This window comes from Advenella sp. EE-W14 (assembly GCF_012923605.1).
Classification (GTDB): Bacteria; Pseudomonadota; Gammaproteobacteria; order Burkholderiales; family Burkholderiaceae_B; genus Advenella; species Advenella alkanexedens.
Genome location: NZ_JAAVNG010000008.1, coordinates 173015 through 230685, shown reverse-complemented (window position 1 = coordinate 230685; position 57671 = coordinate 173015). Strand labels below are relative to the sequence as shown.

The following is a 57671-nucleotide window of genomic DNA, read 5'->3' as shown; positions in this document are numbered from 1 at the left end:
CACCGAACCACGTCCAAACCAATTACCCAGAATGGTTTCCGTCGCCCCATACGTTTCTTTGCGGGTGGGCACCGAATACATTTCGGCGGTATCAAGAAAATTGATCCCCTGCCCTACCGCCCGGTCAAGGATGTCAAATGCAGTTTTCTCATCCACCTGCTCACCAAATGTCATGGTTCCCAGACAAACATCCGTCACCATTAAATCGCTTATTCCCAGCTGAACCTTCTGCATTTAACCTGCCCCTTCCTTTAAATTTCAAAAATTAAAAATTAAATTTCACAAAAACATGAACAATCAATCCAGCGTCAATATCGTGGCACCCGTGGTTTTGCGTGAAGCCAATGCAATATGGGCATCGGCCACTTCTTCCAAGGGAAAACGCTGGTCAATTTGCACCTTGATTTTCTTGCTGGTGATCATTTGGAACAACTCACCAGCAGCGGCCTGCATTTTCTCTAAAGTGTCCACATGAGCACCCAGGCTTGGACGGGTCACATACAAAGAACCTTTGGTCGCCAACACGCCCAGGTTAACCCCGGTCACCGGACCCGATGCATTACCATAACTCACCATCAGGCCACGAGGCTGCAAGCAGTCAAGGGAAATTTCCCAGGTATCTTTGCCCACTCCATCGTAAACCACCGGTACTTTCCTGCCATTGGTTAATTCCAGCACACGCTCAACCACATTTTCATTCGTGTAATTAATGGTTGCCCAGGCACCATGAGCTCTGGCAATGGCCGCTTTTTCGGGGCTGGACACAGTACCAATCAACTTGACCCCCAAGGCCTTGGCCCACTGGCAGGCAATCAAGCCGACACCACCGGCCGCTGCATGCAACAAAATGGTTTCACCCTCTTGCAGGCGGTAGGTCTGCCTGAACAGATACTGCACCGTCAAACCCTTGAGCATAACGGCAGCCGCTTCTTCAAAAGAAATGCCATCAGGTATTTTCACCACCTGATGGCCGGGCACATTGCGTACCTCAGCGTAAGCACCCAGTGGACTCTGGCCGTACGCAACACGGTCTCCCACTTTCAGGTGGGCAACATTTTTACCCACCGCCTCAACGACACCAGAAGCCTCAAACCCCAGTCCATGCGGCAACGGGCTGGCATACAGGCCGGTACGGAAATAAATATCAATGAAATTCAGCCCGATCGCTTTTTGCCGGATCTGCACTTCGTTATCCGCCGGCAGGGAAACCTCAAGCGTGACCAGTTTCATGACCTCAGGACCACCATGTGTCTCAATTTGAATGGCTTTTGATGTGATACCCACGTTTAACTCCACTTATGATTAATGATTAATAAATACTTTACTAGAATGATAATTAATAAAAACAATTATTCAATCCATATCAACAACAGTCGATAAAAAAATAGTATACTTTGACAGTATTTGCCTAAGCAAATAAATATATTTATAAAGATAATGAACAGCAAAAAAATATCCCCATCCCAACCGGAAAAAACCTTCATGATCAAACCTGAAGACGTTCCCCGTGGTCAGGAAAACATTGGATATCTGATCCGTCTGGTGCATTTTTCCATTCATGACATGATTGAAAAAAACATGGCACCGTTAGGCCTGACTGCCACGCAATGGCACCCTATTGCGATTATCGGCCTTAGCAAGGCGGATACCCCCGCCTGTGTGGCCCGCATTGCTGAAGTGGATACCGGCGCCATGACACGCACGCTTGACAGACTGGAAGCCAAGGGTTTCCTGACCCGCCAGCGCAGCGAGCAGGATCGCCGGGTCATCAAGCTGACACTGACCGAAAAAGGCAAACAGGTCAATGAAAAACTGCTACCCTCCGTTGCCCAGGCTTTAAACCATCATCTGCAAGGTTTCACGGAACAGGAAGTGGAGCTGCTGAAAAGTCTGTTAACCCGTATGCTATTGAATGCCAATCCGAATATCCTGAAATCCATTCAGGAAAATGGCATGAATGACTGAAGCGGCCTTATGTCCGCGCGGATACAACTAGCGTTTACCGCTTTTGCCAATTAAGGAACCCAGCACACCCCGCAGCATTTTCCTGGCCGTATCCCTGACCATCCCCTTAGCCACTTGCTGGATCACACCATCCTTGCGTCCGCCACGCGGTCCGGTTGAGCCAATCATCATTTCCTTGACCGCCCCCCAAATACCTTCATCTTCGGGTTGGGCCCGAGCAGCGGCCTGGGCATTTTTTTCTTCAGCCCGACGAGTCAGCACTTCAAACGCCGACTCCCTGTCAATTAAGGTATCGTATTTGCCGGCAAAACCCGACAAATTGCGAATAAGCTGGCGCTCTGCATCGGTTGCCGGCCCCATCCGGCTGGCCGGTGGCAATATCCAGGCGCGCTGTGTAACGCCAGGGCTACCCTTGGCGTCCAGACAGGAAACCAACGCCTCACCCACGCCCAATTCGGTAATATCACGGGCAATATCCAGCTCAGGGTTGGGCCTCATGGTGTCAGCCGCCGTTTTGACCGCTTTCTGGTCGCGTGGCGTAAAAGCCCGCAACGCATGCTGAATCCGGTTACCCAGTTGGCCCAACACAGAATCGGGAATATCGGCCGGATTCTGGGTAACAAAATAAACCCCCACTCCTTTTGAGCGCACCAAACGCACGATTTGCTCAATTTTTTCAAGCAAAACCTTGGGGGCGTCATCAAACAGCAAATGCGCCTCATCAAAGAAAAACACAAACCGGGGCTGTTCGGGATCCCCCACTTCGGGCAAGGATTCATAAATTTCAGCCAATAACCATAGCAAAAACACGGCGTACAATTTAGGTGACTGCATCAACTTGTCTGCCGCCAGGATATTCACCATGCCCTGGCCTTGCGCATTACAGCGCATCAGGTCATGAATATCCAGCATGGGCTCACCGAAAAAGCGGTCTGCCCCCTGGGTTTCCAGCTGCAGCAATGCGCGCAGAATTGCCCCCACTGAAGCAGCAGACACATTACCGTACACCGGCCTGAGCTCGGTGGCCCTGTCGTTGACGTTTTGCAGCATCGCCCGCAGGTCCTTCAGATCCAGCAAAAGATGACCTTCATCATCGGCCACCTTGAACACCAGATTCAGGATACCGGTTTGCGTATCATTCAGGTTTAGCATGCGTGACAGCAATAAAGGTCCCATATCGGATACCGTGGCACGAACCGGATGCCCCTGCTCGCCAAACACATCCCATAAAACGGTTGGGCAGCCACCCCATTGCGGCACCGGCAGACCTAGTTTTCCCAGGCGCTCAAGCAGTTTGGGACTTTCCGTGCCCGCTTGTGAAATACCCGTCAGATCTCCCTTCACATCAGCCAGAAAGACCGGGGTGCCGATGCGGGAAAAAGCCTGCGCCAATACCTGAAGCGTAATGGTTTTACCGGTTCCGGTTGCGCCCGTGATGCAACCATGACGGTTGGCCAACTTGGGCAAAAGAAAGACATCTGCCTTTGCATTTTTCGCTATCAGGATGGGATCTGCCATAAATAAACCTTTGTCAAGTGCAAAACATTAGGAAATCTAACCGTATTCTATAAAAGTTTGTCGCACTCGGGGTAAAATCTTAGATTCGATTAACTTACTTTAATTGTTATTGATATGGCCGGACATAGTAAATGGGCAAATATCCAGCACCGAAAAGGTCGCCAGGATGCCAAACGCGGAAAAATATGGACAAAAATCATTCGTGAGATTACCGTTGCTGCACGTGCAGGCGGCCCAGATCCCAGTGCCAATCCTGCCTTGCGACTGGCTTGGGATAAAGCAACCGCTGCCAATATGCCCAAAGACAACATTCAGCGCGCCATTACCCGCGGTGCAGGTGGTGCCGATGGTGCCAACTACGAATCCATCCGCTATGAAGGATATGGCGTCAGCGGGGCCGCACTCATTATCGACTGCATGACCGACAATCGTGTACGTACCGTCTCCGATGTACGCCACGCCCTGACCAAACACGGTGGCAACCTGGGTCAGGACGGCTCGGTGGCATTCATGTTCCAGCATTGCGGGCAATTCATTTTTGCGCCCGGCACCAGTGAAGAAAAAATCATGGGAGTCGCCCTGGAAGCCGGTGCCGATGACATTCAGACCGATGAAGATGGCATGATTGAAGTGGTTTGCGCGCCTGAACAATATGCAGCGGTGCGTGACGCTTTCATTGAGGCAGAGCTGAAACCCGAAATGGAAGCCATTGTCATGAAACCCCTGAATGAAACCCTGCTGACGGGTGACGATGCCAAAAAAATGCAAAAAATCCTTGATCAGCTTGAAAGTCTTGATGACGTACAAGAAGTTTATACAACCGCTGTTTTTGATGAAACAGAAGAATAAAGCGAAAATTTGACAATGAAAGTACTCGTTATTGGCAATGGCGGCCGTGAGCACGCCATTGCGTGGCGTATTGCCCAGTCCGCACAGGTAAGCGATGTTTTTGTAGCGCCCGGCAACGGGGGCACCGCCCTTGACCCGTTACTCAAGAATGTGGCCATTACCAACCTTGATGAACTGGCCGCCTTTGCAAAAAAAGAAGGTATTGACCTGACGGTAGTCGGCCCCGAGGCGCCTTTGGCTGCAGGTGTGGTTGATCTGTTCCGTGAACAGGGTCTTGCCGTATTTGGCCCTACCAAGGCTGCCGCACAACTGGAAAGCTCCAAGGATTTTGCCAAAGCTTTCATGGTACGCCACAACATCCCCACTTCGGCCTATGCCACCTTTACCTCTCCCGAACAGGCTCATGCCTATATTAACGAACAAGGCGCGCCCATTGTTGTCAAAGCCGATGGCCTGGCGGCAGGTAAAGGCGTGGTGGTTGCCCAAACCCTGCAAGAAGCCCACGATGCCGTTGATGCCATGCTGGGTGATGGCAGCCTGGGTGAAGCCGGTGCACGCGTGGTGATTGAAGGCTTCCTGACTGGCGAAGAAGCCAGTTTCATTGTCATGTGCGATGGCAAAAACATTTTGCCCATGGCTACCAGCCAGGATCACAAACGCCAACTTGACAACGACCAGGGCCCCAACACCGGTGGCATGGGCGCTTACTCACCCGCTCCCATCGTTTCCGACCGCCTGCACGAACGCATCATGCAGGAAGTCATTTACCCGACCATTCAGGGTATGGAAAAAGACGGCATCACCTTTACCGGCTTCCTCTATGCTGGTCTCATGATTGATGATGGCAACGATGAGGACCGCAGCATCAAGGTGCTTGAGTTCAATTGCCGCATGGGTGACCCAGAAACCCAACCCATCATGATGCGCCTGCAAGGCGATTATGCCGACACCCTGTTGAAAGCGGCACAAGGCAAGCTTGACCAAGCCAGCATCAGTTGGGATCCACGCACCGCACTGGGCGTTGTGATGGCCTCATACAACTATCCCGGCACGCCCCGCACCGGTGATGTCATTACCGGCATTCCTGCACCACAAGAAAACTGCGTGACTTTCCATGCCGGATCTGCACTGAAAGATAACCAGCTCGTTACTTCAGGTGGTCGGGTACTGTGTGTCACCGCCTTGGGCGACACTGTGCAACAGGCCCGTGAAACCGCCTATGCAACCGTTAAACAAATCAAGTTTGATGGCCAGCAGTATCGTAGCGATATTGCATGGAGGGCTTTAAAGTAATATGCAACACATACCCCTGGAACAGGTCAGTCAGTATTTTCGTTCATTACAGGCATCCATTGTTGAGGCACTGGAAAAAGAAGACGGCCATGCCTTTTCCCAGGATGCCTGGGAACGCCCCGAGGGCGGAGGCGGCCTGTCCCGCTACATAGAAGACGGTCATATTTTCGAACGCGGTGCCGTGCTGTTCAGCCACGTTACCGGAGAAAAGCTCCCGCCTTCGGCCAGCGCACACCGCCCCGAACTGGCTGGCCGCTCTTGGGAAGCCATGGGGGTTTCACTGGTTTTGCACCCGCGCAACCCCTATATCCCGACAACACACATGAATGTCAGGATGTTCGTGGCCAAGGCCAGCCAGCCAGGCGAAACAGATGTCTTCTGGTTTGGCGGCGGCATGGACCTGACCCCCTACTACGCTTTTGAAAATGATGCCCGTCATTTTCACCAAACCTGTCATGACGCACTTGAGCCGTTTGGAAAAACCCGTTACCACGAATACAAGGAATGGTGCGATCGCTACTTTTTCCTGAAACACCGCAATGAAACCCGCGGTGTGGGCGGCATCTTTTTTGACGATCTGAACGATTTGGGCTTTGAACAGTCTTTTGCACTGGTTCAGGCGACCGGCAACGCGTTCACGAAAGCTTACCTACCCATTGTGCAAAAGCGCAGGCATTTGCCTTTTGGTGAAAAGGAACGGGACTTCCAGGCTTACCGACGCGGACGCTATGTCGAGTTCAATCTGGTTTGGGACAGGGGCACCCTGTTTGGCCTGCAATCAGGCGGACGCACCGAATCCATCCTGCTTTCCATGCCACCGACGGCAAGCTGGCGCTATGACTGGAAGCCCGAACCTGGTTCAGCCGAAGCCCAGCTTTACTTTTTCCTGACGCCCCGAGACTGGCTCTGATGAAAAAAACCGGGCTTCTTGGCGGAAGCTTCAATCCTGTTCACAATGCCCACCTGGCATTGGCACAAACCGCCCTGGATACACTGCACCTTGATGAGGTGCAACTCATTCCGGCCGGCAATCCCTGGCAAAAACAGGCATTGCCGGTTAATGGCCAACAACGTCTTGAAATGCTAAGGCTGGCCATTGCCGACCGGCCTGGCATGGTTGCCAATGATATTGAAATTGCCCGCGAAGGCGCCACTTATACCATCGATACCCTAAAGGCATTACCACCCAACGCCAGCTATTACTGGCTGCTGGGCACCGACCAGCTGGCCAATTTCTGTACCTGGCACCAATGGAAGGACATTCTTGATTATGTCACCCTGGTGGTGGCAAAAAGAAACACCCACCCTTTGGAAGTACCCCGCCTCTTGGCTGAAAAACTGCAACAAAAAGGCAAAAAACTGATTACACTGTCATTTGAAGCCATGGATATTTCCTCTAGCGATATCCGCCAGCGCCTTGCCAAGCAACAGGATGTGAGCCAACTGATACCACGCCCGGTCCTGGAATACATCCGGCAACACAAACTTTACACTTAAATCATTACGATTATTACTACAGAACAACTATGGAATTACAAAAACTTCAACGCATTGTGATTGACGCCCTGGAAGATGTCAAAGCCCAGGACATCAAGGTATACAACACTACCCACCTGACCAGCCTGTTTGATCGCGTCATTATTGCCAGCGGTACCTCAAACCGACAAACCCGCTCTTTGGCAAACAGCGTCTCGGATGCCGTACGCAAGCACGGTATCCAGATTATCGCCCTGGAAGGCATGGATACCGGTGAATGGGTCTTGCTGGATATTGGCGATATCGTGATTCATTGCATGCAACCGGCCATTCGCCAGTACTACAACCTTGAGGCCGTTTGGGGTGATAAGCCCGTACACGTCAAGTTATTACCCCAATCCACCCAGGTCCCCCCTGTCATTTCTCCTGACCAGGCCTACGACCCCAACATCTAAAACCCAAGCATGAAACTGATCGTGATTGCCGTTGGCACAAGAATGCCGGCCTGGGTAGAAATCGCCTGGGAAGATTATGCCAAGCGCATGCCGGCCGATTGTGCCATCGAACTGAAAGAAATCAAACCCGAGCCCCGCACCACCGGCAAAACACCACAACAGATGATGCAGGCGGAAGCCAAACGCATCGAAGCCGCCATTCCAGCGTCTGCCTTGCGTATTGCCCTTGATGAGCATGGCAAAGATCTGACCACCATGAACCTGTCCTCCCGTCTTGAACAATGGCGCAGTGGCGGACAAGATGTGGTATTTCTGATTGGCGGTCCCGATGGCCTGGACAGCGAACTGAAAAAAAGCTGTTCCGGCATGATCCGGCTTTCCTCATTAACCCTACCCCATCCAATGGTACGTATTGTCCTGGCCGAACAGCTTTACCGAGCCTGGGCCATTCTGGTTAACCACCCCTATCACAGGGCCTGATTTTTTATTTACCTGATATGCTTCCCGGAATTCCTCCTTCCATTTACCTGGCTTCGGCCAGTCCTCGCCGTCATGAACTGCTGAACCAGATTGGCCTGTCCCATGAGGTCCTGCACGTACCCACCCCGCCGGGCGAAGACGAACCGCAACACCCAGGCGAGGCGGCCCATATTTATGTCCAGCGTACCGCCATGGACAAGGCCGTGCGCGCCTGTCACTTTATTAAAGCGCAGACACTTGTCCCAAAACCTGTCCTGACGGCCGACACCTGCGTCATTCTTGATGGTCTGGTATTGGGAAAACCTGTTGATGATGCGGACACCGCCAGAATTCTGGGCATGCTGTCTGGCAAAACCCATGAGGTGCATACTGCCATTATCGTGGCCTGGCAGGGACAGTACTTTACCGATGTTTCTATTACACAGGTCAGCATGAAACCGCTGGATGAACAGGAAATAGATGCCTATTGCACCAGCGGGGAAGGTAACGGAAAAGCCGGAGCCTATGGGATACAGGGCTTGGCTTCCGTATTTATTGAACATATCTCGGGAAGTTACAGTGGCGTGATGGGACTGCCACTGTTTGAAACCTGTCGTCTGTTGCGGCGTGCTTACTCGGCATCCGCCTGATTGACCGGTGCTGCCTTGATGAAGGCGTCCTCTTTGTTACAGGCGGCATCAATGCGCACAATACTGGGGTAAGGCGTTAAATCAAGATTGAACCGCCGGGCGTTGGCCACTTGCGGCACCAGACAGATATCAGCCAGGGTGGGGGTATCACCATGACAGAATTTACCCGTCTGATTGGATGAAGCCAGCATTTTTTCAAGCGAATCGAAACCCTCGCGTACCCAATGCAGGTACCATTCGTTTTTGGCTTCCTCATTAACACCCAGAGTGCGGGTTAAATACTTCAGCACACGCAAATTATTCAAAGGATGAATATCGCAGGCAATAAACTGCGCCAGTGAACGCACCCTTGCCCGGGCCGCATAGGTATCGGGCAACAACCGGAAAGTGGCCGGATAAGCCTCTTCCAGATATTCGATAATGGCCAGTGACTGACCAATGCTGACATTGTCATCAGTGAAAGTGGGTACCAGGGCAGTGGGATTCAACTCTCGATAGGTATGGCTTAATTGCTGGCCGCCGTCCTTTAACAAATGAACCGGCACAGACTCATATTCCAGCCCTTTCAAATTCAGTGCAATTCTGACGCGATAGGCAGCCGAACTGCGAAAATAGCCATATAACTTCATCCTGAATATCTCCTGATTATTTTTTACGTGACAATTCTTTAGGCAAAGGGAACGACACGTTCTCTTCTGCCCCTTGTACCGTGCGAACCGACACCGCGCCCAGCTCCCGCAAACGGGTAATGACTTCCTGCACCAGCACTTCGGGTGCAGACGCACCTGCGGTAATGCCGATATGCTGCGCATTCTCCAGCCACTCCGGCTGGATAGCCTCGGCCCCGTCAATCAGATAAGCCGGGCAAGACAAACGCTCGGCCACTTCGCGCAAACGATTTGAATTGGAACTGTTGACACTGCCAACCACAAAAAACACATCGCATTCAGGCGCCATCATTTTGACGGCATCCTGACGGTTTTGCGTTGCATAGCAAATATCCGCTTTCTTGGGAGCCACAATATTGGGAAAGCGCTTGCGCAAAGCCTCGGAAACCACCGCAGCATCATCAACAGACAGCGTGGTCTGGGTAACAAAAGCCAGGTTATCGGGATTTTCCACCACCAGATTTTCAACGTCCCCGGGGGTTTCCACCAAATACATATGCCCCTTGGCCTGCCCCAAAGTGCCTTCGACCTCAGGATGACCCTTGTGCCCGATCATGATAATTTCACGGCCCTCGGCATGCATTTTGCTGACTTCGACATGAACCTTGGTTACCAACGGACAGGTCGCATCAAAAACTTTCAGGCCACGCGCTTGTGCTTCTTCACGTACAGCCTTGGATACGCCATGAGCAGAGAAGACAACAATGGCACCCGCAGGCGCCTCATCGAGTTCGTCAATGAAAATGGCGCCCTGCTTGCGCAGGCTTTCCACCACAAAACGGTTATGCACGATTTCATGCCTGACATAAATGGGCGCACCATGCAGCTCAAGGGCACGCACCACGATATCAATGGCCCGGTCAACACCGGCACAAAAACCTCTTGGATCAGCCAGAAGAATTTCCATTCCCGCTGCCATTACATAACCCCCAACAAAGAGACGTCCACCTTCAGGTCAAGGCCTGCCAGGGGATGGTTAAAATCGAACAAGGCCCAGGTATCGCCCCACTCCTTGAAAATACCGGAGTAGCGCCCGCCATTGGGTGCCGTGAATTCAACCATATCACCACTTTCAAACGTAGCGTCTTCTCCGGCATGTTCAGCCAGCATGGCTTTGGTCACCCGCTGCAAAAGCTCGGGGTTTCTTTCCCCATAAGCCTGTGCCGCCGTAAGGGTAAAACTGAACGAGTCTCCCTCTTTCTTGCCCAACAGGGGCTCTTCCATGGCGGGCAACCATTGATTGGACCCCATCAGAAGTGTGGCAGGGTTACCGGTAAAGGTATCCATAAACACCGATCCCGCACCTGGACCGGAAGCCAGGGTAATACGGTAGTGCAAGGTTAAATAAGAATTGGCGTGGACAATATGATTCACTTTCTCTGACTTCCCGATCAAAATCTGTCACCTTAATGGTGTCTGAAAATCACCATTTTAACTGTTATGTCAACTTACCGCTTTATTTCCGACCAGGAACGGCCAAGAGAGCGTCTGATCAGCCATGGCCCCGAGGTCTTGACCACCCCTGAACTGCTTGCCATAGTGCTGCGAACCGGCATCAATGGCTGCGATGCCGTTAATTTTGGCGCACGCCTGTTACATGAGTTTGGCGGGCTGCGCAACCTGCTGGCCGCAGATATTACCCTGCTGAAAAGTGTAAAAGGTCTGGGCAATGCCAAAACCTGCCAGTTGCTGGCCATTCACGAATTGGCCAAACGCTCCCTGGAAGAAGAGCTGCAATCGCGCAACGCCCTGGATCACCCCCATAAGGTCAAGGCTTATTGCAGCAGCAAACTGGCCCACCTGAAGGTAGAGCATTGCATGGCCATTTACCTGGACACCCGTTACCGGCTTATTTGCAGCGAACAAATATCGCAGGGCACACTCTCGCAGGCCTCGGTATATCCACGGGAACTGGTCAAGTCATCCCTGAAGCACCATGCAGCGGCGGTCATTATTGCCCACAACCACCCCTCGGGCATTCCCGAACCCAGTATGGCCGATATTTCCCTGACCAAGCATATTCAAAAGGCACTTCAACTGGTGGACATCAAGCTGCTGGACCACCTGATCGTGGCGGCAGACAAAGCCGTTTCCCTGGCAGAAAAAGGGCATTTATAACAGCCCTCCTGTTTATCGCCATGATTTTCATCTTAATTGTCATTCACATGACGGCTAAACTCATATATAGTGGCTATGGTTAACTCAATTATTCATTTTTACCTGACATTAAATGTGAGAGATCAATATGCGCTGTGATGTTACCTTTATTTTTAGCCCAAAAGAATCTCTGGAAATCAATACCAGTATTGAGTACAACACCGAGAATATGGAAAAATCCCGTGAATGGATTGCCAACAAATGGGAAGAACTGGGTTGCGAACCTTTAAGACCCAGTGGCAAGGTACTTTTGCTGGATCGCGTTCTGGCCATTACCGACACCCTGGGCCATGATTGGTTAAGCGAACACGCAGAGCAGGCTGAAGAACTGGCCCGCCACTTCGCCATTGCACTTGACTCCATGCGTGTCGTGGTAGACTTGCCCGGCCTGTCCATTCACTCCTCCTGATGCATGATTGTTGCAAATTCACTACTTGATGACGCCTCATAACCGGACTGCAACGTACCTGCATTAGGCAAAAAAGCAGGCAGTCAATAAAACTGTGGTAAAATTTGCTCCTGATTTTTTGGATACGTTGCTTTCAGGATAGACTGAGAGCTGGCGACCCGTTTAACCAAGGAAACCCCATGAAAGAAGGTATTCACCCAGACTACCGCGAAGTCGTTTTTGTCGACTTGCAAACCGGTTCTAAATTCATCACACGTTCAACTGTTAACACTCGTGAAACCATTGAACTTGATGGCAAAACATACCCATTGTTCAAATGTGACGTTACATCAGAATCTCACCCATTCTATACAGGCGCACAAACACGTATTGTTGAAACCGGCCGCGTTGAAAAATTCCGTGCCCGTTTTGCCCGTACAGCAGGTACATTGAAAAAATCTTCTTGATAATCACGGCAAATTTATTTGCCCAAGCAGATTTTCTTCAAAAAAAGCAGCCTTTATAGAAGGCTGCTTTTTTTATGGTTTAATAGGCCTCAATCCGATTGCTAAATCCAACACTACTAATATTCTGCATTCCGTGTCCTCATACCAACAAACCACCCCTGCCCGCCTGACCGAACCAGCCACACGCAAACTTCCCCGAATCGCCCTGCTCATCGTGGGAGCATTGTATATTTTTGCCGGACTTTTTTTTCGTGATCCCTGGAAAACCAATGACCTGACTGGTATGGCCACCATGATGGATGCCTATCGCGAATCGGCTTGGTTATTGCCCCAGATCGGCAATTTTGCCTTTGCCCAGGAAGGACCGCTCACCACCTGGATGGGCGCCCTTTCCATTGGCCTCTTCAGCCCCTTATTTGGCGTGTTCACTGATCCTTTAACTGCCCAGATCACTGCTGCCCGCCTGCCCACCATCCTGTATTTCTTCCTGCTATTGTGGGGGGTATGGCATGGTACCTACTTGCTGGCCCGTCGTCCCGAGTGCCAGCCCCTCCCCCTGCCCTTTGGCGGTGAACCACACCCGCGCGATTATGGACGCATGCTTGCCGATGTTGCTTTTTTGTTCATCCTTGCAACCATTGGCATTATTATTCCCATTCACGAAACCTCCTCTTTTCCGCTGCTGCTGGCCTTGTTTTCAATTGCGTTTTATGGTCTGGCCAGAATGCTGGACCACCCTGTCCAGGGCAGCATTATTCTTGGCCTGGCCCTGGCAGGCTCCCTGCTTACCCACGGTTTTATTGGCGCCACCCCCATTCTATTTATGGTTGCCTGCGCGCTGGTTTCCAGGGTATTCACAAGTCACGACAAACTGACCTTCCTGATCACCCTTTTCCTGGGCGCTGGCTGCTTTTTGGCCTGGTTCATTCCCGCACAAGCCACTAACCCTTACTGGACATCCAGCTGGCTCCACTGGAATTACTCATCATTTGGCTTCAGCAACCCCCAACTCTTCCTCAAGTCACTCAGGGACCTGCTTTGGTTTACCTGGCCAACCTGGCCATTTGCCCTGATCGCGCTGTGGAATTGGCGCAAATGGCTTCGAGCCCCCCATATTTTCATACCAGGCACCATGGCGCTAGGCAGTTTTCTCACTATCGCCCTGGTAAAGGACGCTTTTGAACCGGAATATGCCATGCTCACCGTTCCCTTTGCGGTTTTGGCTGCCATGTCCATTCCCACCCTGCGCCGCAATATTATCAATACCCAAGACTGGTTCTCCATCATGATCCTTTCCCTGTCCATGATTACCGTCTGGCTTGGATGGATTGCCCTGCATTTTGGCTGGCCCCAACAAATCAACCACAACATTACCCGCCTGTTAACCGGCTATGAACCCCGCATTTCACCACTGGCGCTATTGGCCGCCATTGTCGTAAGTATTCTCTGGTATTCGATGGTGTCATGGCGCTTGCGTATCAATCCACAGGCTTTATGGCGAGGTCTGATCCTGTCTGCTGCCGGCCTGACCTGCACATGGATTTTGCTGGCCCTGCTATGGCTCCCTTCGATTAACTACAATCGCAGCTACAAACAGGTTTCCCAAGAGCTGGAACAGGCCCTTGAAACCCACGTAAAACCAGGTGAATGTGTTCGCGAACAAGGCCTTGGCATGGGGCAGCGCGCTGCCTTGCGGGTGTTTGAAAACATTACCTTTACCTACGACACAACCTGCAAACTGGTTTTGCTGCAAACCACCCGGCAACATCTGAAAGAACGGACCTTACCTTATGCTGACAACGCCCGCATCCTTTGGCAAGGTTCGCGCAAATCCGAGCGCCATGAAATTTTCCTGCTTTTGCATCTGGACAAATAATTTTCATGCCAATTGACAGCAAAATCGGACTTTCTTTTTCTGGATGTCTTAAGCATATCCTGAAACAGGCCTGGCCAATCCTGATCAGCCAATGGGCAGGTATCGCTTTTGCCGTGCTGGACAGCATGATGCTGGGACACTACAGCCCCGACTCTTTGCAGGCCATGGCACTGGCCACTTCCATTTTCCTGACTGTCAATATCGGACTGATGGGTGTGGTGCATGCACTGATCCCCATCTGCGCCCAATTGCTGGGGGCAAATAAAAAAGAAGAAATTGGCCGCTTCTGGGGCCAGGGCCTGTGGCTGTCTTGCACGCTTTCCTTATTGGGTGGACTGGTTCTGCTGTTCCCTGAAATCTGGCTATCGATGTCCGGAGACGTACCCGACAAGGTACGCCATGAGGTGGCCATTTACCTGCGCATTATTTTTATTGCCTTGCCGGCATCCCTGATGTTCCGGGCAGTTTACGCTTTATGCACGGCAGTCCAGAAACCCAAACTGGTCATGCAAATCACTCTGTTCAGTATTGTTTTAAAAGCCCTGCTGAACTGGTTGCTTATTTTTGGCCAGTTTGGCCTGCCCGCCCTGGGCAGCGCTGGCGCCAGCACGTCCACCGCCATTGTTTCATGGCTCATGTTCTTCGCCGGCCTGTGGATCCTTTTTCACACCCCCTTTTACCGCCAGTTCAATCTGACCCTAGGCCGCCCCCAGCGCAAATATCTGGCTGAAATCCTAAAACTGGGGATCCCCATGGGTGGCTCCTATCTGGTGGAAGTAAGCGCATTTACCTTTATGGCCCTGCTCGCGGCCCGGGAAGGCACCTTTGTATCGGGTGGACACCAGGTATTATCAAACCTGGCTTCCATTCTGTATATGATGCCCCTGTCACTGGGCATCGCCACCTCAGCCCTGGCAGCCAGCGCAGTCGGCAGCCGAAACTTCCGATTTGCCCACCAGATCGCCAAAAGCGGACTGTTTCTCAGCCTGATCGGTGCTGGAATCAGCATTGCCATCGTTTTAATGGGCAAACCGCTTATTATCCAGGCCTATACCTCCGATGCCCAGGTTGCCGTCATCGCAGGCGCCCTGCTAACCATTATGCCACTGCTGCATTTTGCCGATACCACGCAATGCATGATCTCCTATATCCTTCGCGCCTATAAAATTGCCACCATTCCCTTCATTTTGCAAACCGTTTTATTGCTGGGACTGGGACTGGCGGGTGGCTGGTATTTTGGTTTTGGCAACGGAACCGGGTTTTTGCAACCCCTGAATAATCTGCTCACGCCGGGTGCACCGGTGGGCGTCTCCAGTTTATGGATCATGTGCAGTTTGAGTCTGCTGATCTGCGCGTTTTTTTTACATGTCTGGTATTGGAAAGTGATCGATGAAAAAAGAAAATTTTGGTAATAAAATTCCGTTCTGGCTACTCCTGATGGCCTTGATTACTGCCCTGGGGCCCATCACCATCGATATGTACCTGCCCACATTCCCGGCCATTGCCCAGGACCTGCAAGTACCCCCACACCAGATTGAGCTCACCGTTTCATCCTATCTGATGGGCCTGTCCCTGGCACAGTTATTCATCGGCCCCATCACCGATCGCTACGGTCGAAAAAAACCCCTGCTTTTCGGACTCAGCCTGTACTTGCTGGCCACCATCAGCTGCGCACTTTCCACTTCCTTTGAAATGCTCCTGGTCGCACGCACCCTGCAGGCTTTTGGTGCCGCGTCTTGCATTGTCATTCCCAGAGCCGTCATCAGGGATCACTACAATACCCAGGATGCGGCACATGCCCTGTCCCTGTTAATGCTGATCATGGGCCTGGCCCCTGTCCTGGCACCGGTTGCCGGCAGTTTCCTGGGGCCCATCGTCGGTTGGCGCGGCCTGTTCGCCATCATGCTGGTCGTGGCTCTTCTGTTAATTGCGCTATGTGTATTGAAACTGCAAGAATCACTGCCCCCCGAAAATGCCGTCAAACTTAGCGCAAAAACCATCAGCAGCAACTATTTTGGCCTGCTGTGCCACCGTAACTTCATGGCTTTTGCCCTTTCCGGCGGTTTGGGCATGGCTGGCCTGTTTGCCTTTATTGCTTCCTCGCCCACCATTTTCATTACGCAGTTTGGTATTGCCCCGGAAAATTTCGGCTTCTTTTTCGGCCTGAATGCCGCCGGCTTAATCCTGGGCTCCCAAATAAGTGTCCGCATGCTGCGTAAACACGCTTCAATCAAGGTTCTTAAAACAGCGCTGCTACTGGGCCTGATCAGCAGCGTAACCGGTTTGCTGCTTACCCTTACCCATCTTATCAACCTGCCTTTGTTCATGATCTGCATGTTTAGCCTTAGCGCTTGCCTGGGCCTTATCAACCCCAACTCAACAGCGCTGGCCCTGAAAGAACAGGGAGCCCGATTGGGTGTAGCCTCGGCCCTGATGGGTTGCATGCAGTTTCTGTTTGGCACGCTAGCCAGCAGCCTGGTCAGCCATTGGCAAACCGGCACCGCCCTGCCCTTGTTTACCTGCCTGTGTGTGTGCATCGGAATTTCATTTATTTGTGGCAGACATATTGGCCGGGCCTGAAAATCATGAGAAACGCACATAATCGCCAGCCCCTCATCTGCCACCGAAAAGGCAAACCCGAACTAAAAACCACACATTTCCCTTTATTTATCATGGAAATACATAATAACTTGCTAACAACATGATTTTCATATTAAAATTGATGGCTTAGCTGATTGTTAAGGGCGTTTATTGAAACCGTGCATTAAAACGCATCAATAAATGCCTTTACAAAAAAGAAGCGGGAAGTGGTAAAACACAAAGCCACGCAAAGCAGTAAAAACACATAAAGCGGCAAAACCTGTCACTGATTAATTAATAATCAGTCAGTCATATTTGCCTGAAATATTTTTCAGAAGGCTGGCCCGAGCCAAAAATCCGGCCTATAACTTAACGAGGTGTTAATCATGGCTAAAGTATGCCAAGTAACCGGCAAGCGCCCCATTACCGGTAATAATGTTTCTCACGCTAACAACAAAACCAAACGTCGTTTCCTGCCTAACCTGCAGTCTCGCCGTTTCTGGGTTGAAAGCGAAAACCGTTGGGTTCGCCTGCGCGTATCCACAAATGCACTGCGCACCATTGACAAAAAAGGCATCGATGCTGTTTTGGCTGAAATGCGCGCCAACGGTCAATCTGTTTAAGCCTTGGGTGCTTAAATATTTTCTGAATTTATTCCCAGGAGCTTAAAATGGCAAAAGGTATTCGCGAGAAAATCAAACTTGAATCTACAGCTGGCACAGGTCACTTCTACACAACGACCAAAAACAAACGCAACATGCCAGAAAAAATGCTGATCAAAAAATTTGATCCCGTTGCTCGCAAGCACGTTGAATACAAAGAAACAAAACTGAAATAAGCTTTGTTCTCTTGCAAAAACAGCCCTTTTAAAAGGGCTGTTTTCGTATCTGTCGTATCAAGACCATACGCAACTATCCCATCCCAGCCCCTCCCTTCAATTACCTGCAGCACAATTATTCAAACATCTTTTTTCAATAAAAATTAATAGTTGATTAATTTTAACTATCATAGAAATACGAAATCTCCATTTTACTTTGCAAACAATAATGATTATCATTTAATAAATGAATTCAGCCTGGAGAAGAAAATGATCATCATCGAAAAAATTAGCCAGACATTGCTCCACATGAGTGTTGCTTTCAGCGTTGCCTTCGTTTTTACGGGTTCCCTCTCGGTGGGTGGATTAGCCGCTCTTGTTGAGCCCGTTTGTAATGTCCTGTTGCTGCCCTTGCATGATCGGACCTGGAAAAAAATCCGCATGCGCCTGGCCAAAAGCGAATCCAACACTGCCCTGGCCAACTGACACCTTGTTTTTCAAGTCAGACCCAGTCCCTGGCAGGACAAGGGAAAATGAGCTGCTCAAACGCCTGCGCTAGACAGCCACCATGGACAAAAAGTTATCCATGAGTCGTCCACGATAGCGCTGCTTGTGATAAATAATGGACAACTTCCTGTCCAGGTTTAAAAAAGGTGTATCAAGCCGCGCCAGGCGACCTGATTCCAAAGCATAAGTGACCGCGACCTTGGGTAAAAATGCAATACCCAACCCTGCTATAACCGCCTGCTTAATGGCCTCCACCTGGCCCAATTCCATCACAACGTGCCCTTGCGGCAATCGACTCAGCTCCCGCTCACACAACAGCCGTGTCGCAGACCCCTGTTCCCGCAAAATCCAGCGCTGATTCTCGAAATCGCTTTCCTGCAGGTGTTTTTTCAAGGCCAGGGGATGATCCGGTCTGGCGCATATCTGCAACTGATCATCACGCCAGGCGATCGCTTCGATGTCCGTATTGACCACCTCACCCTCTATACAGGCAACATCCAGTGAGTGCTCCAGAATTCCCTTGACAATTTCATCGCTATTGGCAACCTGAAGATGCACCGTAACTGCTTCGTGCCGATTGACAAAATGGCCCAATAAATCGCCCACCAGATAATTGCCTACCGTATTACTGGCACCCACCCGGAAATTTCCCCGCAAAGTATCCTGTGCGTCACTGGCCCTTTGCTCCAGTTCACGCATGCGCTCCAGGATTTCCTGGGCCAATGGAAGCAAGTCTTTCCCCTTCTCATTCAGGAAAAGCCGCCCCTTGTCACGATCAAACAGGGAGGAACCCAGTTGTTTTTCAAGTTCAGCCAAGGCCATGCTGGCTGCAGGCTGAGTTAAATGCAATACCTTGGCGGCGGCCTTCACACTGCCTTGCAGGGTAATGGCGACAAAAACTTCCAATTGCTTGGGACTGAATGAAATCATATAAGAAACCCTTATTCTATTTATAAATTATATTATCTTTATTTATATTTAACAAAGGTTTAATATACCAATAACTCATAAACATATAAGTATTGATTATGTCAGCCTATAACCCTGCTCATATTGTTAACCCTACTGTCGCAGCCCCCTCCCGGCAAGGTCTGTTCAAAAAAAGAAACAGTCTGATTCCTGGCCTCTTGCTGACTTTGGGCATCGCCAGCATTGCCTGGTTTGCCGGCAAACAGTTCCCGGTTATTGGTGGACCGGTTTTTGGTATTATCCTGGGTATTATTTACAGCAATGCACTGGGCATCAGAACCGTCATGCAGCCCGGCATTGTATTTTCCAGCAAAAAAATCCTGCAATGGTCTGTGATTTTACTGGGATTTGGCCTTAGTTTCGGGGAAATCGTCAGTACCGGCGGTGAATCCCTGGCCGTTACCTTCGTGACCATTAGCGTGGCTTTCATCAGCGCCTGGTTACTGGGAAAAATACTGGGCATCCAGGGCAAATTACGTACCCTGATCGGGGTTGGTACCGCGATTTGCGGTGGCTCGGCCATTGCTGCCGTCACCCCCATCATCAAGCCCGAAGACCATGAGACCGCGTATGCCATCTCAACCATCTTTCTTTTCAATATCATCGCTGTTTTGCTTTTCCCTGCCCTGGGGCATATGCTGCAACTGAGCGATTACGGCTTTGGCTTGTGGGCGGGCGCCGCCATTAATGACACCTCATCGGTGGTCGCTGCAGGCTATGCGTACAGCCAGCAGGCTGGCGACTACGCCACGATCGTCAAGCTAACCAGAGCCACACTGATTATCCCCATTTGCCTGTTCCTGGTTTTTCTTGAGGTCTGGCGCCAGAAAAAAAATGACCTGCCTGACGTGACACTGGCCCAAATATTTCCCTGGTTTATCCTTTGGTTTTTGGTGGCCTCAGGCGTACGCAGTACCGGCCTGCTGCCAGAAGCCCTCTTGCCCTGGCTGTCTGGCGCTGCCAAATTCATGATCATTATGGCCTTGAGTGCGATTGGCCTGTCCACCAACCTGCGCAAAATCGTCAGCACCGGCATACGCCCCATCCTGCTGGGACTGGGCGTATGGGTCGCGGTAGCGGTTAGCGCGTTACTGGTTCAATATGGCATGAACCAGCTTTAAACAGCCCGGGTTCTTTCCTGTAACCATTGCAAGGCTGCGCCTTTAACCAAAGGTTGCAGCCTGTTTCTTACCTGCTCATGATACTGATTCAGCCAGTTTATCTCAGACTCATCCAGCAAGTGTCGCGCAATACAACGGGTATCAATCGGACACAGGGTTAAGGTTTCAAACTTAAGGAAACGGCCAAACTCGGTTTCATGAGCAGCCACATTGCACACCAGGTTTTCAATCCGGATACCCCATTGTCCGGGACGATACAGTCCCGGCTCATTTGACGTGATCATGCCTTCCTGCATACCGGTATTCGGATTACGGTAACCACGATGGGAAATACCTTGCGGTCCTTCATGTACATTCAGGAAGTAACCCACACCGTGCCCGGTGCCGTGACCAAAATCCAGGCCCTGCTGCCACAAGGGCATACGGGCAATCGGATCTAGCAACGGTGCCGGAAACCCTACCGGGAAAACCGCCCGCGACAGGGCAATCATGCCCTTGAGGACCAGGGTGAAGTCCTCTTTTTGGCTATCGGACACCTGGCCAACCGGTACAACCCGGGTAATATCGGTAGTGCCATTCAGGTATTGGCCACCCGAATCAATCAATAGCAGGCCATTGCCTTCAATAACCGCATGCGATTCGGGTGTGGCCCGATAATGAGGCATGGCACCATTGGCATTGAAACCGGCAATCGTGGCAAAACTGGGGCAGACAAAATGCGGCTGACGCGCGCGGGCAGCATTAATCTGCTCATCAATAGTCACCTCGCTCACGACCTCACCACTGGCCATGGCCTGTTCAAACCAGGCAAAAAATTCACACAGGGCGACACCATCGGCCTCCATGGCTTTACGCACATTCTGGATATCCGCCGGTGTTTTACGTGACTTGAACAACTGGGACGGGTTCAGCGCCTCTACCAGCGTCAGGCTGGCCGCCGCCTGGCAAATACCAATGGTAGTGCGCGCAGGATCAATCAACAGTTTCACCTTGTCTTCAAGCCCGGCCAGCCCCTGGGTGATTTCATTGTAAGGCCTGATCAGAATCTGTTCAGCCACCAGCTTTTCAGTCAGGGCCGGATTGAGCTTGGCCTCATCCACAAACAGCTCGCACTGCTCGGGGCCGATTAGCAAATACGACAGAAACACCGGATTATATGAAACGTCAGCGCCACGTAAATTCAAGATCCAGGCAATATCATCCAGCGATGAAAGCAGATGCCACTGCGTCCCCAGGCTGGCCATCTGCTTGCGCACCAGCGCCAGTTTGTCTGCCCTGCTTTGCGATACAAAAGGCACTTCATGTTCATACACTGCCTCTACCGGCAAGGCGGGTCTGTCAGGCCAAATATTGTCCAGCAATTTTTCATTCCAGGAAAATCGCAGCGATACCCCCTCAAGGGCCGCCTGCAAATCATGGGCGGCACGCATGCTTAGGGTAAAGCCATCGGCCCCAACCGTCATGCCGGCCTGCAATTGGCTGCACAGCCAGTCATTCAAATCCGGTACGCCATCCTGCCCCTGTCGCATCAGGACAATCTCACTGCCTTCAAGCTGGGCCAGGGCCTGCTCCCAGTAGCGACTGTCGGTCCATAAACCGGCAAATTGAGCGCTTACCAGCAGGGTTCCCGCCGAGCCGTCAAAACCACTCAGCCAGGTGCGGGCCTGCCAGTGTTCAGGCAGATATTCGGATAAATGTGGATCGGCGGATGGAATAATATAAGCATCAATACCGCGTTTTGTCATCTGTTCGCGCAATAGCGCAATTCTTTGTTTGAATAGATTCATTTTTTCAACCAACAAATCAGCAAGCCGCCCACCCGTTAAGGGTGAGCCGGCACAATAAATAAAATACGTTTTTCGTCCATCCTGCTCATGATAAACAAACAGGGCTGCTTACAGGCCAGATACACCCACAAAGCAGCACAAAAACGCCATGAACCCGCCTGTTTAGGTACATAAACGGACCATTCTATCCAATCTGGCGTACCACATTTCCCAGCGCATCCGCAAAGGTCGCTGGCGTAAAGCCCAAGGCTTCGAGACTACTTTCCAGATCGGTCAATGAAACCTGACTGTCAATATCCAACTGACGGCGACACATTTCCACCGAGACACGCAACCTTTCAGGAATTTTGCTGGCCTGTGCACCGCCTCTTCTAGCCACATCCCTTGGGTTGATGGCGTTATCAAACTGTTTGGTCAGCTGGCGATAGCCCTCCATTTTCTGGCCCACAGCGTCTGCCAACATCCGCTGCCGGTTGGATGGGTCAGCAATATTCACGGCTTTTTCCAGCAGTGCATGGCCCCGCTCAAACCACTCCTTACCTTTATTGGCAACCGTTGTCGCGACTTTATCAGGATTGTCCAGCGCCATGCCATGATAGGTTTTATCCAGCATTTTCTTCAGGTCAGTGCCATAGCTTTCGGCATGACCCAGCACGTCTTCAATAACGGTTTGATCGGTTTTTTGGCCATAACGACCCGAAAAACCCGCATCCTTATTCTTGAACCCTTTTGAAGCCTCAAAGAAACTGTCGTTATAGATCTGTTCGGTCATGCCCTGATCAAAAAAGACATGTTCGCCTTTGGAGTTAACATAATAGGCGGTCCAATCACGATCGATGGTGGTTTTCCTGCCGCGCTGCATAAGCGACTGTGAAGAGGAACTGGCATTCAGAATTTGAATTTTAGCTGTCGGAATCCCCGTTATGGAAGCGAGCTTTTCTTTGGCAAGGGTGTCGGCACGGTTGTAAAACACACCCAATGTTTCATTAAATGATTTACGCACGGAATCCAGACTTTCATCTTTATAATTCTGCAACGCATACATGGCCAACTTGTTTTGCTGAACGCTGATGGTCATGTCATTAAGCAGTTTTCGATTGGCTTCGCTGGGGTTCAGCTCGAATTGCCAGGCCGCAGCCTGTAAATTCTCCACTTGCTGTTTGGCAAACAGCTTGCCTTCACGTAGCGCCTCATCCAGCTCGATTTGGCCGGCTGTCTTGCTTAATCTTCTGCGTCCGGTTTCCAACAGCAGGCTTGCCTGGCTGGCCGCCTGCTTGCCGGCCTTGACAGAGTCCTCAATCGCGGTACGGGTATTCTTGCCACTGATTGCGGTTGTGAAGCGTGCCATACTATCAGCGACATTTTCTTTCGCTTCACGCATGGCTCGCTTCGCTTCAGGACTGCCGGCCACTTTTTTAAGTTTGTCCAAACCGGCATTCATTGCCTTGTCGGAAAGATACTCAAGAGTGACAACTTTAACGCCCACATAAAAGGCTCCCCAGGCGCTATCACCACCGCTATCCACATACGCTTTCATATCGCGCGCCACTTCCAGGGAAGTAAAGACCACATCAGAGCAACCCAATGTAGTCACACCCAGTGCCATGCGCCCCATAAAGCCCAATGATTCTTCAAGGGATTCTGCCGTTTGCAAATAGCTTTCTATATAAAGCTTCACTTCATCGGCAAAGGTCACGGTCTGGGCCTGTGCATTGGCCCCAGCAACCGTTCCTTGCAAAAAACCACCCCAGGTCTGCTTGACGATTTCCACTTGCCGTGCGTCATAGCCATAAGCTTCGTCATAACCGTCCAGCATGACATCGATGAACTTAACCAATGGAAACAGCTTATTCAGGTAGTTCATCTCCCAAATCAGGGTACGAATACGTTGCAGACGTTCGGTGATGTACGCATCCGCTTTCAGCATCGCCATACCGTCTGCCATATCCCTGGACTGGCGCAAAGGCTGGGAACACAGCAGCACTTCTTTTTCAACAATGTACTTTTCATCACCATATGTAGTGGCAAGACGCACCTTGACCCTGAACCGGCTGGGTGCATCCAACGCACCTTTGCAACAGCGAAAAATCAAGGCACGACCTCCTCCTGTCACCTCGTCCATCATTTGACATTGAATGGCGAGCTTTTCCAGCATCGGCTGATCAGCCTCGTGCACGGCCTGAAGCTGGAAGTCCAGACTGTCAGGTGCAATCTGCAAAAGGCTATGGGCTTGCGGATCCCAATCAAACAGCGTGATCATCGCCTTGGACTCGGCAGGCACATACTGCTTGTCTGCCACCGTAAACAGGAATTTATTGCTGCGATGTTTATGCGAGTCATAAGGCTCTACATAACAGGCAATCGAACTGACATCAAGCCTCAACCCCATATGAAAACGGTATATCGGCAAAGTCCCGGTCAGGCTTTGCCCACCACTGACCGCCTTGACTTCCAGGGTATAAGAATCATAATCACCGGCATTGCCACCCGTCTTCTTTTTCTCGGTAATCACGGCATAGTATAGACCCGGCTCGTCTGCAGCCTCTACCGTCACACCATACCCGTCATCACGAATAATACAGGCGGTCACCACCGCGTCTTTACCCATCCCCAACACGGCAAAAGGCAGGCGTTCCGTTTTATCATGGCAGGCCGGCAAAGTAAGGTTGTCCTGGGCGAATACAATTTTTTCTTCCTCAATCTGAAAAACCACATGGTTGGTAAAACTGCCGCCCTCGCTTATGAAACAGAAAGAAACCCGTGCCTGGTCGGGAATTGATTCACCACTGGCAGGTGCTTCCACCTGTGCTGTCTTATAGTCGCCCGCCATGCTTTGCCCACTGATTTGCAAATAATAAGGTGAGCTGATATTGATTTTTGCCGTCAAGTCATGACGGGTATTTTCCTGGCCCTCGGGGGTGATTTCAACAATACGGGCATAAATCGGCACTTTTTTACCCACAGCCAGTGTATTCCCAAAATCCTTGCGAATTCGCATTTCATAGCGATTGGGGTTGTCCTCGGGCGCTTCCTTTTCTTCATTTTGTGGTTTCTTTTTGCGCCTGTTTCTACGCCAGGCAGCGGCGGCACCACCCCCGATAAGGATGCCCGCAATGGCGGCAGGAATCAGGATACCGGTTTCGCCAGCACTTTCATCGGCATCGGTGGTCACCTCGGCATAGACAGCATCAGTCACTTCAAGCCAGAAACTGAACGTGAGCATGCCGCTGCCTCCCCAATAGGTGTTCTCCAACACCCTCCGCATTTCTCTATAAGCCGACTTGTCGTTATAAGTTTGGACACTGCCATCAGTGTCTTTTTCCGATATGTCCAGATCCAGCTCATAAAAAATTGCTGGCTCACCATAATAATCACGGCCAAGTTCCAGTTTGAGCCACCCGCTAACGGCATGCCAAGGCTTAATGTCCGTCACAAAGCGATCAAACGTAATTTTGACCGGCTCACCCACCTTCAGGGTCACATCATTTAATTTTTTATGGGTGCCGTCCTTATCAGGACTCTTCTTAATGGCGGAGGTAATATTCACAAAACGAAGTTTCACCGATTCAAGATCACGACTATTCTCCAGTATTTGTGCCTGAGCAGGACAGAAAATCGCAACGGTAAACAGTAGAGCCAACAATATTCTTAAAAATGAATGTGTTTTCATGCCCGTCATTTCACTATCCTTTTAGCCAGCTCACGAATCACATGGGTGAGTAAAGACTTTTGCCCCTCTGTCATGGCAATACGCATTTCACCTGCGTTGTCGGACGCGCTAACCGTCTGGTCAAGTAGCGCTGACAAAGCCTTTTTCACCGGATGGACCGCTTCTTTTTTAACTGCCGTGGCTGCTGTTTCTTTAGCTTTTTCTTTGGCTTTGGCTTTTTCCGTGGTTCTCTGTTTGGTTTTTTCTACCCCCTCTTCCGTGATGTGCTCTTTTTGTGCTGCTTCAACATTAGGTGGCAGATCACTCACCTGAACAGAAATAACAGGCTCACTGACAGGGATGTCAACCGTTAATGCCCGCCCAACCCCGGCACCGCATTTCGGGCAGAATTTCATCCCCGTCTTCAACGACGCACCACAGCGGTCACACTGTATTTTTAGTGGTGCAGCCTGTTCAATTCCCGGCAGGGCATGGCCACATTTCATGCAAAATTTGGCACCTTCGTGCAACGCGGTTCCACATTTCATACAGAATTTTGCCATTACCCCACTCCATTCCCGTTAAAAAAACACCTTGTCAGACCCTGATCAGGGACGCGTCATGGCCACCAAGCCGTCAGTACCATCAGGCAACGTCAGGGTACCCACCGCATATTGCGCCCCTTTGTAAGAATAGAACTGCTTGATACTAAGATTCATCGGGCCATACCCGTATAAAGTCCCGTTTTTCCAGTTCATGTTCAGCACCGTGTCTTCCATACTGGTTTCATCAATGTCCTGATCGCCTGCAAACATATGAGACCAATCAAGGATCACGGCACCATTACCCTCTGCCCCAGACAAGGTGAGTGTTAGGAAATCGTACAGCCGGCCCGTGTCTTTACCCTCGGGGTCATAAATAAACAGGCATTTCCAGTTTGCGGCAAGGTTGTTGAAATCGGTTTCTTTAATAGCCCCTTTGGGTACACCGTTCTTTTCAACATCATTTAAATACCACCGAAAATCTTCAATTGAGGGCCGTTCAGTGGTGGAAAGACTGATTCCGTTAACCGGACGGTTTTGCGTTGCCTGTGCCTGTGCAGGCTGGGCAAACAAAATGACACCCGTCACCATCATGACTGTACCGGCCATGATTGCTTTTGCAACTGTACCGGCTTTTTTCTGACCGACATTATTGGGCCGGTTTTCTTCACTTTTTTGACTATACATGAGTTTTCCTTTTTGCTTGATTGCTTGATTTGGCAGGCCTGATCAGTTCAGCTTTGCACCACATTCATCACAAAAGTTGGCGCCAGGCGCAAGACGATGACCGCATTGGGAACAAAAGCAATTGTCTGTTGAGGCTGAATAAACATCGGGCAGAACAGTGTCTTTTTCAGCATTCGCAATAAACAACCAGTCTATATCTTCCGCATCTTCGCAAAGACCGATTGAGCCGCCTGAGGACACCAGATAAAAGTTATCCTCATCGATCGGGTCTTCTTCATCGCTGGTTTGGGCAAGTGGCAGCAGACTTTCTTTCTCATAGGTCTCACTCGTATTGGCAAAATGCCAGCCATCAGACAGGGTAACGGCATATTCGGCGGCTTCCCGCAGGGAATTGAAGGGTTTCATGGAAATGTTCCTTATTTATTTGAATAGTAAATTGTCACACCGTTTGCAACGATCATTCTTGATGGGATTCATCATTGAGCAGACATTGCAGTAAATGATGCGATCTTTCGACTTGTCATATTTCTCATAGGTACCAAAGGCAGGATGGTAACGCACCCGATCTCCCACGGACAGATAGTCGTACATATGATTTCCGCTGTCCTTTTCAACAATCGTTTTTTTCTTGCCGTCCTGGGTTCTGATGACAGTCGTATACTCAATATAGGTACTGTCACTGCTGTCCTCACTGCTTCGGCGTTCACTGCGTTCTTTACGGGTTTTATCCTCTACAACCCCTTCCCACATTGGCCTGCTGGCGCGGCGAAGCGCGAACAAATTCACGATAAACATGACCAGCGCAATACCCACACCAATGACGACCGCCTCTGTAAAAGGCAGATCCTCAACCAGAAGGCCTGCAACCGGAAAGCCGATGAGCGGCACCAGTGTGAGTACCCACAGACAGCCAATGCCGGTTTTACGGTTTTTCCGGGCCGCCTCCAAGATGTCAGGGTGATCACAATAATTGGAAAAACCCGCCCTGACGGGAAAATTGGGGAAACCCGACTCTGGCGCGGGCATGGCCTGCCCGTCGCGATCAGCACCGGCATTCAAAATCCGGGTGCCACAATTTGTACAGAAGACAGCGTCTTTCACCAGGGCTTTACCACAGTTTGTACAAAACATTTGTGCGTTATTCCTTAGTTTTACAGGATGGTGGTCTGGTTGCTTTACCGGCCGCCGGTTTGTTTTTTTCTGCCGTTTTACTGTCCCGCTCACCAGCAGTAGCAAAAGCAGGTAAGCCAGTGGAGCAAAAGTATGGTAAATGATAGCCAGCGCCCCCATCTCATCAAAATCGCTTAGCGCACTGGGTTTATTGATATAAGGAAAGAAAGGCAAATAAAGAATTCGCTCAGCCCGCGTGCCCCCCTTTGGAAGGCGTGGCCAGACCTCATCGCTGGCATAAATGACATACCCCCGGTACTGCTTTCCATTCGCGGTAAAATAGTAACCTTTGGAAATCGTGCGGGAACGGTTTTGCCCTGCGCTCCGGTCATCAAGGCGACTATCATAACTGTCTACCGTACCCATCGTGGCCTGTCCCCAAAGTCCCAATGCAAGTGTACTCCAACTGACATACATGGCAAATAACAAACAGGCGTATATCAAAAGGCGGATTGGCCAGGGGATGTTATTGTTTTTTATCTTTGTCACGCAGCAAGCTCCTCTGAAGTGGTACACCTGGAAAAAACATAGCTCCCATCATTGGCTAAAAAAACTTAATATATTTACAACAAGATACACTAAGCTATCATGAACGTCAGCAGAAAATTCAATCCATGGCATTTTTTAACAGATACCCTTATCGTATTTTCTGCTTTTTATTGTCATTTTTAAGGAAGTAGTCATGAATACCCGTTTCTATCTTGTTTTCGCCGCGCTCAGTTGCCTGGTTTCGGTTGCCTTTGGCGCTTTTGGTGCCCATGCCCTGAAAGCGATGGTAACTCCCGAAAGACTGACAGTATGGCATACGGGTGTGCTGTATCAAATGACGCATAGCCTGGGATTGTTTATGCTGGTGGCCGTCAGCGCCTGGCTTGCGCCGGTCTGGCAAAAATGGGCGGCCCGTTTTCTGGTGGCAGGCATTGTCATTTTTAGTGGCAGCCTTTATTTACTGGTCTTGACAGACACGCCCACGCTCGGTGCCATCACTCCTATTGGCGGGGTCAGCTTTTTGCTAGGCTGGTTGCTGCTGGCGCTGGCTGCCCTGAAAAAACAGGCATGAAAAGCATAAAAAACCCCGTACACTGCCAATGGCAAGAGACGGGGTTATTGCAGCGGTTGCCCACCTTCACAAAAACAAGATGGATAATCGCTTTGCTTTCAGCAAATATCAACTAAAGCAGCACAGCAAGCTATCCTAGGCAAAAGCGGAAACATCCACTTTCACACCGGTTTTTGACTGCAGTTCCTCAACAGTGACGCCGGGCGCCAGTTCAAGCAGTTTCAAACCATTTTGAGTGACTTCCAGCACACCCAGATCAGTGATGATCATGTTCACCACCCCTAAACCGGTCAGGGGCAAGGTACACTCAGGCAAGATCTTAAGGTCTTCGGTGCCATCTTTCTTGCGTGCAACATGTTCCATTAAAACCAGTACCCGGCCAACTCCGGCTACCAGATCCATGGCTCCGCCCATGCCCTTGACCATTTTGCCCGGGATCATCCAGTTGGCCAAATCTCCCTTTTCAGACACCTGCATGGCGCCCAGAATGGCCAGATTGATTTTTCCACCACGAATCATGGCAAAAGAATCTGCCGATGAAAAAATGGAAGAACCCGGCAATGTGGTCACGGTTTGTTTGCCTGCATTGATCAGATCAGGATCAATCTCATCTTCAGTAGGGAAAGGACCAATGCCCAGCAAACCATTTTCAGACTGCAGCCAGACTTCCATGTTGTCTGGCACATAATTGGCCACCAGGGTGGGCAAACCAATGCCCAGGTTGACATAAAAACCATCTTGCAATTCTTTGGCAGCACGGGCTGCCATCTCTTCACGACTCCAAGCCATTTCTTATTCTCCTTATGCCTGACGGACAGTACGTTGTTCAATACGTTTTTCAGGGTTTTCATTCAGCACGATACGGTGGACGTAAATGCCGGGCAGATGTATCTGATCGGGATCCAGTTCGCCCGTTTCAACAATTTTCTCCACTTCCACCACAGTGATTTTTCCTGCCATTGCCACATTGGGGTTGAAATTGCGCGCCGTTTTATTGAATATCAGATTGCCACTGCGATCGGCGATATAGGCTTTCACCAATGACACATCGGGAGTAAGCGAACGCTCCATGACATATTGATGCCCGTCAAACTCGCGAATTTCCTTGCCTTCGGCAACCAGGGTACCCACCCCGGTACGGGTAAAAAAAGCCGGAATGCCGGCACCGCCAGCACGCAGCTTTTCGGCCAGGGTACCTTGCGGGGTAAATTCAAGTTCCAGCTCACCAGACAGATATTGCCTCTCGAACTCTTTGTTTTCACCCACGTAAGACGCAATCATTTTTTTGATTTGCCGTGTGGCCAGCAACTGGCCCAGACCAAAACCGTCTACACCGGCATTATTACTGACACAGGTAAGGTTTTGAACGCCCGTATCCCTGAGCGCAGCAATCAATGCCTCTGGAATGCCACATAAACCAAATCCTCCCACTCCTATCATTTGTCCGTCAGCGACAATGTCCTTTAAGGCCAGGCTGGCGCTTTGATACACCTTATCCATCTATTTTCCTTCGTATTAAATATAAAGCGGTCAATCGTTACAAATACCATGAATTACCCCTTTTCCTGAATTGGGGAATACACTAGAAACCACTACTCCTGGCCGAACAACTCCTGGATGATTTCACGCATTTGCTCGCTCCAGGGACAGGAACGGCCGGTCGCCAGATTGGACAAAACCAGAATCGAACGGGCTGAGGCATAAACAACACCTGGCTCACCCTCTTTTTCGATAGTGATTTTATGTTCCATGCTTGAACGGCCCATACGGGTTAATTCATGCATGACCAAAGCATTACCCGGATAATTCATGGGGCGCAGGAAATCACAGGAAAGATGGCCCACCACCACACCGGTACCCGCTTCAAAATAAGGCCTTATGGCATTAATAAATGCGATACGTGCTTCCTCCATGGCCCGAAAATAAACCGTATTGTTCAGGTGCCCCAGCATATCCATATCGCCCCAGCGCATGGCAAATGAAAAAGAGTGAATCCCATTACTAAAATTTCCCGCCAGATCTGCAGGCAAGCAGAAATTATCCATTTATGTCCTTTTGTTTTTAATACGCAATAAGCTGTTAACTCTATCAGATTTAGATTGACATTTTTTTTATCGTATGAATTTTGTTGTTTTTCACTGCATAAACCCACTCATTACAATACAATCATGGAATCTGGCAATTTACAATCTATATAAAAGGAGTTGGCGCTCATGTCTGAACGCGAGTCAATGGAATATGATGTAGTGGTTGTGGGCGGAGGACCTGCCGGTCTTTCAACCGCCATCAAACTCAAGCAATTAAGCAACGAAAACAATAAAGATATTTCCGTCTGCGTACTGGAAAAAGGCGGTGAAATTGGTGCCCATATTCTTTCAGGCGCTGTCATGGATCCCCTGGCTCTTGACGAACTGATTCCCGACTGGAAAGAAAAAGGTGCACCGCTGGACACGGCCGTCAAGGAAGATGAGTTTCTTTTCTTAAGCGAAACCGGTGCACGCAAAACACCCCACTGGATGCTGCCCCCCTGCTTCAAGAATGAAGGCAACTATATTGTCCGTCTGGGTGATGTCACCCGCTGGCTGGGCGAACAGGCCGAAAGCCTGGGCGTGGATATATTCCCGGGGTTTGCCGCTACCGAAGTCCTGTACGACGACAACGGCGCTGTACGTGGCGTCGCCACAGGTGATATGGGTGTCAACCGTGACGGCAGCCATTCCGACCACTACCAGCCAGGCATGGAACTGCTGGCCAAATACACGATTTTTGCCGAAGGGGCGCGTGGCCAGTTGGGTCGTCAGCTCATTGAAAAATTCAAGCTGGACCAGGGTCGCGATCCGCAAAGCTATGGTATTGGCATTAAGGAAATGTGGGAAATCGACCCGGCAAAATCCAAACCGGGCCTGGTTATTCACACCTCAGGCTGGCCTCTGGATGCCGACACTTATGGCGGCACCTTCCTGTATCACCTTGATAACAACTTAGTGGTTGTGGGCATGGTGGTGGGCCTTGATTACGCCAACCCATGGTTGTCTCCTTTTGAGGAATTCCAGCGCTACAAGACACACCCCAGCATCAAACCTTATTTTGAGAATGGCAAACGTATTGCCTATGGTGCCCGGGCCCTGACCGCCGGTGGCCTGCTTTCCCTGCCCAAACTGGTCTTCCCGGGTGGTGCCCTGGTGGGTTGTGAAGCCGGCTTCCTGAATGCATCGCGCATCAAAGGCAGTCATGCCGCCATCAAATCCGGCGCACTGGCCGCACAGGCCCTGTACGATGCACTGGTTGCCGAACGCAGCCACGACATCTTAAGCGATTACCCGATTGCCTTTGAACAGTCCTGGCTGTACAAAGAACTGAACAAGGCGCGCAACTTCAAGCAATGGTTCAAAAAAGGCCGTACTGTGGCCACCATCATGACCGGTGTCGAACAACTACTTTTCCAGGGCAAAATGCCATGGACCATTCACCGCACCAAGGCTGACCATGAATGCCTGAAACCTGCCGCGGAATGCGCAAAAATCGAATATCCCAAACCAGACGGCAAAATCACTTTTGACCGTTTAAGCTCTGTGTTCATTTCCAACACCAACCATGATGAAAATGAACCGATTCACCTGACCCTGAAAAACCCCGATATTCCGGTTGAAACCAACCTGAAGGTTTATGCAGGGCCCGAACAGCGCTACTGCCCTGCCGGTGTTTACGAATTTATCAAAGACGATACCGGTGAGGATAAATTGCAAATCAACGCACAAAACTGCGTTCATTGCAAAACCTGTGATATTAAAGACCCAACCCAGAATATTGTCTGGGTAGCTCCGCAAGGTGGCGAGGGTCCCGTATACAGTGGCATGTAGTTACAAAAGTCCAATATGGCACGGTCTGGCCCAAATTGGGTCGACCGTGCCTGACAGGCAGCACTGAAAAATGGCATTCACCCATGAATTGCCCAAAACGCCATTCAAGTAATGGCGTTTTTTTCATGTTTTTTACCACAGATACAAACTTATACTTATTTGTTTATTCTCAATCAAATTAACAGCAAAAACATGAAAAATAAAAGAATTTAATAACAAAAACGCCTATCTCCCTGCAAAAAGCAGCCAATCATTCACAATAAGATACTTTTTCTTGTGCACAACATTTTCATCTGTGCCAAACACGAAAAATCCGCCCTTCACGGCAACAACGCAAAGGGTAAGTTACTTGCGATGTTATTGATTTTTCTATAGAATTCACTAAGCTTTTTGGATAAAGCAAGTACGAATACCTTACACTTTTAATTATATGTTACGACTATGCATCCACAATTACCCACGCAACGCCGAGGGATAATGGCTTATTGCGGCCGTTTTCTACTCACAATTTCTTGCATCACTCTCAGTTCCCTTGCTTCCGCACAAAACGTTTCCGAAGATCCCATTCGGCAAATCGTCACCACGCAAAAATCCATTGCACTGAATCAGGCCATTGAGGTCAGCGACCAGTATCCCCTGCCCGGCACCAATATCAACTGGTCTCCCAAGCTGTCAGACCCTATTGGAGACCTGATTGTACAGGCCAAACTGGATCGTTCAAACAGGGACGCCTCCATCAGTATCAATAAATCCGGATCCAGTGAACTGGCTCAGGCAGCGCTGAACTATCTGGGCGTACGCTATCGTTTTGGTGGCACAACCCCCAGCACCGGTTTTGATTGCAGCGGCTTTATTTACTATACCGCCAGCAAATATATGGGGGTTAACCTGCCACGCAACTCGCAATCCATGGCAGGCATTGGCTTAAAGGTCTCCAAAGATGCGCTTAAACCCGGAGACCTGGTTTTCTTTAACACCCGTGGATTTTCCAATTCACATGTTGGTATTTATTTAGGTGCCAACAAATTCGTTCACTCTCCACGTTCCGGAACGGTTGTCCGCGTTGAAGACATGAGCAACGAATACTGGACAAAACGCTATAACGGGGCCCGACGTCTTGAAGGCCGCACCCTGGCTGCATACTAAGAGCCAGCATCAAAAAACAAAAAACCTCATCCGCGCAACGCTGATGAGGTTTTTTCATTCAGGCCGGGAAAGTTCATTGTTTCATGGTTAATAGGCTGATCCCAAACCCAAAACATCAATGCGCCACGCCCTGTCTTTTCGGACAACGCTCGCACCCCCCATACCCACATAGTGTCAAGGCCTGCTGCATGCTGCCTAACGAACGCCGGCATGCTACCACGGGAACCCCCGCACGCTGGGCCGCTGAACGAAAAGACCTCATCACATTATGGCCCAGAAAATCGGTCAACAAAATGACCATCTGTGTGCCACTGGGCAGCTGATAGGTTTTTTTCTGATGTGCAGAATCCCTGCCACTAATATGTTGCCTGATTTCAATATTATGCTCTTTAAGCAAACCGGGAATGTTTCCCAAACGATCTGCTCCTACAATTACCGCATTCATGCTCATCACTGATTCTCCTTTAGATGAGCTGAATTATAAATAAGAATCATTATCAATTACAAGTATTTTTGCAAGTACCCTGTTGTTTTACCACTAAGTGCGGAAAGCCCTGACACAGTGGTACCATACTCATAAGACGTCCATATTCTCTTATACAGAATAATGACAAGGCCATTGTGCCCGGATTGCAGGATCGATTCATCCGTTTTCTGCCAGGAGGTTTCCCGTGCCCCTCTTTCAGCGATTGCGTAACTGGCGCAAAAATACGATCAGTGCCTCCATACTGAAGGCTTTCAAGAAAGTATTGCCCCCAATGTCTTCCACAGAAAAAGAGGCTATTGAGGCGGGCACGGTTTGGTGGGAGGCCGAATTGTTCAGCGGGCGTCCCGACTGGCAAAAGCTGATGAATTATCCGGTCCCCACCCTGACTGTGCAAGAGCAGGCTTTTCTGGACAATGAAGTTGAACAGGCCTGCGCCCTGGTGAATGACTGGGAAGTCACCACCCAGGATATGGATTTACCTGAAGCCGCCTGGCAATACCTTAAAGACAATAAATTCCTGGGCATGATTATTCCGCAGGAATATGGGGGTCTGGGTTTTTCGGCCTTTGCCCACTCTGAAGTCATTACCAAACTGTCCACCCGAAACTCGGCCCTGGCGGTTTCTGTCATGGTACCCAATTCCCTGGGACCTGCCGAACTCCTGATTCATTACGGTACCCCGGAACAAAAAAATCACTACCTGCCACGTCTTGCCACTGGACAGGAAATTCCGGCCTTTGCCTTGACCAGTCCCTGGGCCGGGTCCGATGCCGCGGCCATTCCCGATAGCGGGGTGGTCTGCAAAGGCCTTTGGGAAGGTGAAGAGGTGCTGGGCATGCGCGTGAGCTGGGACAAACGCTACATCACCCTGGCACCCGTGTGCACCCTGCTGGGTCTGGCTTTCAGGCTGTACGACCCCGATGGCTTGCTGGGCGAGCAAAAAGAAATTGGTATTACCTGCGCCCTGGTGCCGCGTGACCATCCCGGTGTGGAAATCGGTCGGCGACATTTTCCGCTAAACGCCATGTTCATGAATGGCCCCACCCGGGGCAAAGATGTTTTCATGCCTCTGGATTTTATTATTGGTGGCCCGGCAATGGCCGGGCAAGGTTGGCGCATGTTAATGGAATGCCTGGCAGCCGGACGCGCCATTTCCCTGCCATCCTCCAATGTGGGCATGTCACAACTGGCCGTCCGCACGGTAGGTGCCTACGCTCGCATTCGTATCCAATTCAACCTGCCGATTGGGCATTTCGAAGGGGTTGAGGAAGTACTTGCCCGCATGGGCGCCAATACCTATGCCGGCAATGCCGTGCGCATCATGACCGCGGGTGCTGTTGATCTGGGCGAAAAGCCATCGGTGGTATCCTCTATTGCCAAATACCATGTGACCGAACGTGCCCGCAGTGTCATTAACGATGCCATGGATATTATGGGCGGCAAGGGAATCTGTCTGGGCCCCTCCAATTTTCTGGGCCGTGCCTATCAGCAAATCCCGATTGGCATTACGGTGGAAGGTGCCAATATCCTGACCCGCAACCTGATCATCTTCGGTCAGGGTGCCATTCGCTGTCACCCCTATCTGTTAAAGGAAATGCAGGCTGCCCAGGAACCGGACTCCGCGACATCCCTGGACAATTTCGACCGGCTTTTCTGGCAGCATGTCGGCTTCAGTGTCCGCAATGGTCTGCGAACCCTGGCCAGTGGCCTGTTCGGGGCCCGGATATTTACCCTGCGTCACCAGGCCGCCGCCGAAACCAAGAGCTACTACCAACACCTTACCCGGCTTTCTGGCGCACTGGCTTTCATGGCCGACGTGACCATGCTTGCCATGGGGGGCAGCCTGAAACGCCGTGAAAAAATATCGGCCCGGCTGGGCGATGTCCTGGCCCAGCTTTATATTGCCTCTTGCGTACTGAAACAATATGAAAGCCATGGTCGCCAGCAGGATGAGCTGCCATTTGTGCACAAAGCCGTCCAGCAATGCCTGTTTGAGGCACAAACAGCCTTGCTGCAAACCTGCCGCAATTTCCCGAACCGGAACATTGGCCTGCTGTTACGCCTGGTCAGTTTTCCCTGGGGCGCATCATTTTCCGTTCCGGCTGATGCGCTTGACCACCCCATTTGCGAACAGCTGATGCAACCGGGCAGCACCCGTGACCGCCTGACCGCCAACTGTTACTGCCCCACCCATCCTGAAGACCCGGTTAGCGCCATCGAACTGGCACTGGTTTATGCCATCAAGGCCGAACCGGTTGAAGCCAAAATCCGACAAGATGAAAAAAACGGCCTCTTCAAAAATCACCCCGAGGCCAACGTCCGGGACATAGCCCGGCTGGCCTTTGACATGAACCGGATCAGTGCCGAAGAATATGAGCTGCTGGCCACCCGTAACCGGCTCAGGGACACCGTAATCCATGTGGATGACTTCCCCGGTGAGCTGCGAAACCCTGCTGCGTTCATGAATCTCGGAAATACCCGTCAAGGAGACCCAAAATGACATTCCAGTCCGTCTATATTATTGATGGTGCCAGAACCCCGTTTCTGAAAGCACGTAATGCGCCGGGCCCTTTTTCGGCCAGCGAACTGGCCGTACAAACCAGCCGCTGCCTTTTGCTGCGCCAATCCTTCAGTGCCGCTGAACTGGATGAAGTGATTGTTGGCTGCGCTTCCCCTTCTGCCGATGAAACCAATATCGGCCGGGTTATTGGCCTGCGTATTGGCACGGGTGATAAGGTACCCGCCTGGACGGTCATGCGCAATTGTGCCTCGGGCATGCAGGCGCTGGATTCGGCACTGCTCAACATACAAAGCGGACGCTCGCACCTGGTGCTGGCTGCCGGCACCGACGCCCTATCCCATGCGCCCATCCTGTTTTCCGACAAAATGGTGAATTGGCTCAGTCAATGGAATGCCGCCAAAAGCACGGGACAGAAACTGCAGGCCCTGCGCAGCTTCAGGCCTGTCTACCTGGCACCGGTCATTGGCCTGCTAAAAGGCCTGAAAGACCCGGTCCTTGGTATTTCCATGGGCCAAACCGCTGAAAACCTGGCCTGGAAATTTAACATTACCCGTCAGGAAATGGACGCCTACAGCGCACGCAGCCATCAACGGACTATTGAGGCGCAAAACCGCAAGCAGTTTGCCGAAATCACCCCCATCATCGATGCTCAAGGCAATCTTTATAGTGACGATGACGGGGTTCGACGCGACTCCACTCCCGACAAACTGGCCAAACTGAAAGCCGTTTTCGACCGTCCCAGCGGCAACATTACAGCCGGCAACAGCTCTCAGGTCAGTGATGGCGCTGCCGCCCTCATCCTGGCCTCGGAAGAGGCCGTCATAAAATGGGACTTGCACCCCTTGGGAAAAATCACCGACTGCCAATGGGCCGCCCTTGACCCGGCTCAAATGGGGCTGGGTCCCGTACATGCCAGCATCCCACTGCTGCAACGCAATGGTTTAAGCTTGCATGATCTCGATCTGTGGGAAATCAATGAAGCTTTTGCCGCTCAGGTACTTGGCTGCATCCGTGCCTTTGAAAGCGACGCGTATTGCCAGGAACATTTCAACACCCCGGCCTGGGGTACCCTGGATCAGGAAAAACTGAATGTGGATGGCGGCGCGATTGCGATTGGCCACCCGGTTGGCGCTTCGGGTGCCCGCATCGTTTTGCACCTGTTACATGCCCTGCGGGCACGCAGGCTGCGTAGGGGAATTGCAACGATTTGCATTGGCGGCGGCCAGGGTGGCGCCATGTTGATTGAAACCATGGGGGATAAGGCATGAATACCGCGTTGAATTTGAACAACTGGTCACTGCAAATTGATGACAGACAAATTGCCTGGCTCAGCATCAACTGCCCCGAACGCAGCATGAATGCGCTCTCTACCCAAGTCATGAAGGAGCTGAAAACAGCCCTTGACCATCTGGGCTCGCAGACCATCAAGGGCCTGGTCTTTTTATCAGGCAAAAACAACGGCTTTATTGCCGGCGCCGATATCAATGAATTTTCCGGTATCAGCAGCCCCGAGGGCGGCAAGCCACTGATTGAAAGCGGCTGGAACCTGTTCAACCGCATTGAAAAACTGCCCTTTCCCACCCTTGCACTCATTCATGGGGCCTGTCTGGGCGGTGGTCTGGAACTGGCCCTTGCCTGCACATACCGCATTTTGATTGACACACCCAAACCCGCCCTTGGCCTGCCCGAAGTCATGCTGGGCATTTATCCTGGCTGGGGCGGCCTGCAACGGCTGCCTGCCTTGATTGGCCCGCAAGAGGCCTTAAACATGATATTGAGCGGCAGAACCCAGGATGCCCGCAAGGCAAAAGCACTGGGGCTGGTTGACTGGGTGGTTGCCCCGCGCGTGGCCCGCCAAAGCGCCGCTGAATGGGTGCTGTCGGGACGCCCGCGCCGCCAGGCCAGGGGGTTGGCCAAATGGCTTAACAGGCGGCCCCTTAAGAAGCTGGTTGCGCACCAGGCCCGAAAAACCGTGCTCAGCAAAGACCCCGATGCCCATTACCCCGCCCCCCAGTCGATTATTGATTTATGGGAACAGCACAATGGTGATGGCCTGGCCGCGCCAGACATTGTCAACCGGCTGTTGAACTCGCCGGTAACCGCCAACCTGATCCGGGTTTTTCACCTGCAGGAAAGGCTCAAGGCATTTGGCAAGCAAAGCGGCCTGCCACCGGTATTGCATATCCATGTGATTGGAGCTGGTGTCATGGGCGGCGGCATTGCGGCCTGGTGCGCCTTGCAAGGCATCAAAACCACCTTGCAGGACACCGACTACAGCCGCATTGCCAGCGCCTTCAAGGCCGCTGCCCCGCTCTTTGCCCGCAAAGACCGACTAACCGCCCAGGCTGCCCGCGACAGACTGATTCCTGACCCCGAAGGGCATGGTATTACCACCGCCGACCTGGTGATTGAAGCCATTTATGAAGACGAGCAAGCCAAACAGACCCTTTACCAGCAACTTGAAGCGCGCATGAAGCCGGATGCCATTCTGGCCAGCAATACCTCCAGCCTGTCAATTCAGGCATTACGCACCGGCCTGAAACGGCCTGAACATTTTCTGGGTATTCACTTTTTTAATCCCGTGTCAAAAATGCCACTGGTTGAAATTGTGCATACCGAAGGCATCAGCCAGCAAACCATTGACCGTGCCTGCGCCTTTGCAGGCCAAATCGGCAAACTGCCATTGCCCGTGCAGGACACCCCCGGCTTCCTGGTCAATGCAGTGTTGGCCCCCTATATGCTGGAAGCCATGCAGTGCATTGACGAGGGTATAGACCCTGAAGTGATTGACACCGCCATGCTCAAATTCGGTATGCCCATGGGACCAATCGAACTGGCCGATACGGTAGGACTGGATATTGCCCTGGCAGCGGGCAAACAATTATCGGCAGATAAACCCGTCCCCAACTGTCTTACCCGTCTGGTGGAGCAAAAAAAACTGGGCATCAAGACAGGTGAAGGCTTTTATAACTGGAAAAACAGAAAACACGGCAACCGTTCGAGTAAACCTGTTCCGGATGGATTGGCCCAGCGCCTGATTACACCATTCATTGAACAGGCCAAACGACAAACCGAAAAAGGCATTACCCAGGATGCCGATCTGACCGATGCGGGCATCATTTTTGGCACCGGATTTGCCCCATTCAGAGGAGGACCGCTTCATTACAGCAAAACCGGTTGCGGGAAAATCCGCTGAAAACACGATTATCGGGCTCGGCTATACTTAGCGGTAAATACCAGTGATAACAAGAGGATGGAAGAGGGACGGAATGATGAAAAAAACATGGCTTACCAACTATCCACCGGGCATCCCGGCTGACATTGATGCTACCTGCTACTCATCATTGGTGGACATCTTCAAGCAGAGCTGTCAGAAATTCGCTCCTTTAACCGCCTATATCTCCATGGGCAAAAGTCTTAGCTATGCCCAACTGTCCAGCCAATCCAGAAATTTTGCCGCCTGGCTGCAAAGCCGGGGCATCAAACCGGGCACCCGCATTGCCCTGATGATGCCCAACCTGTTCCAGTACCCGGTTTGCCTGTTTGGCGCCTTGCAGGCCGGTTGTACCGTGGTTAATTGCAACCCCCTGTACACGGCCCATGAGCTTGAACATCAGCTGAATGACTCGGAGGCTGAAGTCATTGTTATTGTTGAAAACTTTGCCGCCACCCTGCAGGCAGCACTGCCAAACCTGAGTTCGCTGAAAACCATCATCGTAACCTCTATTGGCGAAATGCTGGGACTAAAAGGGCATTTCATGAATTTTATGGTGCGACACATAAAGCATCGGGTGCCCAAATGGTCGCTGCCCAATCCTGTCCGGTTAAAATCCGTTTTAAACGGATCCGGCAAACTGCCCTTTACGCCCCCGACTCTGGGCCATAACGACATTGCCTTTTTACAATATACCGGTGGCACAACCGGGGTTGCCAAAGGAGCCATGCTAAGTCATGGGAATATGGTGGCCAATGTCTGCCAGGCCTGCGCCTGGGTAAAGCCACATACCGCCGAGGGTAAAGACTTTATTATTACCGCCCTGCCGCTCTACCATATCTTTGCCCTCACGGCCAACTGCCTGACCTTCCTGATGCTGGGAGCGCGTAATCTGCTGATCCTGAACCCGCGCGACGTGCCCGCCCTTGTCAGGGAAATTGGACAATACCCGTTTACCGCCATTACCGGTGTCAATACCCTGTTCAATGCCTTGCTGAATGATGAAAATTTTAGCAATCTTGATTTCAGCCATTTGCACTTTACGCTGGGTGGTGGCATGGCAGTACAGCGTCCGGTTGCCGAACGCTGGAAAATAATTACGGGCAAACCACTCACACAGGCTTATGGCTTAACCGAAACCTCGCCTGCGGTCACTATTAATCCGCTGGACCTGTCTGAATTCAATGGTTCAATCGGATTACCCCTTCCCTCAACCGAACTGTCCATTCGTGATGATAATGGTCGTGAAATGGGCACGGGAGATATCGGAGAAATCTGTATCAAAGGCCCGCAAGTCATGAAAGGTTACTGGAACAATCCTGAAGAAACCCAAAAGATTTTTGACCCGGACGGTTTCCTGCATACCGGAGACATGGGCTATGTAGATGCAGAAGGATTTGTCTATCTGGTTGACCGGAAAAAAGACCTCATTATTGTCTCGGGTTTCAATGTATACCCTAACGAAATTGAAGAGGTCGTAGCCAGCCACCCCGACGTACGGGAAGTGGCGGCCATCGGTGTTGACAACGGTGCGGCCGGAGAAATCGTGAAAATATTCGTGGTGCGAAAAAGCCCGTCGCTGACAGAAAAACAATTGATTGATTTCTGCCGCCAAAGCCTGACGGCCTACAAAGTCCCCAAACTGGTGGAGTTCAGGGATGAACTGCCCAAAACCAATGTAGGCAAAATCCTGCGACGGGCACTCAAAGAATAGATAAACCGGCCTTTACTCGACACTATCAAAAGTCACTTCGCTGTCAATATTTTCACGGGTCAGGTTGGGGGCGCACATGCTCAGGAATGCATACACATAATCCCGTAAAAACGTCCCTTTTTTCAGACCGATGCGGGTCACGTGCTCACCAAACAAATGCCCCACAGGAATACCCACCAGTCCGGGATCTCTTCTGGGGTCAAAGGCCACCCCCGCAATAATACCCACGCCCATTTCAACATCGACATAAGTTTTGATCACGTCGGCATCAAGCGCCTCCAGAACAATATCAGGCACAATGCCCTTGCTGGCAAAAGCACTGTCTATCGAATTGCGGCCCGTAAACGCACGATCATAGGTAATGATGGGGTACTGCGCCACCTGCTCAAGGGTAATGTTTTTGGCCTGGGTTGAGGTCAGACTGGTCAGAGGATGATCAGGCGGTACAACCAGCGTGTGTTCCCATGCATAACAAGGCAAAGTGGTCAGGCCCTCGACATTGGCCAATGTTTCGGTAGCCAGGGCCAGATCAGCCTGTTCCTGCAAAACCATATTGGCCAGTTGCGAAGGACTGCCTTCGGCCAGCGACACACGCACCTTGGGAAAACGCTTTCTGAACTCAGGAATCACCTTGGGCAGGAAATAACGGGCCTGTGTATGCGTACAGCCAATCACCAGGCTTCCCTCATCGCGCTTGGCAAACTCATCACTGACTTTTTTCAGGTTGTCCACTTCACGCATGATGCGGTCAATAATGCCGGCAACGGCAGCGCCCGGCTTGGTCAAGCCCTTGATGCGCTTGCCATGCCGCTCAAAAACCTTAATACCCAATTCATCTTCGAATTCGATGATGGCCTTGGAAACCCCCGGCTGGGAGGTAAACAAAATCCGGGAGGCTTCCGTCAAATTGAAATTTCTTCGGATGGTTTCCCGGATAAAACGAAATTGCTGTAAGTTCATAGCGATCTATCCTTAATTTAGATAGATTATAAGTTATATAAGAGTTTATGTTTATAACTTATGGCTATATATTTATATTTTCTATTGCTTAGGCTTTTTGAGTGTTAAACGTTTGCGGAACAAATACACACACAGTAAAAACACGGTACCATGCAACAAGATCATGCCAGCCATCATGTCTATTTTATCGCTGCTAATCCACCCCCTGACCAGATTCATGGTATTCATGTAAAGCAAACCAATCAGCCCGGCCAGCACCAAATCGCCAGAGCGGCCAAGCCGCGGATTCACCGCCCCCAGCGGAATGGCCAGCAAGGCCAGATTAAGCGCAGCCAATGGCAATGAAATACGCCACATGATTTGTGAATCGCTTTTACTGGTTTGATCCTCGAACAGGCTGCCCGTTGGCCTTGCTTTCATCACATTCAGCGCTGCATTCCGGATATTTTCTTCGGTATTTTCTCCACCCTTGCTTTCAAGACGCATGGTGTAATTGTCAAACTTGATCATTCGAAACTCGGCACTGCCGGGTTTCATGTCATAACGGTTACCGGGACCAAGCACCAAAAAACGATCGCCATTATCTTCTTCACGCAATTTTGCATTATCGGCAGTAATGGTGCTATACCAATGCTCGTCCTCAACCCTGGCAAACACTTTGCCCATTTCATGCTCAGGATCGGTGGGTTCCTCTATGAAGAACACCCGTTTACCCTGCTCGGACTCAATAAACTGGCCAAACGCGATTTTGGCAATCTCCGAGCGCTGTTCAAAGCGCTGCCGGTACTCTTCTATTTGTCGATATGCCCAAGGCGAAGCCTGCAGGGTAAGCACGGCAATCAGCACGCAAACCGGAAGCGCCACCCGCAAGACCGGTCGAATCCAGTCAAGCAGGGAAACACCGCTGGCAAACCACACCACCATTTCAGATTCCCGATAATTGCGTGAAATGGTTGACAAGACGGCAATAAACAGGGAAACGGATAGTATGGTTGGCAGTGCCGTAATACTGGACAGGGCGGCAATACCAAATACAATATCGGCACCAATGCTGCCTGCGGCGGCTTGCCCCAACAGCCTGACTAGTAATACACTTAGCCATACAACGATAAGCGTGGAAAACACGATACCGATATGGCTGCTTATTTCAGCGACAACCGATCGTTTAAATAGCGACATGATTCATCTTGCGAGATAATAAACGTCTTTATTGACGCCTTAGGTAAATAAAAATGGAATTTAACACACAATCAACCCGATCATTACAACAACTCAAGGCTGCCGCCCTGTTCATTGGCGTCTACACCGATGGCCAGTTAAGCGAAGCGGCTGACATCATCAACCGCGCCAGCTACGAAAGCATAAGCACCGTACTTAAAAAAGAATTCAAGGCTGCCGTAGGCAGTATATTGGTGTTGCGCAATCTGGAAGGTGTCAAGGCTGAACGTGTTATTTTGGTTGGCCTGGGCAAAAAGGAAGATTATAACGCGAATGCCCTGCTCAAGGCACATGCCGGCATTGCAGCCTATTGCATCGAAACCTCACTGACCGATGCAACAAGCACCCTGCTCGAAGAGCCCTGCCAGGAACTGGACATTAAAACACGCGCACGTCTGGCCGCCCGCGCCATTGGCAATGCGCTATACCAATATGACGGCACGTTCAGCATGGCAAACCGTCCCACCCCCTATCCGCTTAAAAAAATCACCTTCATTACCGAACGTAAAGATGACAAACAGGCCAAAATGGGTGCGGAACAAGGTGCTGCCATTGCCAATGGCATGATTGCAACCCGCCAGTTGGGCAACCTGCCTGCCAATATCTGCACGCCCGCTTACCTGGGTGAACAGGCCAAAATGCTGGCCAAGGAATTCAAATCCATCAAGGCTGAAGTCCTTGAAAAGAAACAGATCGAAGCGCTTAAAATGGGCTCTTTCCTGTCTGTGGCTGCCGGCTCCGACCAGCCACCACGCTTTATCGTGCTGAAATACACCGCTGCCAACAACACCAAAAAAGATGAAGGCCCGATTGTCCTGGTAGGTAAAGGCGTTACTTTTGATACCGGTGGCATTTCCCTTAAGCCAGGCCTGGGCATGGATGAAATGAAATTCGACATGTGCGGTGCCGCCAGCGTTTTTGGCGTTTTAAGGGCCATCGCCGAAATCGGCCTGACCCGGGATGTGATTGGTATTATTCCCGCCACCGAAAATATGCCTAATGGTAAAGCCACCAAACCCGGTGATGTCATTACCAGCATGTCCGGCCAAACCATTGAAGTCCTGAATACCGATGCCGAAGGTCGCCTGATCCTGTGTGATGCCCTGACCTATGCTGAACGCTTCAAACCATCAGCCGTCATTGATATTGCCACCCTGACCGGTGCCTGCGTGGTGGCGCTGGGCCATGTCAATAGCGGCCTGTTTGCCAGCGATGACACCCTTGCCGAGCAATTGCTGGCCGCCAGCAAACAGGCACAAGACCCGGCATGGCGCTTGCCCCTTGATGACGCCTATCAGGAACAGCTCAAGAGCAACTTTGCCGACATGGCCAACATTGGTGGCATGCCGGCCGGTTCAGTCACCGCTGCCTGCTTCCTGTCACGCTTTACCAAAGCCTACCGCTGGGCCCACCTGGATATTGCCGGTACGGCCTGGAACAAAGGCAAGGAAAAAGGCGCCAGCGGCCGTCCGGTTCCCTTGTTAACCGAATTCCTGCTGGCACAGCAGGACTGAAAGCTTGATGTCAACCATCGACTTTGCCTTCGGCGCGGAACACCGTATCCAAAAAGCCTGTGAAGTTGCCTACAAGCACTTCCAGGCAGGCCATCAGGTACTGGTTTACTGCACCGATGCAAAACGCATGCAGGCCTTTAGCAAAGGCCTGTGGGGCATAGAGCAAACCGCTTTTGTGCCCCACCTTGATGTCAAAGATCCCAATGCCGGCATGGTATTGATTCGCACCACAGCGGAAAACCCGGCCAATGCCCTGTTACCCGGCCAGGATCCACCCTGGCTGCTCAATCTTGATCTGGCCTGTCCGCCCGGTTATGAACAGTTTGCCCGCGTTCTGGAAATTGTTTCAGGGCACGAGCAAGACAGGCAACTGGCCCGGGAACGCTGGAAGCAATATTCAGCCAATCCCGTCAATATCGTCAAGGCGCACTCTGTCGCGTCCTGATGATATTGCCAATAACTGCAAAATACGCTCAACATTAACCTTAAATTCAGTTAGAATTCAGGGAACTGTCAGCTTTCCAGGCTGTCTTTCCTGAAGAACAATGTTGATTCAACCATCCGTATTACTGGAGACTCCATGAGTGACTTTAATCAGCCCCTTTCGCGTGGCGGCTATGCATCCACCCCCGCAGTCAAGAACCGCGTACTAAGAAACACCTACTGGTTGCTGGCCGCTTCCCTGATTCCCACCATCCTGGGTGCCGCACTGGCGTTGCAATTAAACCTGAACGCCATGCTGTCTCCTGGCCTTTCCACCATTGTGTTCCTGGTGGGCGCCTTTGGTCTGATGTTTGCCGTTGAGCGCAATAAAAACAGTTCCGCCGGTATTGTATGGCTAATGGCCTTTACTTTCTTCATGGGTATCATGCTGTCACGCATGCTGGGCTTTGTGCTCAGCATGAACAATGGTGCCCAGCTGATCATGATGGCCTTTGGTGGCACCGCCGCCATTTTTGCAACCATGGCAACCATTGCCACCACCAGCAAGCGTGATTTTACCGGCATGCAAAAAACCCTGTTTATTGGTGCTGTTGTGCTTATCCTGGCGGCCATTGGCAATATTTTCCTGCAAATCCCGGCCCTGATGCTCACCATTTCCGTACTGGCCATGGTCATTTTCTCGGCCTTCATGCTGGTTGATATCCAGCGCATCGTCAATGGTGGCGAAACCAACTATATTTCCGCCACCATGGCCATTTACCTGGACATCTACAACGTATTTGTCAGCCTGCTGTCCATTCTGGGCATTACCGGTGGCAACTCCGACTAAACACAAAACCAACCGCTCAAGCGTATAAAAAAACGGCGTTCAGTTTAATCTGACGCCGTTTTTTATGGGAAACAGGTACTCACCAGGCACTCTTCAATCGCAACCGCTCAAGGCAAACCCGTTACATCAACCTCATTGGGGTAGCCCACTGAAAACTTCTGCACCACGGTTTTCTTTTCCTTGGGTGCCAGTTTGATACGCTGCTCATAACGACCATCCGCCTTAAGGGTGATTTCCTTGTCAGAAGGGCTGATCCGCCTGATTTCAATTTTCTCATTGCGGGAAAGCGGGAAACGGTCATGTAAAACCAGCTCGACGGCCTTATCTCGGTTATTCTGGATAACCGTTTGATATTCATAGCTGATACGTTTGCCACTGCCGGTCAGGCCCGTGCTTTCAGTAAAACGCTTAAGCGGCTCACGCCTGACGGAAATGGACTCATCGGTTCCCATAGCCAGCTCAAGAGGTTCTCCCGGGAATACCGTCTTGATATTGCTGCTGGCAATCAGCTGCCCATCCAAAAATGCGTTCAGATCGCCTTGCAACAGGGGATAATCATTGCTATTGGTGGCCTTAACCGTTAAAAACACGGCTTCCTGCAAGGCTGGCACCAGCTGATAGGTTTGATCGGTTTTAAATTCACTGACCGAAATAGCCACTTTCTTTTCTTCCGGTCCGGTAGGTACCGTTGCTTTTTTTTCTATATTGAAAACCGTATTGGCCAGACCTCTTTCTGCTGTGGCAGTATTAAATGAGGCTTCGGCCTGCACCTGCCCCGTTGAGGTATCCATGATGGGTGCCATGGCACGCCGCTGCTCTGGCATCGCCTGCAAGGCCTTTTGTCTGGCCATGGCAACCGGGGCAGGCATCTCGGGACGAGGAACCCGGATATCCACCACCCAGGGATCCAGTTCAGGCAAAACGGCCCCTATCATGGGTTGCGCGGTTGACAGCACCAGTTTGACATCATCCCAGTCTTCACCGGTTTGCTGGGAAATTTGTGCATAATAAGACAGTTTAAGCTTATTGTCGGACGAGTCAAAGCTGGCATCATAATTGGGCCACCAGCTTGCGCCAGGCACCACATAAGACAGGCTCAGATCCAGTTGATCTGCCTCAGGAGCATCCAGCTGAACCACCACGGTTTTACTTCTGACCGTCTCTTCATGGGGAATTTGACCCCGTTTTTCCTGCAAGGCAGCCAGTTCAGCCTGCAATTGCGCTATTTTATTATCCAGTTCACGCTGGGCGGTGTAGTTTTCAGCCAAAATGGTCTTGCTGAAATTCATGATTTCAAGCAATTCCGACGTGCTTAAGCGAGGCATATCTTTACCCGGCTGCACACTGCCCTTCTGGTAAGCTTCCAGATAATCGCTTTTGTTCTGCAGAATCTTGCGCTGGTCTTCCAGCCGGGCAAGCTGGTTCTCAATGTCTTTGATTTGCCTGTCCAGTTCAGCAATACGCTCATGCTGGCTGATCGCCTGGAAATCATCCCGGGAACTGATATCTAAAATACGGACGGATTGCTTGCCTTTGGCATTGAACTGTAATGAACGCTGATCAAGCCAATAAGGCAGGTCTTTGAACACCAGTTCATGTTCTCCGGCCGGTATTTGCTGTTGCCCGTCCCGCTTGACCAGGGCCCGGTCTGAAAATACGGTAACCTCTCCGATACTGGAAGAAACCGGAATAACATCGGCCTGCGCCCACCCAGGCAATAACAAGCCGGCCATCATCAAGGCCATGGCAACTGCATTGCCCGATTTGAAAACCACTGCATCCAGCGGCGGCTCGGATAGCTTCCTCAACATGAACTGACTCCTTAATCACAATATAAGGCAAATATTTTCTGGCCAGGATTGGACAGAACAGTTCATATTCAATCACATCATGAAAAATGCCGCAAGGAATGCAGTACCTTGCGCGTTAACAGAGAGCGGTTTTCCAGATGCTCATTGATCCTTTCACGCAAGGCCAGACGCAGGGCCGGCTCTGCACTGCGATCATCAAAATCCGGAACTTCACCTTCTATGGCATAACCGGTTTCGTTCAGCAAGGTCCATTCAAAGCGACGTAAAGCACCCGTAGCCGGTGAGCCATCAGCCAGCTGGGCCAGCGCATCGGCATAGGCATCAAACAACACCTGATGGGGATCTTCCTTGGGCAACAGTTTTAATAACAATTCATTCATGTACCAGCCCGACATGAGAGAGCGCCCCCCCAGCGGCAGCAAACCTGCAATCTCGGCACGGGTCAGGGTTTTGATTTCACCCTGCCCTGACCAGGACAGCAACAGAGGTTGGAAGGCTGACAAAATGGGGCGCAAAACGGAATAAGGCCGCTTTGCCCCTTTGGCGATCACGGTAACGATACCGTAGTCACGGGAAAAAACCTGGGCAATGATCGAAGTTTCACTCCAGTTGGTGGCATGCATTAAAAATGCCTGCGCATCCAGTATCCGGTGCTGCCGTTTACTCATATCCCAGGTCACGAAGCGCGCTTTCCTTATCGGACCAGCCTTTGCGCACCTTGATATACACTTCCAGAAACACCGGTTTATCCAACAGCTCCCGGATATCCTGACGGGCTTCACTGGCAATGCGCTTCATGTGCATGCCTTTGGCACCCAGCAAAATGGGCTTGTGGCTTTCACGCTCTACCACCACACAGGCAGAAATATGAGCCCCACTTTCATCTTCTTCCCATTTTTCAATCACGACCGTGCAGGCATAGGGCAACTCATCGCCCACCAGCCGAAAGATTTTTTCCCGAATCAGTTCCGCCGCAATAAAACGGATGGAGCGGTCCGTCAGGGCATCCTCTTCAAACATGGGCTCCCCTTCAGGCAAGCGCCGGGATATTTCATCAAGCAAAGTATCAAGCTGGATTTTCTTGACGGCACTTAAGGGAACCACGGCATCGTAACTGAACTTGCTCATGATCTTGCCAACAAAATCAAACATCTCATTTTTATTTTTCAGGGTATCAACCTTGCTGATGACCAGAATGCACTTTTTGGACGATGGCAGCAGCGGCACGATATTATCATCTCCCACCGACCATTTACCCGCCTCAACCACATGCAGCACCACATCCACATCGGCCAATGCCTGGGTAACCACGCGGTTCATCATACGGTTCATGGCACCGCCATGACGGGTTTGAAAACCGGGGGTATCCACAAACACAAACTGTTCCCGGCCACGGGTCAGCACACCATGAATACGATGGCGGGTGGTTTGCGCCTTGCGCGAAACGATGGAAATCTTGCTACCGATAAGCGCATTGGTAAGTGTGGACTTGCCCACATTGGGGCGCCCCACCACCGCAATAAATCCGGTTTTGAAAGGTGTTTCCTGGGTCATTTTCTATCCTGTTCCACAGCAACGGGCAAGCTCAGCTGGGCTGCCACTTTGCGTACTTGTTTGGCGGAGCCCTTTTTTTTGGGCAATATTTGTTCCAGTTGGGCCAACACCAGTGCTGCAGCGGCCTGCTCGGCAGCGCGACGACTGCTGCCACTGGCCTGTGCCCTGACATCCAGTTCGGCAATCAGGCACTCAACCTCAAACTGCTGATCATGGGCGGCCCCCGAGGTGGCAATCACATTATAGGCAGGCAGAGCGAACTTGCGTCCTTGCAACACTTCCTGCAACAGCGTTTTGGCATCTTTGCCCAAGGTGTTGAAATCAACCGTTTCCAGAATGGGACGGTACAGGGACTTGATCACCTCATGAGCCCGATCACTGTTCGAATCCAGGTAGATGGCACCAAAAATGGCCTCAACGGCATCCGCCAGAATGGAGGGTCGACGAAATCCGCCACTTTTCAACTCTCCCTCGCCCAACCTGAGAAAATGGGATAAATCAAGTCTGCCCGCAATATCGGCCAGCGTACCCTGTTTGACCAGACTCGCTCGAATACGGGACAGGTCACCCTCATCAACATTGGGCAACTGATGAAACAAAATGGCGGCAACCGCAAAGTTCAGGATGGAGTCACCCAAGAACTCAAAACGCTCATTATGCATGGCACTATGGCTACGATGCGTTAATGCCTGTATCAATAAACGCTGGTCTTTAAATTTATAACCCAGTCGGGTTTCCAATTGCGTTAAATTCATTATTTGATTGAACCAATCCGGCCCAGGTCTCCAAAATTCATCCAGACAAAGAATGCCTTGCCCACCAGATGGTTATCGGGTACAAAGCCCCAATAACGACTGTCTTCACTATTGTCGCGGTTATCTCCCATGACAAAATAATGACCTTCTGGCACGGTACACTTGAAATCGGTAGCGGCATATTCACAATTTTGCGCAAATGGAAACGATCGACCGGAAAGATAAGCACCGTCACCCGGCATATTCAGGGTTTCATACGTTTTGCCATCTATTTTTTCCTGCAGCTTCAGCGGATTTCCCGCTTGCTGCGAAGGATTGACATAAGGACCCAACGCCGTGGTATCTACCGCTTCGCCATTGATGAACAGACGTTTTCCAATATAAGCCACGGTATCACCAGGCACGCCGACAATCCGTTTGATATAATCAATATCGGGATTGACAGGGTAACGGAACACCACAACATCGCCCTTCTGGGGATCGCCAAGCGGAATGATTTTCTGGTCAACAATAGGCAAACGGATACCGTAATTGAATTTGTTCACCAAAATCATGTCGCCATCCTGCAAGGTGGGTAGCATGGAACCCGAAGGAATGCGAAAAGGTTCTACCACGAAAGAACGCAAGATGAACACAAACAGGATCACCGGAAAAAAGCTGACAGAGTACTCCACCCACCACGGCCTGTAATCTTCCTGCTCTTCCCCGTACTGCTCAATACGGCGCGGTTTAAGCACAACCTTGTCAATCAGCTTGATGACTGCCGTCAGCAGCAGCAATACAAATAAAATTAAAGCAAAATCCATTCTGTAATCTCTTGTTTTTCCAGTTGTTTATTTATCGTCAACCTGAAGGATGGCCAGGAAAGCTTCCTGGGGGATTTCCACACTGCCAACCTGCTTCATCCGTTTCTTACCCGCTTTTTGTTTTTCAAGCAGTTTTTTCTTACGGCTGATATCACCGCCATAACACTTGGCCAACACGTTCTTGCGCAAGGCCTTCACGTTTTCACGGGCAATCACTTCGGCACCAATAGCGGCCTGAATGGCCACATCATACATTTGACGGGGAATCAGGCCACGCATTTTGGACACCACTTCACGACCACGGTAACGGGCATTGGCACGGTGAACAATCATGGACAGCGCATCCACCCGGTCTCCGTTAATGAGCAGGTCAACCCTGACCACATCGGCAGAGCGGTACTCGAGGAATTCGTAATCCATGGAGGCATAGCCGCGCGACACCGATTTCAGGCGGTCGAAGAAGTCAAGAACGATTTCCGCCAGTGGAATTTCATAAACCAGATGCACCTGCCGGCCATGGTAACTCATATTCATTTGAATCCCCCGCTTGGCCGTACACAGGGTAATCACGGCGCCAACATACTCCTGTGGCATGAACAGGGTGACCGTAACGATAGGCTCGCGGATATCCCGAATCTGACCAATGTCCGGCATCCGCGAAGGACTTTCAATCATGATGGTTTCACCATCATTTTTTTCAACCTCATAAACCACCGAAGGTGCGGTGGTAATGATGTCCATATCGAACTCACGTTCGAGACGCTCCTGCACGATTTCCATATGCAGCATGCCCAGGAAACCGCAACGGAAACCAAAACCCAATGCCTGTGACACTTCGGGTTCAAACATTAAGGCGGCATCATTGAGTTTGAGTTTTTCCAATGAGTCACGCAATTGATCATATTCGCTGCTTTCAACCGGATACAGTCCAGAGAAAACCTGTGGCTTGACTTCCTTGAACCCGGGCAAAGGCGCCTCGGCCGGCTTGTTGGCCAGGGTAATGGTGTCTCCTACCTTGGCGTGTTCAAGTTCTTTGATACCGGTAATAATAAAACCCACTTCACCGGCCGACAATTGCGTACGGGCCACCGATTTGGGTGTGAAAACGCCCAATTGCTCACACAGGTGTGAAGCACCGGTTGCCATGAACGTGATTTTATCCTTGACCTTGAGCACGCCATTAACGATGCGCACCAGCATGACCACGCCAACGTAGTTGTCAAACCAGGAGTCGATAATGAGTGCCTGCAAGGGCTTTTCAGGATCACCAACCGGCGGCGGCACTTTGGTCACGATCTGCTCGAGAATTTCATCAATGCCCATGCCTGTTTTGGCACTGGCTTTGATGGCTTCGCTGGCATCAATACCAATCACGTCCTCAATTTCTTCACGGGCCGCTTCAGGTTCGGCGGAAGCCAGATCCATTTTATTAAGGACCGGTAAAACCTCGACCCCCAGTTCAATGGCGGTATAACAGTTGGCCACCGTTTGCGCCTCTACCCCCTGGCTGGCATCCACCACCAGCAAGGCTCCCTCGCAGGCGGACAGTGAGCGGCTGACCTCATAGGAAAAGTCAACGTGTCCGGGGGTATCAATCAGGTTGAGGTTATAAATCTTGCCATCATTGGCCTTATACTGCAGGGAAGCGGTTTGAGCCTTAATGGTAATCCCCCGTTCCCGTTCGATATCCATTGAGTCAAGTACCTGCTTGGACATTTCCCGGTCTGCCAGGCCTCCGCAGCGCTGAATCAGGCGATCGGCCAGGGTGGATTTTCCATGATCAATGTGGGCAATAATCGAAAAATTGCGTATATGTTGCATATAAGGCTGAATAAAGTTTTTGTAGGGGACTCATAAAAAAAGGGCGCGATGCGCCCTTTTAGCGTATGTCGTATTGTAGCCTTATTTTGACGGCGTTACAGGCACCCACTGGGTTAAATTTGCACGTCGAATCAATAAAGCGGCTGCTTTGTCTTTGGACAGCTTGCCAACCGTCTCTTCAAACTGCTTGACATCCTTGATATCCTGATCATTGACGGCAAGAATAATATCATCAACACGCAGACCGGCTGCCTGTCCAGGACCATCTACCTCGGTAATCTTGACGCCCCCCTTGATACGCAGCTTGGTCATGGTTTCCTGGGATAAATTACCCACAACCAGTCCCAACCGATCAGCCTTGGCAGACTTGTCTGCTTCCGTCTTGCTGGCGGCAAGCTCCTCGCCCGGGCTGGAAGGCACTGCACCCACGGTGATTTTCAGGTTTTGTTTCTTGCCGCGACGCCAGACTTCGATCATTGATTCGGTATCCGGTTTTGTCTGACCCACAATACGTGGAAGATCCGACCATTTCTTGATTTCCGAACCATCAAATCCAATAATCACGTCGCCAGCCTGGATGCCCGCCTTGTCTGCCGGACCACCCTGCTCGACATTGCTGACCAATGCGCCAGAATCGTTTTCAAGCCCCAAAGCCTTGGCAACCTCACCGGCCACCTCACCAATTTGTACGCCAATACGACCCCGGGTAACCTTACCGTTTTCCTTGAGTTGCTCAACCACCTGCATGGCATCATCAATGGGAATAGACAGGGAAATACCCATGAATCCGCCACTTTGGGAAATGATTTGCGAATTCACGCCCACCACCTCTCCATTCAGGTTAATCAAGGGACCACCCGAGTTGCCCGGGTTGACCGCTACGTCAGTCTGAATGAAAGGCAGATACTCACCCGTATCACGATTGATGGCACTGACAATACCCGATGTCACCGTGGAATCCAGTCCAAATGGAGAACCGATTGCCAAGACCCACTGACCTTTTTTCAGGTTATCGGAATCGCCAATTTTAAGGGTAGGCAACTTTTCATCGCTGTCGATTTTAAGCAAGGCAATATCGGTGCGCTGATCAGAGCCGATAACCTTGGCGGTATGTTCTTTGCCATTATTCAGGGTCACCAGAATTTCTGAAGCACCGGAAATAACATGGTTGTTGGTAATGATATAACCATCATCGGAAATGATGAAACCGGAACCGACACCACGTGGCACTGACCTTTCAGGCTGTCCATTACCACGATGACGGGGTTGCGGCGTGGCGCGTGGCGGCATGAAGTCGGGACCGAAGAAGAAACGGAACAACTCAGAGGGATCACCGCCATAAGGATCATAGCCATGGGAACGGTTTGAGATATTTTCCATGGTACGGATATTAACAACCGCATTTTCTGTTTGGTTAACAATGGGTGTGAAATCGGGCAAACCGACAATACTGGTGGCCACGTTCGCATTTTGTACATCCTGGGCACTGGCAACATCACCACCAACATAAGAAAGCCCGGCATACGCGGCACTCAGCCCGATCACGGTATACAGCACACTGCGTTTCAATTTATTATTAAGCATTTGTTTCATGAAAATCCCTTTCCTAATTCAATTTGGATGATACGGGTGGAATAAATTTAGCTGAAACAGCCATTTCTTCAAGTGTATTCATGGGCACGGCACCAATGACGGTTACCCAGTAATCATCCACGCGTTGACGAAAAACATTCAGGGAACCTACTTGTACTGCACCATGAGCCTGCAACGTCTTTTCCGCCTCTGGCACTTTTTGCACAAACACGGAAATCGAAGAAAGGCCGTCTGAGAGAATTAGGTGTTTAACTTGCTGATTAGTTCCTTTCGGTCGGATAATACTTAAAATCGGCACGTATCCCTGAGGGGCACGCAACTTCCAGCCCTCGCGGGCGAAATCGACTGAAACAAGTTCTTCTTTTTCGACAACCCAGTCCTTGAGTTTGTAGCCAGGTGTCAGCAAAGCGGTATCAACATCCTTGCCCATAACCAGACCGGTAAAAGTGATCTGCTCAACCACTTTATTATCCAGTCCGATCGTTTGAGATCTTAATAACAATTTTGATTTGACATCAACACACAAACGATAACCATAACGATCCGGGGTGCGCGGTGCCAATTCGAGCTGCTGGCATTCATAACCGGCAACCCGCTCTTTTTTGCCACTCAGGGTGGCAGTATAGTACTGGTTTAAATGCGTGGCTTCGGTTTGCAAAAATGCCGGAAAGCGGTCCTTGCGGGCCGGGGTCAAAATAATTTTCTTTTGCTCCGGCACAAGACACTGCACAACATCATTGGTCCGCAGATACTCCTGGGGATCACCATCAAGCAGCTCCAGCCGCTCTTTGACACCTTCGCCATCAACAATGTGCGTAACACGTGAGGACATGATCTGATCGCCTTGCTGATAGGTGAAAACACCACTGTAATCATTAGTGACCGATGCCTTTTGCACTTGCTCAAGAAATGCGACCAGATCATTGCCTGTAAGCAGCGTTGCCGTTTTGGCCATGGCCGGTGTCGCAAAAAGGACGCCAAGAAGAACCAGTGACAGCCATTTTGTTTTTGCCTTTCCTGCCACCCTGCTTGATGAATAATGCAACATTAGCGATTAACTCCGTACTCATAGGAAACCAGATGTACGGGACGTGCCCCCACCATTTGACGATGGGCATGAATATAATCACTGTAATCCCGATTCAGCTCAGTACTGGATGAGGTTTGCGACGCCACCACGGGTGCGGATACGGCAGGCGCCACCTCATCTTCAGCCATAAATGGCTGAACCACCCACACCACCGATGCCACGGCCGCCGCCACGGCCAGTCCGGACAAGCCCTGACGCAAGCCAAAACGGCGCGCGGGCACCACAGGAGCCGGTTCGGCATCAATGGCCTTGCTGACCCTTGCATAAAAAAGGTCTGAAGGCTTGATGGCCAGCTCATCGCTACGCATGACATCACCAATCAGGTGATAGGTATCCCATACCTGCCTGCCATAGGAGTTATCCAGGTTTTCCAGATCAAAATTAATATCCTCACCATCGATAAGCGCCGATATGGATTCATCCCAATCAAGTGACTGCGATTCATTTAATGTTGAATGTCTTGTGTTCATGTATCAGCTCCTTACCAGCGACGATCGTTATCCTGGCCTAAAACAGGCTTAAGGCGGGCAGCAATCGCTTCCCTGGCCCTGAAAATCCTGGATCTGACGGTTCCAATGGGGCACTCCATGGTTTGGGCAATTTCTTCATAGCTCAAACCCTCTATTTCCCGCAGTACAATGGCCGTCCGTAAATCTTCAGGCAATTCTTCAATAGCCTTGTTAACGGTCTGGGCAATTTCACTGGAAACCATACGTGACTCAGGTGTATCAATGTCTATAAGATTGTCTGATTGAGAAAAAGTTTCGCCCTCTTTCGTTTCAAAAGTATCTGACACCAACATTTTTCGCTGATTGGATGAAAGCCAGTTACGGGCGGTATTGATGGCAATTCGATATAGCCAGGTATAAAAAGCGCTTTCCCCCCTGAACTGGGGCAAGGCGCGATATGCCTTGATAAAGGTTTCCTGGGCAATATCTTCGATTTCAGCCTGGTTGTTGAGCATGCGAGCAAGCAAACGCATGATTTTTCGCTGGTATTTAAGCACCAGCAAATCAAATGCCCGTTTATCGCCTTTCTGCACACGGGCAACAAGCTCTGCATCGACGTCACGATCACTCATGGCGCCTCCTGTTGAAGGGACCTGTTCCAACGCATCGCGTGGCACAGGACCTTAAGTTTACGCCAACCCGTTTTACCCACGGTAAATGGCCAGATGGTGATCAGTTTAGCTGACATTTGCGGATTAAATGGATTTTCAAGATA

Annotated in this window: 58 protein-coding genes (2 of these 58 running past the window's edge); 28 read left to right on the top strand and 30 right to left on the bottom strand. The window is 50.8% G+C overall.

Going from position 1 to position 57671, the window contains the following annotated elements:
- Together HCX92_RS06665 and HCX92_RS06660 are read right to left on the bottom strand one after the other, a co-directional pair.
- Nucleotides 1-234, bottom strand: the start of a protein-coding gene (locus tag HCX92_RS06665) for an aldo/keto reductase (protein ID WP_169294154.1). The gene continues 831 nt to the left of window position 1, outside the view; the window shows 234 of its 1065 coding nt (coding positions 1-234); its start codon is at nt 232-234; its stop codon lies off the left edge, out of view.
- Nucleotides 235-297: 63 nt separating this feature from the next.
- On the bottom strand, nt 298-1284 hold the full coding sequence (locus HCX92_RS06660) for a quinone oxidoreductase (RefSeq protein WP_169294153.1): 987 nt from the start codon (nt 1282-1284) through the stop codon (nt 298-300).
- A 198-nt stretch (nt 1285-1482) separates the two neighbouring features.
- Between HCX92_RS06660 and HCX92_RS06655 the strand changes: the two genes are divergently transcribed.
- Complete coding sequence (locus HCX92_RS06655; RefSeq protein ID WP_169294152.1) at nt 1483-1965, top strand: MarR family winged helix-turn-helix transcriptional regulator; 483 nt, start codon at nt 1483-1485, stop codon at nt 1963-1965.
- Between the two features lie 27 nt (nt 1966-1992).
- On the opposite strand, the gene HCX92_RS06650 is transcribed toward HCX92_RS06655, so the two are convergent.
- On the bottom strand, nt 1993-3483 hold the full coding sequence (locus tag HCX92_RS06650) for a helicase HerA-like domain-containing protein (protein WP_169294151.1): 1491 nt from the start codon (nt 3481-3483) through the stop codon (nt 1993-1995).
- Nucleotides 3484-3597: 114 nt separating this feature from the next.
- Between HCX92_RS06650 and HCX92_RS06645 the strand changes: the two genes are divergently transcribed.
- Genes HCX92_RS06645 through HCX92_RS06615 form a run of 7 tightly spaced genes read left to right on the top strand, consistent with a single transcriptional unit; the run spans nt 3598 to nt 8665 of the window.
- On the top strand, nt 3598-4332 hold the full coding sequence (locus HCX92_RS06645) for a YebC/PmpR family DNA-binding transcriptional regulator (RefSeq protein ID WP_169294150.1): 735 nt from the start codon (nt 3598-3600) through the stop codon (nt 4330-4332).
- A 15-nt stretch (nt 4333-4347) separates the two neighbouring features.
- Nucleotides 4348-5625, top strand: coding sequence for a phosphoribosylamine--glycine ligase (purD, locus tag HCX92_RS06640; protein WP_169294149.1), 1278 nt, complete (start codon nt 4348-4350; stop codon nt 5623-5625).
- A gap of 1 nt (nt 5626) precedes the next feature.
- On the top strand, nt 5627-6535 hold the full coding sequence (hemF, locus tag HCX92_RS06635; RefSeq protein ID WP_169294148.1) for an oxygen-dependent coproporphyrinogen oxidase: 909 nt from the start codon (nt 5627-5629) through the stop codon (nt 6533-6535).
- Entirely contained in the window at nt 6535-7122 is a 588-nt protein-coding gene (gene nadD / locus HCX92_RS06630; RefSeq protein WP_169294147.1) for a nicotinate (nicotinamide) nucleotide adenylyltransferase, read from the top strand. Before hemF ends, nadD begins: the two co-directional genes overlap by 1 nt.
- Before the next feature lie 29 nt (nt 7123-7151).
- On the top strand, nt 7152-7556 hold the full coding sequence (gene rsfS, locus HCX92_RS06625) for a ribosome silencing factor (protein WP_169294146.1): 405 nt from the start codon (nt 7152-7154) through the stop codon (nt 7554-7556).
- Nucleotides 7557-7565: 9 nt separating this feature from the next.
- Nucleotides 7566-8036: a 23S rRNA (pseudouridine(1915)-N(3))-methyltransferase RlmH gene (rlmH, locus tag HCX92_RS06620; protein ID WP_169294145.1), complete on the top strand. Its 471-nt coding sequence runs from the start codon at nt 7566-7568 to the stop codon at nt 8034-8036.
- A gap of 17 nt (nt 8037-8053) precedes the next feature.
- Nucleotides 8054-8665, top strand: coding sequence for a nucleoside triphosphate pyrophosphatase (locus HCX92_RS06615; protein ID WP_169294144.1), 612 nt, complete (start codon nt 8054-8056; stop codon nt 8663-8665).
- Here the strand turns inward: HCX92_RS06615 and maiA are convergent.
- The 3 genes from maiA to HCX92_RS06600 are packed head-to-tail and all read right to left on the bottom strand — an operon-like array spanning nt 8647 to nt 10728.
- Nucleotides 8647-9294, bottom strand: a complete 648-nt coding sequence (gene maiA, locus HCX92_RS06610; protein WP_169294143.1) for a maleylacetoacetate isomerase — start codon at nt 9292-9294, stop codon at nt 8647-8649. The genes HCX92_RS06615 and maiA overlap by 19 nt on opposite strands.
- Before the next feature lie 16 nt (nt 9295-9310).
- Nucleotides 9311-10240, bottom strand: coding sequence for a 4-hydroxy-3-methylbut-2-enyl diphosphate reductase (gene ispH, locus HCX92_RS06605; RefSeq protein WP_248290009.1), 930 nt, complete (start codon nt 10238-10240; stop codon nt 9311-9313).
- Nucleotides 10241-10251: 11 nt separating this feature from the next.
- A complete protein-coding gene (locus HCX92_RS06600) occupies nt 10252-10728 on the bottom strand; it encodes a peptidylprolyl isomerase (protein ID WP_211182295.1) in 477 nt (158 codons plus the stop codon).
- Between the two features lie 45 nt (nt 10729-10773).
- Here HCX92_RS06600 and radC point away from each other — a divergent pair, with 45 nt between their 5' ends.
- The 9 genes from radC to HCX92_RS06555 all read left to right on the top strand — a co-directional run bounded on the left by radC (nt 10774) and on the right by HCX92_RS06555 (nt 18104).
- Complete coding sequence (gene radC, locus HCX92_RS06595; RefSeq protein WP_169294141.1) at nt 10774-11451, top strand: DNA repair protein RadC; 678 nt, start codon at nt 10774-10776, stop codon at nt 11449-11451.
- Between the two features lie 127 nt (nt 11452-11578).
- Nucleotides 11579-11899 carry a hypothetical protein gene (locus tag HCX92_RS06590; RefSeq protein WP_169294140.1) on the top strand — a complete coding sequence of 107 codons (321 nt, stop codon included), beginning with the start codon at nt 11579-11581 and terminating at the stop codon, nt 11897-11899.
- 179 nt (nt 11900-12078) lie between these two features.
- A complete protein-coding gene (locus HCX92_RS06585; RefSeq protein ID WP_169294139.1) occupies nt 12079-12345 on the top strand; it encodes a type B 50S ribosomal protein L31 in 267 nt (88 codons plus the stop codon).
- A 133-nt stretch (nt 12346-12478) separates the two neighbouring features.
- Complete coding sequence (locus HCX92_RS06580; RefSeq protein ID WP_169294138.1) at nt 12479-14221, top strand: glycosyltransferase; 1743 nt, start codon at nt 12479-12481, stop codon at nt 14219-14221.
- Nucleotides 14222-14226: 5 nt separating this feature from the next.
- A complete protein-coding gene (locus HCX92_RS06575) occupies nt 14227-15633 on the top strand; it encodes an MATE family efflux transporter (protein WP_169294137.1) in 1407 nt (468 codons plus the stop codon).
- Nucleotides 15611-16801 (top strand): multidrug effflux MFS transporter, encoded by a 1191-nt coding sequence (locus tag HCX92_RS06570; protein WP_246587181.1) that lies wholly within the window; start codon nt 15611-15613, stop codon nt 16799-16801. Before HCX92_RS06575 ends, HCX92_RS06570 begins: the two co-directional genes overlap by 23 nt.
- 386 nt (nt 16802-17187) lie before the next feature.
- Nucleotides 17188-17424 (top strand): 50S ribosomal protein L28, encoded by a 237-nt coding sequence (rpmB, locus tag HCX92_RS06565; protein WP_169294136.1) that lies wholly within the window; start codon nt 17188-17190, stop codon nt 17422-17424.
- Nucleotides 17425-17471: 47 nt separating this feature from the next.
- Nucleotides 17472-17639 (top strand): 50S ribosomal protein L33, encoded by a 168-nt coding sequence (rpmG, locus tag HCX92_RS06560; protein WP_094854780.1) that lies wholly within the window; start codon nt 17472-17474, stop codon nt 17637-17639.
- Nucleotides 17640-17888: 249 nt separating this feature from the next.
- A complete protein-coding gene (locus tag HCX92_RS06555; protein WP_169294135.1) occupies nt 17889-18104 on the top strand; it encodes a DUF2061 domain-containing protein in 216 nt (71 codons plus the stop codon).
- A 69-nt stretch (nt 18105-18173) separates the two neighbouring features.
- Here HCX92_RS06555 and HCX92_RS06550 read toward each other — a convergent pair whose 3' ends face one another.
- A complete protein-coding gene (locus HCX92_RS06550) occupies nt 18174-19055 on the bottom strand; it encodes a LysR substrate-binding domain-containing protein (RefSeq protein ID WP_169294134.1) in 882 nt (293 codons plus the stop codon).
- Nucleotides 19056-19153: 98 nt separating this feature from the next.
- Here HCX92_RS06550 and HCX92_RS06545 point away from each other — a divergent pair, with 98 nt between their 5' ends.
- Nucleotides 19154-20215, top strand: coding sequence for a YeiH family protein (locus HCX92_RS06545; RefSeq protein ID WP_169294133.1), 1062 nt, complete (start codon nt 19154-19156; stop codon nt 20213-20215).
- Here HCX92_RS06545 and HCX92_RS06540 read toward each other — a convergent pair.
- The 6 genes from HCX92_RS06540 to HCX92_RS15035 form a co-directional block, all read right to left on the bottom strand.
- Nucleotides 20212-22002 carry an aminopeptidase P family protein gene (locus tag HCX92_RS06540; RefSeq protein ID WP_169294132.1) on the bottom strand — a complete coding sequence of 597 codons (1791 nt, stop codon included), beginning with the start codon at nt 22000-22002 and terminating at the stop codon, nt 20212-20214. The two genes, HCX92_RS06545 and HCX92_RS06540, sit on opposite strands and share 4 nt — an antisense overlap.
- A gap of 184 nt (nt 22003-22186) precedes the next feature.
- Nucleotides 22187-25681: a hypothetical protein gene (locus HCX92_RS06535; protein WP_169294131.1), complete on the bottom strand. Its 3495-nt coding sequence runs from the start codon at nt 25679-25681 to the stop codon at nt 22187-22189.
- On the bottom strand, nt 25678-26214 hold the full coding sequence (locus HCX92_RS06530; RefSeq protein ID WP_169294130.1) for a zinc ribbon domain-containing protein: 537 nt from the start codon (nt 26212-26214) through the stop codon (nt 25678-25680). Before HCX92_RS06530 ends, HCX92_RS06535 begins: the two co-directional genes overlap by 4 nt.
- A gap of 45 nt (nt 26215-26259) precedes the next feature.
- Nucleotides 26260-26880 (bottom strand): hypothetical protein, encoded by a 621-nt coding sequence (locus HCX92_RS06525; RefSeq protein ID WP_169294129.1) that lies wholly within the window; start codon nt 26878-26880, stop codon nt 26260-26262.
- 42 nt (nt 26881-26922) lie between these two features.
- Nucleotides 26923-27285, bottom strand: coding sequence for a zinc ribbon domain-containing protein (locus HCX92_RS06520; protein WP_169294128.1), 363 nt, complete (start codon nt 27283-27285; stop codon nt 26923-26925).
- Nucleotides 27286-27300: 15 nt separating this feature from the next.
- The gene (locus HCX92_RS15035; protein WP_211182294.1) at nt 27301-28539 is read right to left on the bottom strand and encodes a zinc ribbon domain-containing protein; all 1239 of its coding nucleotides are present in this window, start codon (nt 28537-28539) and stop codon (nt 27301-27303) included.
- Nucleotides 28540-28732: 193 nt separating this feature from the next.
- On the opposite strand from HCX92_RS15035, the gene HCX92_RS06510 reads away from it, so the two are divergent.
- Nucleotides 28733-29110 (top strand): DUF423 domain-containing protein, encoded by a 378-nt coding sequence (locus HCX92_RS06510; protein ID WP_169294127.1) that lies wholly within the window; start codon nt 28733-28735, stop codon nt 29108-29110.
- 135 nt (nt 29111-29245) lie between these two features.
- On the opposite strand, the gene HCX92_RS06505 is transcribed toward HCX92_RS06510, so the two are convergent.
- The 3 genes from HCX92_RS06505 to HCX92_RS06495 form a co-directional block, all read right to left on the bottom strand.
- Complete coding sequence (locus HCX92_RS06505) at nt 29246-29899, bottom strand: CoA transferase subunit B (protein ID WP_169294126.1); 654 nt, start codon at nt 29897-29899, stop codon at nt 29246-29248.
- Between the two features lie 12 nt (nt 29900-29911).
- On the bottom strand, nt 29912-30610 hold the full coding sequence (locus HCX92_RS06500; protein WP_169294125.1) for a CoA transferase subunit A: 699 nt from the start codon (nt 30608-30610) through the stop codon (nt 29912-29914).
- Between the two features lie 92 nt (nt 30611-30702).
- Nucleotides 30703-31155, bottom strand: a complete 453-nt coding sequence (locus HCX92_RS06495) for a thioesterase family protein (protein WP_169294124.1) — start codon at nt 31153-31155, stop codon at nt 30703-30705.
- Nucleotides 31156-31323: 168 nt separating this feature from the next.
- Between HCX92_RS06495 and HCX92_RS06490 the strand changes: the two genes are divergently transcribed.
- A complete protein-coding gene (locus HCX92_RS06490) occupies nt 31324-32970 on the top strand; it encodes an electron transfer flavoprotein-ubiquinone oxidoreductase (RefSeq protein ID WP_169294123.1) in 1647 nt (548 codons plus the stop codon).
- Between the two features lie 477 nt (nt 32971-33447).
- Nucleotides 33448-34116 carry a C40 family peptidase gene (locus tag HCX92_RS06485; RefSeq protein WP_246587182.1) on the top strand — a complete coding sequence of 223 codons (669 nt, stop codon included), beginning with the start codon at nt 33448-33450 and terminating at the stop codon, nt 34114-34116.
- Nucleotides 34117-34231: 115 nt separating this feature from the next.
- Here HCX92_RS06485 and HCX92_RS06480 read toward each other — a convergent pair whose 3' ends face one another.
- Nucleotides 34232-34567 carry a DUF2325 domain-containing protein gene (locus tag HCX92_RS06480; protein WP_169294279.1) on the bottom strand — a complete coding sequence of 112 codons (336 nt, stop codon included), beginning with the start codon at nt 34565-34567 and terminating at the stop codon, nt 34232-34234.
- Between the two features lie 220 nt (nt 34568-34787).
- On the opposite strand from HCX92_RS06480, the gene HCX92_RS06475 reads away from it, so the two are divergent.
- The 4 genes from HCX92_RS06475 (at nt 34788) to HCX92_RS06460 (ending at nt 42052) form a co-directional block, all read left to right on the top strand.
- The gene (locus tag HCX92_RS06475; protein ID WP_169294121.1) at nt 34788-37103 is read left to right on the top strand and encodes an acyl-CoA dehydrogenase; all 2316 of its coding nucleotides are present in this window, start codon (nt 34788-34790) and stop codon (nt 37101-37103) included.
- Nucleotides 37100-38392, top strand: a complete 1293-nt coding sequence (locus HCX92_RS06470) for an acetyl-CoA C-acetyltransferase (protein WP_169294120.1) — start codon at nt 37100-37102, stop codon at nt 38390-38392. The genes HCX92_RS06475 and HCX92_RS06470 overlap by 4 nt, the downstream gene beginning before the upstream one ends.
- Nucleotides 38389-40320 carry a 3-hydroxyacyl-CoA dehydrogenase NAD-binding domain-containing protein gene (locus HCX92_RS06465; protein ID WP_169294119.1) on the top strand — a complete coding sequence of 644 codons (1932 nt, stop codon included), beginning with the start codon at nt 38389-38391 and terminating at the stop codon, nt 40318-40320. The genes HCX92_RS06470 and HCX92_RS06465 overlap by 4 nt, the downstream gene beginning before the upstream one ends.
- 76 nt (nt 40321-40396) lie before the next feature.
- Nucleotides 40397-42052, top strand: coding sequence for an AMP-binding protein (locus HCX92_RS06460; protein ID WP_169294278.1), 1656 nt, complete (start codon nt 40397-40399; stop codon nt 42050-42052).
- A 12-nt stretch (nt 42053-42064) separates the two neighbouring features.
- Here HCX92_RS06460 and HCX92_RS06455 read toward each other — a convergent pair whose 3' ends face one another.
- Together HCX92_RS06455 and lptF are read right to left on the bottom strand one after the other, a co-directional pair.
- On the bottom strand, nt 42065-43012 hold the full coding sequence (locus HCX92_RS06455) for a CysB family HTH-type transcriptional regulator (protein WP_169294118.1): 948 nt from the start codon (nt 43010-43012) through the stop codon (nt 42065-42067).
- Between the two features lie 81 nt (nt 43013-43093).
- Entirely contained in the window at nt 43094-44191 is a 1098-nt protein-coding gene (gene lptF, locus HCX92_RS06450) for an LPS export ABC transporter permease LptF (RefSeq protein ID WP_169294117.1), read from the bottom strand.
- A 53-nt stretch (nt 44192-44244) separates the two neighbouring features.
- On the opposite strand from lptF, the gene HCX92_RS06445 reads away from it, so the two are divergent.
- The 3 genes from HCX92_RS06445 to HCX92_RS06435 all read left to right on the top strand — a co-directional run bounded on the left by HCX92_RS06445 (nt 44245) and on the right by HCX92_RS06435 (nt 47017).
- The gene (locus HCX92_RS06445; protein WP_169294116.1) at nt 44245-45744 is read left to right on the top strand and encodes a leucyl aminopeptidase; all 1500 of its coding nucleotides are present in this window, start codon (nt 44245-44247) and stop codon (nt 45742-45744) included.
- A 7-nt stretch (nt 45745-45751) separates the two neighbouring features.
- A complete protein-coding gene (locus HCX92_RS06440; RefSeq protein ID WP_169294115.1) occupies nt 45752-46189 on the top strand; it encodes a DNA polymerase III subunit chi in 438 nt (145 codons plus the stop codon).
- Between the two features lie 135 nt (nt 46190-46324).
- Nucleotides 46325-47017 (top strand): Bax inhibitor-1/YccA family protein, encoded by a 693-nt coding sequence (locus tag HCX92_RS06435; RefSeq protein WP_169294114.1) that lies wholly within the window; start codon nt 46325-46327, stop codon nt 47015-47017.
- Nucleotides 47018-47124: 107 nt separating this feature from the next.
- On the opposite strand, the gene HCX92_RS06430 is transcribed toward HCX92_RS06435, so the two are convergent.
- The 11 genes from HCX92_RS06430 to HCX92_RS06380 all read right to left on the bottom strand — a co-directional run.
- Nucleotides 47125-48828, bottom strand: a complete 1704-nt coding sequence (locus HCX92_RS06430) for a mucoidy inhibitor MuiA family protein (protein ID WP_169294113.1) — start codon at nt 48826-48828, stop codon at nt 47125-47127.
- A gap of 77 nt (nt 48829-48905) precedes the next feature.
- Nucleotides 48906-49496, bottom strand: a complete 591-nt coding sequence (recO, locus tag HCX92_RS06425; RefSeq protein WP_169294277.1) for a DNA repair protein RecO — start codon at nt 49494-49496, stop codon at nt 48906-48908.
- Nucleotides 49489-50382, bottom strand: coding sequence for a GTPase Era (gene era, locus HCX92_RS06420; RefSeq protein ID WP_169294112.1), 894 nt, complete (start codon nt 50380-50382; stop codon nt 49489-49491). The genes recO and era overlap by 8 nt, the downstream gene beginning before the upstream one ends.
- The gene (gene rnc, locus HCX92_RS06415) at nt 50379-51137 is read right to left on the bottom strand and encodes a ribonuclease III (RefSeq protein WP_169294111.1); all 759 of its coding nucleotides are present in this window, start codon (nt 51135-51137) and stop codon (nt 50379-50381) included. Before rnc ends, era begins: the two co-directional genes overlap by 4 nt.
- Nucleotides 51137-51943, bottom strand: a complete 807-nt coding sequence (gene lepB / locus HCX92_RS06410; RefSeq protein ID WP_169294110.1) for a signal peptidase I — start codon at nt 51941-51943, stop codon at nt 51137-51139. The genes rnc and lepB overlap by 1 nt, the downstream gene beginning before the upstream one ends.
- A 27-nt stretch (nt 51944-51970) precedes the next feature.
- Entirely contained in the window at nt 51971-53764 is a 1794-nt protein-coding gene (gene lepA / locus HCX92_RS06405; protein WP_169294109.1) for a translation elongation factor 4, read from the bottom strand.
- 81 nt (nt 53765-53845) lie between these two features.
- Nucleotides 53846-55357, bottom strand: a complete 1512-nt coding sequence (locus HCX92_RS06400; RefSeq protein ID WP_169294108.1) for a DegQ family serine endoprotease — start codon at nt 55355-55357, stop codon at nt 53846-53848.
- Between the two features lie 13 nt (nt 55358-55370).
- Nucleotides 55371-56405: a MucB/RseB C-terminal domain-containing protein gene (locus tag HCX92_RS06395; RefSeq protein ID WP_169294107.1), complete on the bottom strand. Its 1035-nt coding sequence runs from the start codon at nt 56403-56405 to the stop codon at nt 55371-55373.
- Nucleotides 56405-56917, bottom strand: coding sequence for a sigma-E factor negative regulatory protein (locus HCX92_RS06390; RefSeq protein WP_169294106.1), 513 nt, complete (start codon nt 56915-56917; stop codon nt 56405-56407). The genes HCX92_RS06395 and HCX92_RS06390 overlap by 1 nt, the downstream gene beginning before the upstream one ends.
- An 11-nt stretch (nt 56918-56928) precedes the next feature.
- Entirely contained in the window at nt 56929-57528 is a 600-nt protein-coding gene (rpoE, locus tag HCX92_RS06385) for an RNA polymerase sigma factor RpoE (protein ID WP_169294105.1), read from the bottom strand.
- Nucleotides 57525-57671: the final stretch of a hypothetical protein gene (locus HCX92_RS06380; protein WP_169294104.1), read on the bottom strand. It continues 207 nt past the right edge of the window; 147 of the gene's 354 nt are visible here — the last part of the coding sequence; its start codon lies beyond the right edge, outside the window; it ends in the stop codon at nt 57525-57527. The genes rpoE and HCX92_RS06380 overlap by 4 nt, the downstream gene beginning before the upstream one ends.

What these genes read in the sequence shown, in the direction of transcription:
- HCX92_RS06655 (WP_169294152.1), top strand. Translation starts at nt 1,483, where the DNA reads ATGATCAAACCTGAAGACGTTCCCCGTGGTCAGGAAAACATTGGATAT.
- HCX92_RS06650 (WP_169294151.1), bottom strand. Translation starts at nt 3,483, where the DNA reads ATGGCAGATCCCATCCTGATAGCGAAAAATGCAAAGGCAGATGTCTTT.
- HCX92_RS06645 (WP_169294150.1), top strand. Translation starts at nt 3,598, where the DNA reads ATGGCCGGACATAGTAAATGGGCAAATATCCAGCACCGAAAAGGTCGC.
- purD (WP_169294149.1), top strand. Translation starts at nt 4,348, where the DNA reads ATGAAAGTACTCGTTATTGGCAATGGCGGCCGTGAGCACGCCATTGCG.
- hemF (WP_169294148.1), top strand. Translation starts at nt 5,627, where the DNA reads ATGCAACACATACCCCTGGAACAGGTCAGTCAGTATTTTCGTTCATTA.
- nadD (WP_169294147.1), top strand. Translation starts at nt 6,535, where the DNA reads ATGAAAAAAACCGGGCTTCTTGGCGGAAGCTTCAATCCTGTTCACAAT.
- rsfS (WP_169294146.1), top strand. Translation starts at nt 7,152, where the DNA reads ATGGAATTACAAAAACTTCAACGCATTGTGATTGACGCCCTGGAAGAT.
- rlmH (WP_169294145.1), top strand. Translation starts at nt 7,566, where the DNA reads ATGAAACTGATCGTGATTGCCGTTGGCACAAGAATGCCGGCCTGGGTA.
- HCX92_RS06615 (WP_169294144.1), top strand. Translation starts at nt 8,054, where the DNA reads ATGCTTCCCGGAATTCCTCCTTCCATTTACCTGGCTTCGGCCAGTCCT.
- maiA (WP_169294143.1), bottom strand. Translation starts at nt 9,294, where the DNA reads ATGAAGTTATATGGCTATTTTCGCAGTTCGGCTGCCTATCGCGTCAGA.
- ispH (WP_248290009.1), bottom strand. Translation starts at nt 10,240, where the DNA reads ATGGAAATTCTTCTGGCTGATCCAAGAGGTTTTTGTGCCGGTGTTGAC.
- radC (WP_169294141.1), top strand. Translation starts at nt 10,774, where the DNA reads ATGTCAACTTACCGCTTTATTTCCGACCAGGAACGGCCAAGAGAGCGT.
- HCX92_RS06590 (WP_169294140.1), top strand. Translation starts at nt 11,579, where the DNA reads ATGCGCTGTGATGTTACCTTTATTTTTAGCCCAAAAGAATCTCTGGAA.
- HCX92_RS06585 (WP_169294139.1), top strand. Translation starts at nt 12,079, where the DNA reads ATGAAAGAAGGTATTCACCCAGACTACCGCGAAGTCGTTTTTGTCGAC.
- HCX92_RS06575 (WP_169294137.1), top strand. Translation starts at nt 14,227, where the DNA reads ATGCCAATTGACAGCAAAATCGGACTTTCTTTTTCTGGATGTCTTAAG.
- HCX92_RS06570 (WP_246587181.1), top strand. Translation starts at nt 15,611, where the DNA reads ATGAAAAAAGAAAATTTTGGTAATAAAATTCCGTTCTGGCTACTCCTG.
- rpmB (WP_169294136.1), top strand. Translation starts at nt 17,188, where the DNA reads ATGGCTAAAGTATGCCAAGTAACCGGCAAGCGCCCCATTACCGGTAAT.
- rpmG (WP_094854780.1), top strand. Translation starts at nt 17,472, where the DNA reads ATGGCAAAAGGTATTCGCGAGAAAATCAAACTTGAATCTACAGCTGGC.
- HCX92_RS06555 (WP_169294135.1), top strand. Translation starts at nt 17,889, where the DNA reads ATGATCATCATCGAAAAAATTAGCCAGACATTGCTCCACATGAGTGTT.
- HCX92_RS06550 (WP_169294134.1), bottom strand. Translation starts at nt 19,055, where the DNA reads ATGATTTCATTCAGTCCCAAGCAATTGGAAGTTTTTGTCGCCATTACC.
- HCX92_RS06545 (WP_169294133.1), top strand. Translation starts at nt 19,154, where the DNA reads ATGTCAGCCTATAACCCTGCTCATATTGTTAACCCTACTGTCGCAGCC.
- HCX92_RS06540 (WP_169294132.1), bottom strand. Translation starts at nt 22,002, where the DNA reads ATGAATCTATTCAAACAAAGAATTGCGCTATTGCGCGAACAGATGACA.
- HCX92_RS06535 (WP_169294131.1), bottom strand. Translation starts at nt 25,681, where the DNA reads ATGACGGGCATGAAAACACATTCATTTTTAAGAATATTGTTGGCTCTA.
- HCX92_RS06530 (WP_169294130.1), bottom strand. Translation starts at nt 26,214, where the DNA reads ATGGCAAAATTCTGTATGAAATGTGGAACCGCGTTGCACGAAGGTGCC.
- HCX92_RS06525 (WP_169294129.1), bottom strand. Translation starts at nt 26,880, where the DNA reads ATGTATAGTCAAAAAAGTGAAGAAAACCGGCCCAATAATGTCGGTCAG.
- HCX92_RS06520 (WP_169294128.1), bottom strand. Translation starts at nt 27,285, where the DNA reads ATGAAACCCTTCAATTCCCTGCGGGAAGCCGCCGAATATGCCGTTACC.
- HCX92_RS06510 (WP_169294127.1), top strand. Translation starts at nt 28,733, where the DNA reads ATGAATACCCGTTTCTATCTTGTTTTCGCCGCGCTCAGTTGCCTGGTT.
- HCX92_RS06505 (WP_169294126.1), bottom strand. Translation starts at nt 29,899, where the DNA reads ATGGCTTGGAGTCGTGAAGAGATGGCAGCCCGTGCTGCCAAAGAATTG.
- HCX92_RS06500 (WP_169294125.1), bottom strand. Translation starts at nt 30,610, where the DNA reads ATGGATAAGGTGTATCAAAGCGCCAGCCTGGCCTTAAAGGACATTGTC.
- HCX92_RS06495 (WP_169294124.1), bottom strand. Translation starts at nt 31,155, where the DNA reads ATGGATAATTTCTGCTTGCCTGCAGATCTGGCGGGAAATTTTAGTAAT.
- HCX92_RS06490 (WP_169294123.1), top strand. Translation starts at nt 31,324, where the DNA reads ATGTCTGAACGCGAGTCAATGGAATATGATGTAGTGGTTGTGGGCGGA.
- HCX92_RS06485 (WP_246587182.1), top strand. Translation starts at nt 33,448, where the DNA reads ATGGCTTATTGCGGCCGTTTTCTACTCACAATTTCTTGCATCACTCTC.
- HCX92_RS06480 (WP_169294279.1), bottom strand. Translation starts at nt 34,567, where the DNA reads ATGAGCATGAATGCGGTAATTGTAGGAGCAGATCGTTTGGGAAACATT.
- HCX92_RS06470 (WP_169294120.1), top strand. Translation starts at nt 37,100, where the DNA reads ATGACATTCCAGTCCGTCTATATTATTGATGGTGCCAGAACCCCGTTT.
- HCX92_RS06465 (WP_169294119.1), top strand. Translation starts at nt 38,389, where the DNA reads ATGAATACCGCGTTGAATTTGAACAACTGGTCACTGCAAATTGATGAC.
- HCX92_RS06460 (WP_169294278.1), top strand. Translation starts at nt 40,397, where the DNA reads ATGAAAAAAACATGGCTTACCAACTATCCACCGGGCATCCCGGCTGAC.
- HCX92_RS06455 (WP_169294118.1), bottom strand. Translation starts at nt 43,012, where the DNA reads ATGAACTTACAGCAATTTCGTTTTATCCGGGAAACCATCCGAAGAAAT.
- lptF (WP_169294117.1), bottom strand. Translation starts at nt 44,191, where the DNA reads ATGTCGCTATTTAAACGATCGGTTGTCGCTGAAATAAGCAGCCATATC.
- HCX92_RS06445 (WP_169294116.1), top strand. Translation starts at nt 44,245, where the DNA reads ATGGAATTTAACACACAATCAACCCGATCATTACAACAACTCAAGGCT.
- HCX92_RS06440 (WP_169294115.1), top strand. Translation starts at nt 45,752, where the DNA reads ATGTCAACCATCGACTTTGCCTTCGGCGCGGAACACCGTATCCAAAAA.
- HCX92_RS06435 (WP_169294114.1), top strand. Translation starts at nt 46,325, where the DNA reads ATGAGTGACTTTAATCAGCCCCTTTCGCGTGGCGGCTATGCATCCACC.
- HCX92_RS06430 (WP_169294113.1), bottom strand. Translation starts at nt 48,828, where the DNA reads ATGTTGAGGAAGCTATCCGAGCCGCCGCTGGATGCAGTGGTTTTCAAA.
- recO (WP_169294277.1), bottom strand. Translation starts at nt 49,496, where the DNA reads ATGAGTAAACGGCAGCACCGGATACTGGATGCGCAGGCATTTTTAATG.
- era (WP_169294112.1), bottom strand. Translation starts at nt 50,382, where the DNA reads ATGACCCAGGAAACACCTTTCAAAACCGGATTTATTGCGGTGGTGGGG.
- rnc (WP_169294111.1), bottom strand. Translation starts at nt 51,137, where the DNA reads ATGAATTTAACGCAATTGGAAACCCGACTGGGTTATAAATTTAAAGAC.
- lepB (WP_169294110.1), bottom strand. Translation starts at nt 51,943, where the DNA reads ATGGATTTTGCTTTAATTTTATTTGTATTGCTGCTGCTGACGGCAGTC.
- lepA (WP_169294109.1), bottom strand. Translation starts at nt 53,764, where the DNA reads ATGCAACATATACGCAATTTTTCGATTATTGCCCACATTGATCATGGA.
- HCX92_RS06400 (WP_169294108.1), bottom strand. Translation starts at nt 55,357, where the DNA reads ATGAAACAAATGCTTAATAATAAATTGAAACGCAGTGTGCTGTATACC.
- HCX92_RS06395 (WP_169294107.1), bottom strand. Translation starts at nt 56,405, where the DNA reads ATGTTGCATTATTCATCAAGCAGGGTGGCAGGAAAGGCAAAAACAAAA.
- HCX92_RS06390 (WP_169294106.1), bottom strand. Translation starts at nt 56,917, where the DNA reads ATGAACACAAGACATTCAACATTAAATGAATCGCAGTCACTTGATTGG.
- rpoE (WP_169294105.1), bottom strand. Translation starts at nt 57,528, where the DNA reads ATGAGTGATCGTGACGTCGATGCAGAGCTTGTTGCCCGTGTGCAGAAA.